Genomic DNA, 57,671 nt, shown 5'->3' on the forward strand with positions numbered 1-57,671 from the left:
GCTGCGTCAGTATCAAACCCAGTTCACCCAATACAGCCAGGTGCTGGCCTCGCTGAAAAGCTCGTATGACGCCAAGCGCGACATGCTGAAAGAGCTGAGCCAGGAGCTGGTGGATATCGGCGTGCAGGCCGACGCCAACGCTGAAGCGCGCGCGCGCGCGCGTCGCGACGAGCTGCATGCGGCGTTGAGCAACAACCGCGCTCGCCGCAATCAGTTGGAGAAACAGCTGACCTTCTGCGAAGCCGAAATGGACGGCCTGCAGAAGAAACTGCGGAAGCTGGAACGCGACTATCATCAGCTGCGCGAGCAGGTGGTGACCGCCAAGGCGGGGTGGTGCGCGGTGATGCGCCTGGTGAAAGACAACGGCGTGGAACGCCGCCTGCACCGCCGCGAGCTGGCGTATATGGATGGCGACGAGCTGCGCTCGATGTCGGATAAGGCGCTCGGCGCGCTGCGTCTGGCGGTGGCGGATAACGAACACCTGCGCGACGTGCTGCGCCTGTCGGAAGATCCGAAGCGGCCGGAGCGTAAGATTCAGTTCTATATCGCGGTGTACCAACACCTGCGCGAGCGTATCCGTCAGGACATCATCCGCACCGACGATCCGGTCGAGGCCATCGAGCAGATGGAAATCGAGCTGGGCCGTCTGACCGAAGAGCTGACAGCGCGCGAGCAGAAGCTGGCGATCAGTTCGAAAAGCGTGGCTAACATCATTCGCAAAACCATTCAGCGCGAACAGAACCGCATTCGCATGCTGAACCAGGGTCTGCAGGCCGTTGCCTTCGGCCAGGTGAAGAGCGTCCGTCTGAACGTCAATGTACGCGAAGCGCATGCCACTCTGCTGGATGTGCTCTCCGAGCAGCAGGAACAGCATCAGGATCTGTTCAACAGCAACCGCCTGACCTTCTCCGAAGCGCTGGCCAAGCTGTATCAGCGCCTGAATCCTCAGATCGACATGGGGCAGCGCACGCCGCAGACCATCGGCGAGGAGTTGCTGGACTACCGCAACTACCTGGAAATGGAAGTTGAGGTGTACCGTGGTTCCGACGGCTGGCTGCGTGCGGAAAGCGGCGCGTTGTCTACCGGTGAAGCCATCGGTACCGGGATGTCAATCCTGGTGATGGTGGTGCAGAGCTGGGAAGAAGAATCCCGCCGCCTGCGCGGTAAAGATATCTCGCCGTGTCGCCTGCTGTTCCTCGATGAAGCGGCGCGTCTGGATGCCAAGTCGATCGCCACGCTGTTCGAACTGTGCGATCGTCTGGAGATGCAGCTGATCATCGCGGCGCCGGAAAACATCAGTCCGGAGAAGGGCACCACCTATAAACTGGTGCGTAAGGTGTTCCAGAACCACGAGCATGTGCACGTGGTGGGGCTTCGCGGTTTCGCCGGCGAGCCGCCGGCGCTGGGCACTGCGCCGGTTGAAACGCCATAACGCAGAAAAACGCCCTAAAAATCCGAAAATAGCCGCCGCAGGGTGGCTATTTTTTTGTGCGCGTGGATGATAGTCCTGCTTTTTTATCCGTTGAAAAGCGGTTAGTTTAATCAGATAAACAGTTATTCGACGCCCGTAGGGCGAAACGGCCTTTCTGTTTGTATACTGAAACTATATGCAATTTTTGACGTTTTTTTTGTGAGCATACAGGGGGCAAGGGATGTTGCTTAAAAAGGGAAACTCTCTACGACGTTTGGCGCTGAGTGGCGCTATCGCCTGTAGTCTTGTGTCGTCGTTTTCCGCCTTGGCCACCGTAACGGCGTTACCGGTGGCAACAGCAGGCATGTCCGTTGCGCAGAGTCGTTCTGAACTGCTGGCCGCGTTGCCGCGCGGTATGGATCTGCACTACCTTTCCACGCTGGCGCCGCTGTATGCGGCGAATCATATGCAGCCGATGTGGCAGGATCGCGAGGCCGTTCAGCAGTTTCAACAGCAGCTGGCCGAACTGGCGATGTCCGGCGTGCAGCCGCAGTTCACCCAGTGGGTGAAGATGTTGACCGATCCGGCGCTCAGTGAAGCGGGCCGCGATGCGGTGCTGTCCGATGCGATGCTGGGTTATTTGCAGTTTGTATCCGCCATCGGCGCCAACGGCAACAACTGGCTGTACAGCAATATTCCCTACAAGCTTGGTTTGCCGCCCACGGCGGTGATCAATCAATGGCAGCTGGCGGTGCGCCAGGCGCGAACCCTGAGCTACGTAAATTCGCTCGCGCCGCAGCATCCGCAATATGCCAAGATGCATCAGGCGCTGCGTGACATGCTGGCGGACAACCGCCCCTGGCCGCAGGTGGGCAGTGGCCCGAGCCTGCGCCCTGGCCAAATGAGCAACGATATCCCGGCGTTGCGTGAGATCCTGACGCGCACCGGCATGCTGGCCGCCTCGGCGCCGGAAGCGGAGCCGGAACCGGCGGTGGTTTCGGCGAAGAGCAATGAACCCGACGACGGCGGGCTGACGGTAGATGAAGAGAAAAGCCGCGTGACGGTGAGCCCATCGGCGGCGCCGGTGACGGACTTGACCGCGGAACAGACGCCGCCGCAGATCGGCAGCGTGGTGAGCGACAACCTCTATACCAACGAGCTGGTGGAGGGCGTCAAGCGTTTCCAGAAATGGCAGGGGTTGACGGCGGACGGCGTGATCGGCGTGCGCACCCGCGAGTGGCTCAACGTGTCACCGAAAACCCGCGCCGCGCTGTTGGCGCTGAATATCCAGCGCCTGCGCATTTTGCCGGGGCATGTCGGCACCGGCATTATGGTGAACATTCCCAACTACTCGCTGACCTACTATCAGAACGGCAACGAAGTGTTGTCCTCCCGCGTTATCGTCGGGCGGCCGAGCCGTAAGACGCCGCTGATGAGCAGCGCATTGAACAACGTGGTGGTCAACCCGCCTTGGAACGTGCCGACCACTCTGGTGCGTGAGGATATTGTGCCGAAGGCGATGCGCGACGGTAACTATTTCCAGAAACACGGCTATACCGTGCTGTCAGGCTGGAGCAACGATGCGGAAGTGATCAACCCGGCGATGATCGACTGGAGCATGGTTTCCGCGCGCAATTTCCCGTATCGCGTCCGTCAGGCGCCGGGGGCCACCAACTCGTTGGGACGTTTCAAGTTCAATATGCCGAGCTCGGATGCCATCTACCTGCACGATACCCCGAACCACAGCCTGTTCCAGAAAGACATCCGCGCGCTCAGCTCCGGCTGCGTGCGGGTGAACAAGGCTTCCGATTTGGCGAATATGCTGCTGCAGGATGCCGGCTGGAACAATAGCCGCGTTTCCTCCACGCTGAAAGAAGGCAATACCACTTATGTGAATATTCGCCAGCGTATTCCCGTAAAACTGTATTATCTGACTGCTTGGGTTTCGGATGATGGCCAACCGCAATTCCGTACAGATATTTACAATTATGATAATACGGTGAGATCGGGCGCACAAATTTTGGCTCAGGCCAAAAAATTAATGCAGTAAATGCAGTAATTATAAATAAATAACGGTCAGAATGTTTGGCTATACCGCAGGCCCTCGTAGGCGGGGGCCTGTAAACCTAGGCGTATCGCGGGTTGACTCAGCATACGCAGGCGGTTATGGTTCGGACAGTGCGCTGCTTTGTGCATTTATTTTGACATTCTTGCCGGGTTTAACAGAGTCATGGACAAAATTGATCATCATCGCCGTAAATGGCTGGCGCTAGGTGGCGCCGCTATGGGCATAGCGCTGCTTCCAGGGCAGGCATTTGCCAGTCTTTCCACCGCTCGACCGCGTATTTTAGTGCTGAATAACCTGAATACCGGTGAATCTATTAAAGCCGAGTTCTTTGACGGCAAAGGCTACAATAAAGAAGAGTTGGTTCGGCTAAATCATCTGTTCCGCGATTATCGCGCCAACAAGGTTAAATCGATCGATCCCAGCTTGTTTGATCACCTCTATCGCCTGCAGGGGCTGCTGGGCACCAGCAAGCCGGTGCAGCTGATCTCCGGTTACCGCTCCGTAGATACCAACAACGAATTGCGCGCGCACAGCCGCGGCGTGGCCAAGCACAGCTACCATACCAAGGGCCAGGCGATGGATTTCCACATTGAAGGTATCCAATTGAGTAATATCCGTAAAGCGGCGTTAAAAATGCGCGCCGGTGGTGTAGGATATTACCCACGTAGCAACTTCGTGCACATCGATACCGGCCCGGTTCGGAGCTGGTAATCGCGGTGCCCTCAGTGAATAACGCTGCTCCTTGCAGAGGCGGCGTTATTGTCGTTGGAGCCTTATGAAATACCATCTTATTCCCGTTACCGCCTTTAGCCAGAACTGCAGCCTGATCTGGTGTGAAAACACGCAGCAGGCGGCGTTGGTTGATCCCGGCGGCGAAGCGGAAAAAATCAAAGCGGAAGTGGCGAAGCAGGGTGTGACAATCACGCAGATTTTGCTGACGCACGGCCATTTGGATCACGTCGGCGCGGCGGCGGAGCTGGCAGACCATTATCAGGTGCCGATTTACGGCCCGGATAAAGAGGACGCTTTTTGGCTGGATGGTTTGCCGGCGCAGAGCCGGATGTTCGGGCTGGAGGAGTGTGCGCCGCTGACCCCGACTCGTTGGCTGTCGGAAGGCGATGAGATGCAGGTGGGCGAAATGACGCTCAAGGTGCTGCACTGCCCCGGGCACACACCAGGCCACATTGTCTTTATCAATGAGCAGGCGCGTTTGGCGCTGGTCGGCGACGTGCTGTTTAACGGCGGCGTGGGGCGCAGCGACTTCCCGCGCGGTGATCATCAGGCGTTGATCGCCTCTATTCGCACCAAGCTGCTGCCATTGGGCGACGATATGCGCTTTATTCCCGGCCACGGCCCGATGTCGACCTTTGGCCACGAGCGCCAGACCAACCCGTTCCTGCGCGAAGAGCCGGCGGTGTGGTAACGATTATTTCCCGGCCGAAATAATCAAGGGCGCATAGAGCGCCCTTTTTTTATGATTTATGGCCTGCGTCGATGCTTTTAGAGCACGGCGACGATGGCTTCACACAGCGGCGCCATGTTGTCCGGGGTCATGCCGGCCACGTTCACCCGGCCCGAGTTCACGGCGTATACGCCGAACTCTTCACGCAGACGCAGCACCTGTTCTTTGGTCAGGCCGCTGAATGAGAACATGCCGTTCTGCTGGATGATGAAGCTGAAGTCCTGTTGCGCGCCTTTCTCCTGCAGGGTGTTCACGAACAGCTGACGCATGCGGTGAATGCGCTGGCGCATGTCGGTCAGCTCCTGCTCCCACATCGCGCGCAGGGCGTCGTTGCCCAGAATGGTGGCGACAACGGCCGCGCCGTGTGACGGCGGGTTGGAGTAGTTGGCACGAATGGCCGCCTTCACTTGGCTGAAGGCGCGATCGGCGGTTTCGGCATCGGCAGCTACAATGGTGCAAGCGCCGACGCGCTCATTGTACAGGCCGAAGTTTTTCGAGTAGGAGCTGGCGACGATCAGCTCTTGATGTTTGGCGGCGAAAATACGCAGACCCTGCGCATCCTCTTCCAGACCGTTGGCGAAGCCCTGGTAGGCGAAGTCGAACAGCGGCAGCCAGCCATTGGCGACGGAAAGCTCAGCCAGTTGTGCCCACTGTTCCGCCGTTGGATCGATACCGGTCGGGTTATGGCAGCAGCCGTGGAACAACACGACATCCCCGGCCTGAGCCTGTTTCAGACTGTTCAGCAGGCCGTCAAAATCCAGCGCGTGGTTGGCAGCGTCGTAGTAGGCGTACTCCAGCACTTCCAGGCCAACGGCGCTAAAGACGTTCTTGTGGTTCGGCCAGCTTGGGTTGCTGATCCAGATGCGCTTGGCGCTGGTCTGGTTGGCGATAAAGTCTGCCGCCACGCGCAGGCCGCCGGTGCCGCCTGGCGTCTGCGCGGTGCGCGCGCGACGATTGGTGACGATCGGGCTCTCTTTACCGAACAGCAGCTCTTGCGTGCAGCTGGCAAACGCCGGGATGCCTTCAATGCCGAGATAGTTTTTGGTGGTCTCGTTTTCCAGCAGATACTGTTCAGCTTTTTTTACGCTGGTCAGCACCGGGGTTTTGCCGGTTTCGTCTTTATAAACGCCAATGCCTAAATTGATTTTATTCGGGCGGGCGTCGGCGCGGAAAATGTCGGTCAGGCCCAGGATCGGGTCGGCGGGTGCGGCGGTGATTTTTTCAAACATGTCAGGTGCTTCCAAATCTCGGAGTTAAGCAGACAGAAGCATCAGGGTAGCGCCAGTTATCGGCTTTGCCAACCGTTTGCGATAAAAACACCGCGATCTTGTGAACGGGAAGGATTCGACAGAAAAAATGAGGGGGAAGGGGAAATCTGCAGGATAAAACGTTACCGGAAGACACAAATAAAAACAGGGCCGAAGCCCTGTTTTTTTAACTTAGCCGACGGTGAACCGCCGTTAAGCGAGACAACTTAGAACTGGTATACCAGACCAACAGCTACGATATCGTCGGTAGCGGTGCCGGTTGCTTTGGTGAACTCGTTGTCATCCAGCAGGTTGATTTTGTAATCAACGTAGGTGGACATGTTCTTGTTGAAGTAGTAAGTGGTACCAACAGAAACATATTTAACCAGATCCTGGTCAGAACCCACGCCAGGAACGTTCAGGTTTTTACCTTTAGATTGCAGGTAAGATACTTCTGGACGCAGACCGAAGTCGAACTGGTACTGAGCAGTCACTTCGAAGTTCTGAGTTTTGCTCGCGAAGCCGCCGCACTTGTCATCGGTAGCTGCACAGCCTGCACCGAAGTTACCGCCGCCGAACGGGGTCATGTTACGGGTTTCTGCGTACATCGCCGCCAGGTAAACGTTGTTGGCGTCGTATTTCGCACCTACGGTCCATGCGTCAGCCTTGTCGCCACGCTCGTTGGAACGCAGTTTCTGGTCGTCGGTACGGTTAGAAGACGCGTATGCAGCGCCGAAGCTTACGCCTTCGCCGATGTCATAAGTAGAGGAGATGCCCCAGCCGTCGCCGTTTTGTTTCTTGACGTTACGGCCGTCGTTCTGGTTTTTGCCCTGGTACTGAACGGCGAAGTTCAGACCGTCAACCAGACCGAAGAAGTTGTTGTTACGATAGGTCGCAACGCCGTTGGTACGGCCGGTCATGAAGTTGTCGGTGTAGGTGTAAGTATCGCCACCGAACTCTGGCAGCATATCGGTCCAGCCTTCCACGTCGTACAGTACGCCGTAGTTACGGCCGTAGTCGAAGGAGCCGTAGTCAGCGAATTTCAGACCCGCGAAGCCCAGACGGGTTTTGGTGCCTTCGGTGCCCTGAGATTCGGAGTGGTTAGCCTGGACGTTGTATTCCCACTGGCCGTAACCGGTCAGTTGGTCAGTAATCTGAGTTTCACCTTTGAAGCCGAAACGAACATAGGTCTGATCGCCGTCGTTACCTTTGTCGTCGGAGAAGTAGTGCAGACCGTCAACTTTGCCGTACAGATCCAGCTTGTTGCCGTCTTTGTTGTAGATTTCAGCTGCGTTTGCTGCACCAGCAGCCAACAGAGCCGGGATAACCACTGCAAGAATGTTGCGCTTCATCATTATTACCCTCATTGGTGTTATTCGGACACCTTTGCCACTGCCGCCAATAATTCCTTGGGAACTATTGTAGATAGATTGGTGTCGTCCTGTGTCTGAACGCAGTGTTCCATTCACAGGCGGGTTAATCTAGGACGAAAATGATACCAATGTCGCAATGAGGTTGCAAAAGGAAAGTATGTGTAACTAAATGTAATTTTTCGGGAACTTTGTGACGTGCGTCAATATTAAAAAATGCGAAAGGCCAGCGAGGCTGGCCTTTGTTTTGTAACGAAATCGTTTAAAAAACGTGTGATCGTATGAATTAGAAGCTTGCGTTACGTGGTGTGCGTGGGAACGGGATCACATCGCGCACGTTTTGCACGCCGGTGACATAGGCGATTAAACGTTCAAAGCCCAGGCCGAAACCGGAATGCGGCACGGTGCCGTAACGACGCAGATCGCGATACCACCAGTAGTCTTCCTTATTCAGGCCCATCTCTTCCAGACGCTGATCGAGCACGTCGAGGCGTTCTTCACGCTGAGAACCACCGATGATTTCACCGATGCCCGGCGCCAGCACGTCCATGGCCGCGACGGTTTTGCCGTCTTCGTTCATGCGCATGTAGAACGCCTTGATGTCTTTCGGGTAGTTTTTCACCACCACCGGCGCCTGGAAGTGTTTCTCCGCCAGATAACGCTCATGTTCGGAAGAGAGATCGATACCCCAGGAGACCGGGTTTTCGAAGGTTTGGCCCGAGGCCAGCAGGATCTCAATGGCGTCGGTGTAGTCTACCTGGGCGAAATCGGAAGAGACGAAGCGCTCCAGACGCGCGATAGCGTCTTTATCCACGCGCTCGGCGAAGAATTTCAGATCGTCTGCACGTTCATCCAGCACCGCCTGGAACACATACTTCAGCATGCTTTCGGCCAGGCCGGCGACATCGTCCAGCGTCGCGAAGGCCACTTCCGGCTCGATCATCCAGAATTCCGCCAGGTGGCGGCTGGTGTTGGAGTTTTCGGCGCGGAAGGTTGGGCCGAAGGTGTAAACCTTCGACAGCGCGCAGGCGTAGGTTTCGCCGTTCAGCTGGCCGGAAACGGTAAGGAAGGCTTCCTTACCGAAGAAGTCTTCGCTGAAGTCGACGGCGCCCTTGTCGGTGCGCGGCAGGTTTTCCAGGTCCAGCGTGGACACGCGGAACATCTCGCCGGCGCCTTCGGTGTCGGAGGCGGTGATCAGCGGGGTGGACACCCAGAAATAGCCATTTTCATGGAAGAAGCGGTGGATCGCCTGCGCCAGCGTATGACGCACGCGCGCCACGGCGCCGATCAGGTTGGTGCGCGGGCGCAGGTGGGCCACTTCGCGCAGGTATTCGATGCTGTGACGTTTGGCCGCCATCGGGTAAGTGTCCGGATCGTCGACCCAGCCGACCACTTTGATCGCGGTGGCCTGCAGCTCGAAGCTCTGGCCTTCGCCCGGTGAAGCAACGACCTTGCCGGTAACTTCGACCGAACAGCCGGTGGTCAGGTGCAGCACTTCATCTTGATAATTCGGCAGAGAATTATTAACGACGGCCTGTAACGAATCAAAGCAGGAACCGTCATAGACGGCCAGGAAGGAGATACCAGCTTTTGAATCTCTCCGGGTACGTACCCAGCCGCGTACGGTGACTTCACTGTCAACCGCAGCACGACCTTGCAGTACGTCGACTACAGGCACTACGCTCATAGATTTCTCTCTTTAATAATTTGGTTTAGAAATAGCTTACAACCCAAGAATATGGGGGTAATGGCTATGTTACTTGCCGCGGTGCAGAGCACAAGCAGAAATCATCGGATTGGCGCAACATTTATCGCGGCTGACTGAAAAGAGGGCGTTCGGGATAAAAACAAAAAGCCGGCGCGAGAACCGGGCCGGCTTTCTCTCTTTATATAAAGAAGGCTCAGCTGGCTTTCTTCACCAGCGGCAGATCGAAGGCCTTGCGCAGAGCCCTGACGAACGCCTGGTCCTGGCAGATGGTCTTGCCGGGGCTGTCGGAGAGCTTGGCCACCGGCTTGCCTTTGCACTCGACCAGCTTGATCACGATATTTAACGGCTTAACGCCGGGAATATCGCAGGTCAGGCGCGTGCCGATGCCGAAGCCGAGATTAATGCGCTGGTAGAAATGGCGATAGAGCGCCAGCGCTTTTTCCAGATCCAGGTTGTCCGAGAACACCAGCGTTTTGCTCAGTGGGTCGATGCCCAGTTTCTGATAGTGGGCAATGGCCTTTTCACCCCACTCGACGGGATCGCCCGAATCGTGGCGAAGCCCCTGATAACGCTCGGCGAACTGCGGGCCGAAGTCGCGCAGGAAGGCATCCATGGTGATGCAGTCGGTGAGCGCTATGCCAAGCTGGTCCGGATATTCATCCAGCCAGGCCTGCAATGCGGCGCGCTGGCTGTTGGCCAGCACCGGGCTTATCTGCTGATGCGCCTGGAACCACTCATGCGCCTGCGTGCCGACCGGCGCCAGACCCAGCTGGTGCGCCAGATCGTAATTGCTGGTGCCCGACAGGTACGGGAATTCGGCCTGCAATGTGCTGACGATGGCCTGTTGCACGCCCTGAGAGAAACGGCGGCGGGTGCCGAAGTCCATCAACTTGAAGCGTGAAAGATCCAGATCGCCCGCCAACGTCTTGAACTGCGCCAGCTTGGTTTGCAGATGTGCCACCGCCTGTTCCGGCGTCGCCAGCGGCGAGCGCCGGCGGTGCACCACTTCGCTGATCACCGCCAGCAACGGCACTTCCCACATGATCACTTCACGCCAGGGGCCGGCGATGCGGATGTGCAGCTTGCCGTCGCGGTTGTCGATGGTGACCTGCTGCGGATCGTAGCGGAACGTGCGCAGCCAGTTCAGGTAATCTTGACGGAAGAAGGGCAGGCCCGAAAGATAAGCGAATTCGGCGTCGGTTAGCGCCAGCCGGCTCATCAGCGCCACCTGCGCGCGGATCTCGTCGGCATATTCGCCCAGCAGTTCGTCGCCGCGGCAGCGGAATTCCGCCGCCACGCTGATCGCGGGATAGCGATGGAACACTGCTTGCTGCATATGAAGCTTATAAGCATCGGTATCAAGCAGTGATGTCAAAATCGGGGAAGCGTATTGAGTCATAGCGCGTTACAGCATCCTCGTCAGGCGCGTGTCCAAATCCGGATAATCATAAAAGTGGGGGTGGAGTATACCCGGATTATCCTGTTATTGAAGCTGCATCACACCATAAATCACCGAAGCGGGTCGAGGATTAAACGTGCCTTTATGGCAGCCGGATAGCGGCGGGGAGGAAAAAAAGCCAGATATGCCTGTAAGGTGAATGACTTAGCCTAATTAGTCATAAAAATTATAATGTTAATTATTTTAAACAACGAATCAGATAAAGCCGGCCTGGGTATGCACGCTGACCCGATCCTTGCCGTTCTTTTTGCAAAAATAGAGCGCTTCGTCCGCCTGTTTGATCGCCGCCTGCAGCGCGGCGAACGCGCTGACCGGCGCGATGCCGCAGCTGGTGGTGAAGCGCACTTGCCGTCCGTCGGCCAGATTTAGCGTCAGGCGATGAGTACGTGCGCGCAATTGCTCCATGATGTCCCGCGCGTTGTCCAACGAACAGTTGCCCAGCAGCACCGCGAACTCTTCGCCGCCATAGCGGCAGAAGATGTCGCTGGCGCGGAACGCGCGTTGCAGCAAGTGGCCGAATGCCACCTGTGCCCGGTCACCCACGTCGTGGCCGTAGCTGTCGTTGAGTTGTTTGAAATTGTCGATGTCGATCAGGCAAAAGGCCTGCGGGTAGCTGGCGTTGCCCAGCAGTTGACATTCAAGGAAGAATTTACGGCGGTTGTAGATATTGGTGAGCGGATCGAGGAAGGAAGAGGCCTCGAGCTCTTTAATCAGCAGTTGTTTCTCGCTCTCCAGCGAGACCTTGTCCAGCTGGTATTGCCTGAGCTGCTGAATGGCGTCGCTGATGGCGATCAATTCTTGGCTGTAGAAGGCATCGTTGCGATCGATATTCATCTCACCGCGCGACAGCCGCACGATATTGTTGTGGGTCTTGGTCAACCAGCGGTTGATGCTGGTGCAGAACACCAACGCCGGCAAAATGAACAGCAAAACCACCAGGCCGGCGAGTGCGATCATGCCGTAAATGGTCGTCTGGCTGTCGTAAATCTTGTGGCGCGAGGCGAGGGTTTCCAATTCGAAACTGCGTTGATACAGCGCCTGCGAAAGCCCGCTCACATCGTCGACATAGCGAGAAATAAGCGCTGTGGGGTAGGGCTTATGGGTATCGATAGCGGTATACAGCCCATTGGTAATCTGCTGGAGGCGCTCAGCGGACACCTGGGCGAGCAACGCATTGACGATGTTGGTGATTTGTCCATCGTCGTAGTTGATCTTCATGAAGATCAATCGGGTGCTCAGTGCGTTCAGCACGCCGGTAAGCTGAATGGACTTTAGATAGGCGTCTTTGCGAACGAGCTGGCTGACGTTGACGTCGATAATCTGATCGCTCAATTCCGTCAATGACATATTTAACCGGTTATTGAGACGGATGGCCTCGAGAAACATAAAGGAGTCGGTATCCACCATCCGGGTATCGTAGGTGTAACGGTAATAACTCTTGCTGGTTTGCGAGATGTAATAGGCGCTGTTGATGTTGAACAGATTGGCGTTGGTGTTATTGACCTGCGAAAGCTGCAGGTTGTCATTATCCAGCAGCTGCTCCATCAACGCGATCATCGACAGCGCGGCGATTTTTTGCCGAACCCCGAGCTGTCTGGCGACCTCATCGTCCAGATGTTCGCGGATCCGGGTGATTCTCTCGCGTGCCACCCGATCGGCGGCTAAACATTGCGCACGGGTGATTTGCGGATCGATCAGGCTCAATCGTTTGAGGCGATGAGCCAGCAGCGCAGCCTGAAAGGCTTCGGAAATTTCTTTGGCGCGATCGATTTTGTACAGGTTCAGCTGGTTGTCGCGGTAGTCGGTATGGGCTTCGAGCAGCTCATCGACGATGAACAGAGAGAAGGAAGTCATCAGGCACAGGGTAAAAAAATAGATTGCGTATTTAATTTTCATAGTGCGAGTCATCCCTGAGCCTGATGCCGCAATTATACCACCATGCCGCCTGTGTCGCCTCAACTATGCCGGCGCGCCGCGATGGCGGCTTTTTAGCATTAAATGCTGATTTTTATTTAGCCATTGGTCACCCGCACTGCCGCCTGCCGGCCGATTTATGATTTGCCTCTGATTTCTCTCTCTTGTTCGCCCTGCGGCTCTGGGCTTTTCGGCCAGCTGTGATACAGTTTATTCACAATTCAGGCTCACCGCGCGCCGCAGGGGAACATACCGGCTGCGGTACGAAGGAGAAGCGCAGCCTGGCACCTATAACTCACTGAGACGTTTAAGGGTTTTTATGACACAACAGCCACAGGCAAAATACCGCCACGATTATCGCGCGCCCGATTACACCACGACCGATATCGATTTGGACTTCAGTCTGGATGCGGAAACCACGCGCGTGACCGCCGTCAGTAAAATCAAACGTCAGGGGGCGGCCGGTGCACCGCTGGTGCTGGATGGCGAAGATTTGACGCTGGTGAGCATTCAGGTGGACGGCCAACCGTGGAGCGCCTACCGTCAGCAGGATAACCAGCTGATCATCGAAGAGTTGCCGGCACAATTCACTCTTACCATTGTCAACGATATTCACCCGGCGAAGAACACCGCGCTGGAAGGGCTGTACCTGTCCGGCGATGCGCTGTGCACGCAATGCGAAGCAGAAGGCTTCCACCACATTACCTATTACCAGGATCGCCCGGACGTGCTGGCGCGCTTTACCACCCGCATCGTGGCCGACAAGACGCGCTATCCGTTCCTGCTGTCGAACGGCAACCGCATCGGCCAGGGCGAATTGGCTGATGGCCGCCACTGGGTACAATGGCAGGATCCGTTCCCGAAACCTTGCTACCTGTTCGCGCTGGTGGCGGGGGACTTCGACGTGCTGCGCGACAGCTTCACCACCCGTTCCGGCCGTAAGGTCGCACTGGAGCTGTTCGTCGATCGCGGCAACCTGGATCGCGCCGACTGGGCGATGACTTCGCTGAAGAACTCGATGAAGTGGGACGAGACCCGCTTCGGTCTGGAATACGATCTCGACATTTATATGATTGTGGCGGTCGATTTCTTCAATATGGGCGCGATGGAGAACAAAGGGTTAAATATCTTTAACTCCAAATATGTGCTGGCGAAGGCGGAAACCGCTACCGACAAGGATTACCTGAACATCGAAGCGGTGATCGGCCACGAATACTTCCACAACTGGACCGGTAACCGCGTGACCTGCCGCGACTGGTTCCAGCTCAGTCTGAAAGAGGGGCTGACGGTGTTCCGCGATCAGGAATTCAGTTCCGATCTGGGATCGCGTTCAGTCAACCGCATCGACAATGTGCGCGTGATGCGCGGCGCGCAATTTGCCGAAGACGCCAGCCCGATGGCGCACGCCATCCGCCCGGACAAAGTCATCGAGATGAACAACTTCTACACCCTTACGGTGTATGAAAAGGGTTCCGAGGTGATCCGCATGATGCATACCCTGTTGGGGGAGGAGAACTTCCAGAAAGGGATGCAGCTCTATTTCGAACGCCACGACGGCAGCGCCGCTACCTGCGACGATTTCGTTCAGGCGATGGAGGATGCGTCTAACGTCGATCTGTCGCGCTTCCGCCGTTGGTATAGCCAGTCCGGCACGCCGCTGTTGACGGTGCGCGACGAGTACGACGCGGAAACCCAACAGTATCGCCTGCATGTCAGCCAGAAGACCGCGCCGACCGCCGATCAGCCGGAGAAGTTGCCGCTGCATATTCCGCTGGATATCGAACTGTACGACAGCGAAGGCAATGTCATTCCATTGCAAAAAGGCGGCCTGCCGGTCAACAACGTGCTGAACGTCACCGAAGCGGAGCAAACTTTCGTGTTCGACGGCGTGGCGCACAAGCCGGTGCCGTCGCTGCTGCGCGAATTCTCCGCGCCGGTGAAGCTGGACTATCCGTACAGCGATCAGCAACTGACCTTCTTGATGCAGCACGCACGCAATGAATTTGCGCGTTGGGATGCGGCACAGAGCCTGCTGGCGACCTATATCAAGCTGAACGTGGCGCGGCACCAGCAGAAGCAGCCGCTGTCGCTGCCGCTGCACGTGGCCGATGCGTTCCGCGCGGTGCTGCTGGACGAAAAACTGGATCCGGCGCTGGCGGCGCAGATCCTGACGCTGCCGTCGGAGAACGAAATCGCCGAGCTGTTCGCCACTATCGATCCGGAAGCGATCGCCGCGGTGCACGAAGCGATCGTACGCTGTCTGGCGCGGGAGTTGGCCGATGAGTGGCTGGCGGTGTATCACGCCAACAAGACCGACGGCTACCGCGTGGAGCATGCCGAGATCGCCAAGCGCGCCTTGCGTAATGTGTGCCTGGGCTATCTGGCGTTCGGCGAAGATGTGGCGCTGGCGGACCAGCTGGTGAGCGAACAGTATCGCCAGGCGGACAACATGACCGACTCGCTGGCGGCGCTGTCTGCTGCGGTCGCGGCCCAGCTGCCGTGCCGCGATGCGCTGCTGGCGGCGTTCGACGAGCGCTGGCATCAGGATGGCCTGGTGATGGACAAGTGGTTCGTGCTGCAGGGCAGCAGCCCGGCGGCAGATGTGTTGAGCAAGGTGCGCGCACTGTTGCATCACCGTTCGTTCAGCCTGAGCAACCCGAACCGCACCCGTTCGCTGATCGGCGGCTTCGCTTCCGGCAACCCGGCGGCGTTCCATGCCGCGGACGGCAGCGGCTATCAGTTCCTGGCGGAGATCCTCAGCGATCTCAACCAGCGCAACCCGCAGATCGCCGCGCGCCTGATTGAACCGCTGATTCGCCTGAAGCGTTACGACGCGGGCCGTCAGGCGCTGATGCGCAAGGCGTTGGAACAGCTGAAAGGGTTGGAAAACCTGTCCGGCGATCTGTACGAGAAGATCAGCAAGGCGCTCGACGCCTGATCTTTTCGCGCTGAATAGATAAGGGGGACGGCCTGCGCCGTCCCTTTTTTTATCCGTTCAGTTCACCGCCCGGCGGGTACTGTCCGCTGCGGCCGGCGGCGATAACACCCGTTCCAGCACTTCGGCCTCCAGTTCCGCCAGCCTGGCCGAGCCTTTGCGGCGCGGCCGCGGCAGATCGATGGCCAGATCCAGCCCGATATGCCCCTCTTCGATCAGGATCACCCGATCCGCCAGCGCGATGGCTTCGCTGACGTCATGTGTGACCAGCAGTACGGTAAAACCGTGTTGTTGCCACAGCGTTTCTATCAGCCCTTGCATCTCGATGCGCGTCAGGGCATCCAGCGCTCCGAGCGGTTCGTCCAGTAGCAGCAGGCGGGGGCGGTGGATCAGCGCGCGCGCCAGGGCGACCCGCTGTTTTTGTCCACCGGACAGCGCCGCCGGCCAATCGTGGGCGCGATCCGCCAAACCGACCGCGTCCAGCGCCTGCAGCGCCGCGTCGCGCCACTGGCCGCGCAGCCCCAGACCTACGTTGTCGATCACCGTTTTCCACGGCAACAGGCGCGCATCCTGAAACATCAACCGGGTATCCTCTTTAGCGGCGGCAAGCGGCGCGTTGCCGCTGAGCAGCGCGCCGCTGCTGGCCTGTTCCAGGCCGGCCAACAGGCGCAGCAGGGTGCTCTTGCCGCAGCCGCTGCGGCCGACCACCGCCACGAACTGCCCGGCGGAAATGCGCAGCTGAATATTGTCCAGCACCGTGCGGTTGCCGTAACGTTTGCCGATGGACTCCAGCGTCACCGGCGTGCCTTGCGCAAGGCGAGCGGGAAGGGTCATAGCGCTTCTCCCTGTTTCAGTTGATAGGCCGGATGCCAGCGCAACCAGACGCGCTCCAACAGCTGCGCGCCCACGTCCGCCAGCTTGCCGAGCAGGGCGTACAGCACGATCGCCACCACCACCACGTCGGTTTGCAGAAATTCACGCGCGTTCATCGCCAGGTAGCCGATGCCCGAATTGGCCGAGATGGTTTCGGCGACGATCAGCGTCAGCCACATGAAGCCGAGAGCGAAACGCACGCCGACCATAATCGACGGCAGCGCGCCCGGCAGCACCACCTGTGTAAACAGGCGGAAACCGCTCAGGCCGTAGCTGCGGGCCATCTCCAACAGGCCGCGATCGATGTTTTTGATGCCGTGATAGGTGTTGAGATAAATCGGGAACAGCGTACCGAGCGCCACCAGAAAGATCTTGGCGGATTCATCGATGCCGAACCACAGGATCACCAACGGGATCAGCGCCAGATGAGGCACGTTGCGGATCATTTGCACCGAGCTGTCCAGCAGGCGTTCACCCCAGCGTGACAGCCCGGTAATAAAGCCGAGTATCAGTCCGATGCTGCCGCCGATGCCAAAGCCGATCAACGCGCGCTGGCTGCTGATGCTCAGGTGCTGCCACAGTTCGCCGCTTTGGCTCAGGCGCCAGAAGGCGGCCAGCACCGCACTCGGCGCCGGCAAAATGCGGTTGGACAGCCAGCCGGTTTCGACGGCGATCTGCCAGATGATCACCAGCGCCAACGGCAGCGCCCAGGGAGCCAGCCGATACAGGATGCGTTGTACGTTATTTGCCATCGGGGCGCTCCTCAGCTCTGCGATACTTTTTGCGGAACATAGATGTTGGCCACCACTTCGCCCTGCGGGCGCACCGGTTGAAGGCGAGCGGGCGTTTCCTCCTGCGCCAGATCGAGGTGCGGGAACAGCAGTTCGCCGACGCGGTAGGCCTCTTCCAGATGCGGATAGCCGGAGAGAATAAAGGTGTCGATGCCCAAATCGGCATATTCCTGCATGCGCGCCGCGACCGTCGGGCCATCGCCCACCAGCGCGGTGCCGGCGCCGCCGCGCACCAGGCCGATGCCGGCCCACAGGTTCGGGCTGATCTCCAGGTTATCCTTTTTGCCGCCGTGCAGCGCCGCCATGCGCCGTTGGCCGACGGAGTCGAAGCGCGCAAAGGCCTGCTGCGCGTTGGCGATGGTTTCCTCATCGAGGTGCGCGATCAGCCGATCGGCGGCGCGCCAGGCCTCTTCGGTGGTTTCCCGCACGATGACGTGCAGGCGGATGCCGAAACGCACCTGTCGGCCCTTCGCCGCCGCTTTGGCGCGTACTTCCTCGATCTTCTCTTTGACCTGCGCCGGCGGCTCTCCCCAGGTGAGGTACATTTCTACCTGTTCGGCGGCCAGATCCTGCGCGGCTGCGGAGGATCCGCCGAAATAGAGCGGCGGGCGCGGCTGCTGCACCGGCGGGAACAGCAGCTTGGCGCCTTTCACCTGAATATGCTTGCCGTGGAAATCGACGGTTTCCCCTTCCAGCACCCGGCGCCAGATATGAGTGAACTCGGTCGAGGCCTCGTAACGCTCTTCATGACTGAGATGTAACCCCTCCGCCGCCAGCTCTTCCGGATCGCCGCCGGTGACCAGATTGAACAGCGCGCGCCCGTTGGACAGGCGATCCAGCGTCGCCGCCTGACGCGCCGCCAGCGTAGGGGAGATGATACCCGGCCGCAACGCGACCAAAAATTTCAGCCGCTGGGTGACCGGGATCAGCGAGGCGGCCACCAGCCAGGAGTCTTCGCAAGAGCGACCGGTGGGGATCAGCACGCCGCCGAATCCCAGCCGATCCGCCGCCTGGGCGATCTGCTGCAAGTAACCGTGATCGACGCTGCGAGCGCCCTGCGCGCTGCCAAGATAGTGGCCGTCGCCATGGGTGGGTAAAAACCAGAAAACGTTCAGGCTCATCGTCAATGTTCCCCCGTATTTATTGCGCGCTTGGGCGCCAGATGCGTTGCGAGATGTCGACCTTCACCGGCACCAACCGGTTGGCGTAAAACAGGTCGGCGGTTTGCTGCTGCGCGGCGATCGTATGCGCATCGAGCGGTGTGATGGCGGTCGGAGGGCGGTGATCCAGATAGCTGGCGATCACCGGTTCCGGCAGCCCCATGGCGTTGGCCAGCAGGGTCACGCTTTGCGCCCGGTCGCTGCGGGTGAGCGCATCGGCCTGGGTCAGCACCGTCAAGACCTGGCTGATAAAGGCACCGTTGGCTTCGACATAGGGGCGCGCCGCCAGATAGAAGGAACCGGTCTGATTCAGATCGGTGCCGTCGCCAAGCACCCGCACGCCGCCCTGCAGCAGCGCGGCGGAATAATAAGGATCCCAGATCGCCCAGGCATCGACGTTGCCCTGCTGGAATGCAGCGCGCGCATCGGCGGGCGTTAAATAGGCGGGCTGGATATCCGTAAATTTCAGTCCGGCTTTTTGCAGCGATCGCAGCAGCAGGTTATGTGAGCTGGATCCTTTCTGGAACGCGACCTTATGGCCTTTCAGATCGGCGACGGTTTTGATCGGGCTGTTTTCCGGCACCAGGATCACTTCCGCCTTCGGTTTGGGCGGCTCAACGCCGACATACAGCAGATCCGCCCCGGCGGCCTGCGCGAAGATCGGCGGAATATCGCCGGTGCTGCCCAGATCGATGCTGCCGACGTTCAAGGCTTCCAGCATCTGCGGGCCGGCGGGAAACTCGATCCAACTGATGCGGGTGGCGGGGAAACGTTCCTCCAGCAGCCGGTGGCTCTTCGCCAGCACCAGACTGACCGATCCTTTTTGGTAGCCGATGCGGAATTGCGCCGGATCCTGAGCGACGGCGGCGTTGGCCCAAACCAGCGACAGCAGGCCGGTGAAGGCGGCGGCGCTCAGCCAACGCCGCAAAGCGATGCGTTGTTTCATTCAGGCTCTCCTTTTCCAGGCGTTTCAGGCGGTTTGACGCGCCGCCAGTGGCGAGGCGACGCGCAGCGCAGGCGGTTTGCGGCGGCCAAGCGCCAGATAGAAACTGGCCAGTGCCTCTTCCAGCCGGGCGGCCACGGCGTCGGTGAGCGTGGCGCTTTCTTCGGTCAACTGGATCTGGCTGTCGTCGGCGAACACGCCGTGCAGCACCTCTTGCGCTTTCAGCGCCGCCAGCACCGGTTTCAACGCATAGTCCACCGCCAGCATGTGGCCGACAGATCCCCCGGTCGCCAGCGGCAACACCACCTTATGATCCAGAGCGCGTTCCGGCAGCAGATCCAGCAGGGTTTTCAGCGCGCCGGAGAACGACGCTTTATAAACCGGCGTGGAAATCAGCAGGCCGTCGGCCTGCGCCAGCTGCTCGGCAAACGCCTTGATCGCCGGACTGTTGAAGTTGGCGTACAGCAGATCTTCGGCGTCAAAGTCGTGCAGGGTATAGGCCGTCACTTCCACCCCTTGCTGCCGCAGCCAGTTCTGACTCAGCGAGAGCAGCGCGGCGGAACGTGATGGGATGCGTGGGCTACCGGCCAGTGATATAACGCGCATTGCCACTCCTTATAACTAAAAGTTAGGTTTAATTAGAAAATCAATGGGAAGTGTTTTAAACCTACCAGCAACCGGGCGCGTTTTTTAAATCTCATTTTTTGATTTGGATATGCGCAAAAGCGGATTGGCAGCGATTTGGCGGCGAAGAGGGAAAACGATTGCGTAAAAACGGCTTTTTTTGCCTTTAATCAATTCCAATTAGGCGGGGGATACCGGATAATACGCCCCCGGTTTGCAACCGGGAAATCAGGAGAGTCCATGTACTACCCCCTCATCAGGAAAGCGTTGTTCCAGCTCGATCCGGAGCGCGCGCACGAAGTGACCTTTCGTCAGCTCAGCCGTATTACCGGCACCCCATTAGCGTTTCTTGTCCGTCAGTCCGTGCCGACCAAACCGGTCAACTGCATGGGGCTGTCGTTTAAAAACCCGCTGGGATTGGCCGCCGGTCTGGATAAAAACGGCGAATGCATCGATGCGTTCGGCGCGATGGGCTTCGGCCATGTGGAGGTCGGCACCGTGACGCCGCGTCCGCAACCGGGCAATGACAAGCCGCGCTTGTTCCGCGTGGTTGAGGCGGAAGGCCTGATTAACCGCATGGGGTTCAATAACCATGGCGTGGACAATCTGGTTGAAAACGTTAAGAAATCCCATTTCGGCGGCATTCTTGGGATCAATATCGGCAAGAATAAAGACACGCCGGTCGAGCAGGGCAAAGACGATTATTTGATCTGCATGGATAAAGTTTATCCGTATGCCGGATATATCGCGATTAACATCTCTTCACCGAATACGCCGGGGTTACGATCCTTACAGTATGGCGAAGCGCTGGACGATCTTTTGGCTGCGATTAAAAATAAGCAGCAGGAATTACATGCGCGTCATCACAAATATGTGCCGGTGGCGGTAAAGATCGCGCCGGATCTTTCAGAAGAAGAATTGATCCAAATTGCCGATAGCCTGGTGCGGCATAATATCGATGGCGTGATCGCCACCAATACCACGTTGGATCGAAAATTGATCCAAGGGCTGAATTACTGCGAACAAGCGGGCGGGTTAAGTGGGCGTCCGTTGCAATCACGCAGTACCGAAGTGATCCGTCGCCTCTCCACCGAACTGCAAGGGCGTCTGCCGATTATCGGCGTAGGCGGCATCGATTCGCTGACGGCGGCGCGCGAAAAAATGGAGGCCGGCGCGAGCCTGCTGCAAATTTATTCCGGATTTATCTATCACGGCCCGCGTTTGATTAAAGATATCGTTACCCATATCTAATATTTTTCCTCTCATTTTATTCCGGGGGTTTATTTCTGCCCCCGGCTCGTCTATATTTTGTTCGTTAGCATAAATATCGTTCGCGGAATTATCCGATGTTTAAGCTATTTTATCGGTGATAAAATCGCCTTTTAGGGTGAGTGCGGCGTTGGCATAGGCAGCGAGAAGGATACGAAATGAAGATAAAACCTGACGATAATTGGCGTTGGTATTTTGATGCCGAACACGATCGGCTAATGCTGGATTTAGCTAATGGTATGATCTTTCGTTCACGTTTCCCGGCCAAAATGTTAACGCCGGACGCCTTCGATGAATGCGCTTTTTGCGTAGATGACGCCGCCCTTTATTTCACCTATGAAGAACAGTGCAAGCAGGTCAAGCTGAGCCATGAACAGCGCGCCGAGCTGGTGTTGAATGCGCTGGTCGCCTACCGCTTCCTGAAACCGCTGATGCCGAAGAGCTGGCATTTCTCGCAGCAGCATTACCCGCTGCAGCCGAAAAACGGCGAGCTGGCGGCGGTGAAAGTGATGGAGAGCGGCGCGGAAGCGCGCTTGCTGGTGGTGGAGGCCGGGGATAACGCCAGCCTGTGCCTGCTGGCGCAAAATCAGCTGACGGTCGCTGGCCGTACCATGGTATTGGGCGATGCCATCAAGGTGATGCACGATCGGCTGAAACCCTGCGCGCAGGATGAAAGCGCCGCCCCGGCTTACGACAGGGCGGTATAAGGCGGATTACGCCAGGGTCAAATCACTTTTCGGGATGCAGCTGCAGCACAGGATGGTGCCGTTGTCGCCCAGCGCGCTTTTCTTCAGGGGCGCGACTTCACCGCTCAGCAACGTAATGCGGCAACTGCCGCAAATCCCGGCGCGGCACGAGTAAGGCACGCGGATGCCTTGCTGCTCCAGCTGTTCGAGCAAAATCTGCTGGTTGTTGCCGGTAAACACCTTTCCTTCATATTCGATGGTGACGCTGTGCGCGCTGTCTTGCGGCGCTTGCACGCTCTCCACCACTTTGCCTGCGCCATAAGGGCGCGGCGGCTTGGTCGACAGCACTTCCACCGTATCGCCCACGCGGATGATGCCGCTGTTGCGCGCGATCATATTCTGGCCGAAATCGATGTCGCCGTTGTCGGCGGAGCGGAATTTTTGCAGCGTGCTGAGCGGTTCGCCGCTCGGGTGCTTGCGGCCACGCTCGGTGCTGACGGTGGTGAGCACGCAGCGGCTGCAGGGTTTCACCAGATCGAACATGACGTCGCCGACGCGGATCACCTGCCAGCCGTCTTCAGCCCAGGCGGTAGCGCCGCTCACCACCAGATTGGGGCGGAACTGTTCCAGCTTGATGCTGCCGGGGCAACGCTGCTGCAGATCGTTGAACGAAGCCTGGTTAATCAGCAGATAAGGGTAGCCGTCGGCAAACGTCAGCGGGATTTCAGGGTGCTTCTTGACCCGGCGGGTCAGCTCCGGCCCCAGCCAGCGCAGCTGCACGTCGCGCTGGAAATAGCCGCTCAGCCAACGGTTGATCTCATCTGGCGCAGTCAGCGCGGTGAAATGGTTGCCCCATACCTCGGTCGGCTGCGGCGCGGCGGCGAAGTCGCTGAAGCGAATGGCGGCGCTTTCGCCGTCCGGCGCGGTCAGGAACAGCCCGTCCGGCAGCAGCGCCGGCGTGAACAGCACCATCTGCGGATATTGGCGCGCGGTAATAAAGGTGCCGTCCGGCTCGGTGATCATAAAGTTGCGGTCGAAGGCCAGACCGCTGCTGCCGACCTGGGCGTAAGAAAGCTGCAGGCCGCGCAGTGATTTAACCGGATGGACGTAGAGTTTGGAAAGCGTGATCACCCTTATCTCCGTGCGATGATTAAATAGAAGGGAGCAACTTTATGACAAGCGGTGCGGATTAGCTATAATGCGCAACAATTTTCTTTTTGGTGATAAGTACGATATGAACTCTCTGTTTGCCAGCACGGCGCGTGGATTGGAAGAACTGTTAAAAAGCGAGCTGGAAGCGCTTGGCGCTCACGACTGCAAAGTGGTGCAGGGCGGGGTACATTTTCAGGGTGACGATCGTCTTCTGTACCAAAGCTTGCTGTGGAGCCGCCTGGCTTCGCGCATTCTGTTGCCGCTGAACGAATTCCGCGTGCACAGCGATCTGGATCTGTACCTCGGGGTGCAGGCGATCGACTGGCCGAGCATTTTTGGCGTGGATAAAACCTTTGCCGTGCATTTCAGCGGCGTGAACGAAGAGATCCGCAACAGCCAATATGGCGCGCTGAAGGTGAAAGACGCCATCGTCGACAGCTTCACCCGCAAACTCGACCAACGCCCGACGGTCGCCAAACAGCAGCCGGACATTCGCGTTAACGTCTTCCTGCAGCGCGATATGGCCAGCGTGGCGCTCGATCTGAGCGGCGAAGGTCTGCATCAGCGCGGCTACCGCGATCTCACCGGCCAGGCGCCGCTGAAGGAAAACCTGGCGGCCGCCATCGTGCTGCGTTCCGGCTGGCAGCCGGGCACGCCGATGCTTGATCCGATGTGCGGCTCCGGCACGCTGTTGATCGAAGCGGCGATGATCGCTGCCGATCGCGCGCCAGGCCTGCACCGTCAACACTGGGGCTTCAGCGCCTGGAATGGCCACAACGCCGAACTGTGGCGTGAAGTCACCACCGAAGCGCAGGTGCGCGCGCGCCGCGGCCTGCAGGAAACCGCCTCTCGCTTCTTCGGTTCCGATATCGATCGCCGGGTGATTGAAATGGCGCGCGGCAACGCCCGCCGCGCCGGCGTCGCCGAGCTGATCACCTTCAACGTCGGCGACGTCGCGCGCTTGACCAACCCGCTGCCGGAAGGCCCGCAAGGCACGGTGATCAGCAACCCGCCGTACGGCGAACGCCTGGAAAGCGAACCGGCGCTGATCGCGCTGCACAACATGCTGGGCCGCGTGATGAAAAGCGCCTTCGGCGGTTGGCAACTGTCGCTGTTCAGCGCCTCGCCGGAGCTGTTGAGCTGCCTGCAGCTGCGCGCCGAGCGCCAGTTCAAGGCGAAGAACGGCCCGCTGGAGTGCGTGCAGAAAAATTATCAGCTGGCGGCAAGCCCGGCCGGTAGCGCCACCGGCGGCGTGCAGGTGGCGGAAGATTTCGCCAACCGTCTGCGCAAGAATTTGAAGAAGCTCGACAAGTGGGCGAAACAGCAGGGCATTGAATGCTACCGCCTGTACGATGCCGATCTGCCAGAATACAACGTTGCGGTGGATCGCTACGGCAGCAAGGTGGTGGTGCAGGAATATGCGCCGCCGAAAACCGTCGATGCGCAGAAAGCACGTCAGCGTCTGTTCGATGTGATCAACGCGACGCTGGCGGTGCTGGAGCTGCCGTCGAATCAGCTGATCCTGAAAACCCGCGAGCGGCAGAAGGGCAAAAACCAGTACGAGAAGCTGGCGCAGAAGGGCGAGTTCCTGCTGGTGGAAGAGTATAACGCCAAACTGTGGGTCAACCTGACCGACTATCTCGATACCGGTCTGTTCCTCGATCACCGCATCGCGCGCCGTATGCTGGGTGAGATGAGCGGCGGCAAGGATTTCCTCAACCTGTTCGCCTACACCGGCACCGCCAGCGTGCACGCCGGGCTGGGCGGCGCGCGCAGCACCACCACGGTGGACATGTCGCGTACTTACCTGGAATGGGCGGAGAAGAACCTGCGCGCCAACGGCCTGACCGGCCGTCAGCATCGGCTGATCCAGGCCGATTGCCTGTCTTGGCTGAGCAACGCCAATGAACAGTTCGACGTGATCTTCATCGATCCGCCGACGTTCTCCAACTCCAAGCGGATGGAGAACACCTTTGACGTGCAGCGCGATCACCTGGCGCTGATGAAAGATTTGAAACGGTTGCTGCGCCGCAACGGGACCATCATGTTCTCGAACAACAAGCGCGGTTTCCAAATGGATATGGCAGGGCTGAGCGCGTTGGGTCTGGAGGCGAAAGAGATCACCGCCAAGACGCTGTCGCAGGATTTTGCCCGTAACCGTCAGATCCACAACTGCTGGCTGGTGACTCACGCCGGCGAAGGAAAATAATTACTATGTCGTTAATCAGCATGTCCGGCGCCTGGCTCTCTTTCAGCGATGCGCCACTGTTAGACAACACCGAAATTCATATTGAAGACAACGAGCGCGTGTGTCTGGTCGGGCGCAACGGCGCCGGCAAATCCACGCTGCTGAAGATCCTCGGCAAAGAGATCCCGCTGGACGATGGCCGGGTGATCTACGAACAAGATCTGATCGTGGCACGTCTGCAACAGGATCCGCCGCGCAATATCGGCGGCAGCGTATTCGACTTCGTAGCGGAAGGCGTTGCGGAGCAGGCGGAACACCTGAAGGCCTATCACGCGATCTCTCACCTGGTGGAAAGCGATCCAAGCGAGAAAAACCTGGCGCGCATGGCGCAAATCATGGAGATCCTCGATCACCAGGGGCTGTGGCAGCTCGACAGCCGCATCAGCGAAGTGCTGCTGCAGCTGGGGCTGAACGGCGACGCCGAGCTTTCCTCACTGTCCGGCGGTTGGCTGCGTAAAGCGGCGCTGGGCCGCGCGCTGGTGAGCTCACCGCGCGTGTTGTTGCTCGACGAACCGACCAACCACCTGGACATTGAAACCATCGATTGGCTCGAGGGCTTCCTGAAAGAGTTCGACGGCAGCATCGTCTTCATCTCGCACGACCGTTCGTTTATCCGCAACATGGCGACGCGCATCGTCGATCTGGATCGCGGCAAGCTGGTTTCCTGGCCGGGCAACTACGATCTGTATCTGCAGAGCAAAGAAGAAGCGCTGCGGGTGGAAGAGCTGCAAAACGCCGAGTTCGACCGCAAGCTGGCGCAGGAAGAGGTCTGGATCCGTCAGGGCATCAAGGCGCGCCGCACCCGCAATGAGGGCCGCGTGCGCGCGCTGAAGGCGCTGCGCGCCGAGCGCTCGCAGCGCCGCGAAGTGATGGGCACCGCCAAGATGCAAGTGGAAGAGGCGACCCGCTCCGGCAAAATCGTATTCGAGCTGGAAGACGTCAATTATCAGGTTGGCGAAAAAGTGCTGGTGCGCGGTTTCTCCGCCCAGGTGCAGCGCGGCGACAAGATTGCGCTGGTGGGGCCGAACGGCTGCGGCAAAACCACGCTGCTGAAACTGATGCTCGGTCAGCTGAAAGCCGACAGCGGCCGTGTGCACTGCGGCACCAAGCTGGAAGTGGCCTATTTCGACCAGCACCGCGCCGATCTCGATCCGGAACGCACGGTGATGGACAATCTGGCGGAAGGCAAGCAGGAAGTGATGGTCAACGGCCGTCCTCGCCACGTATTAGGCTATCTGCAGGACTTCCTGTTCCACCCGAAACGCGCGATGACGCCGGTGAAGGCGCTGTCGGGCGGTGAGCGTAACCGCCTGCTGTTGGCTAAGCTGTTTCTTAAACCGAGCAATCTGCTGATCCTCGATGAACCAACCAACGATCTCGACGTCGAAACGCTGGAGTTGCTGGAAGAGCTGATCGACGGCTATCAGGGCACCGTACTGCTGGTCAGCCACGATCGTCAGTTCGTCGACAACTCGGTGACCGAGTGCTGGATCTTCGAAGGCAACGGCGTGATCAATGCCTTCGTCGGCGGTTACTACGATGCGCATCACCAGCGCGCGACGGCGAAACCGATTCGTCAGGCGGCGCCGAGCGCGAGCAAACCGGCGGCGGAGAAAAAGGCCGAACAACCGAAGAAAACGGCGGCCAAGCTGAGTTACAACCTGCTGCGTGAGCTGGAACAGTTGCCGCAGCGGCTCGAACAGCTGGAAGCGGAAATCGAAGCGCTGCAGGCGCAGATGAGTGACGCGGATTTCTTCACGCGGCCGCACAGCGAAACGCAAGAAGTGCTGACGGCGCTGGCTGATGCCGAGCAAGCGCTGGAACAGGCTTTCGCCCGTTGGGAAGAGCTGGAAGCGATGAAAAACGGCTGACCGTTGCGATGCCGCCCGCGCGCTGCTGCGGGCGGCATCGACGTGCCGGTGAGCAACGTTATTTAGGAGGAATATGGTGTGTTCCCACAACAATCATCAGCAGCATAGTCATTCCGCACCCTCGGCGGCGCAACAGGATAACCTGATGCTGTGTCCGCAGTGCGACATGCTGGTGGCGCTGCCGCCGCTGGCCTATGGCAGCAAAGCGGTATGCCCGCGCTGCAAAACCACGCTCAGCGCCCGCTGGGACGAGCCGCGCAAGCGGCCGATCGGTTACGCGCTCAGCGCCTTGTTCATGCTGGTGCTGGCCAACATTTTCCCGTTTATCAACATGCGCGTCGCCGGCCTCGGCAACGAAATCCGGCTGATCCAAATCCCGGAAGTCATGGTGGCGGAAGACTACGCCAGCATGGCCACCTTGTTTATGGTGTTCGTGCAGCTGATCCCGGCGTTTTGCATGGTGGCGATCATCCTGCTGTGCGCCAGAGTGCGTTTGCCACTGGGCCTCAAAGAATGGATGGCCCGGGTGCTGTTCCAGTTCAAGACCTGGTGCATGGTGGAGATTTTCCTCGCCGGGGTGCTGGTCAGCTTCGTCAAGCTGATGGCCTACGGCGATATCGGCATCGGCAGCAGCTTCGTGCCTTACTGCCTGTTCTGCCTGCTGCAGGTGCGCGCCTTCCAGTGCGTGGATCGGCGCTGGTTGTGGCAGGATATCGAACCGGCACCGCGACTTAATCGCCCGCTGACGGTGGGGCGCACCGGCATGCGCCAGGGCGTGCGCTCTTGCGCGTGCTGCACGGCGATCTTGCCGGCCGATCAGGTGCGCTGTCCGCGCTGCCACACCAAGGGCTACGTGCGGCGTCGTCACAGCCTGCAGTGGACGCTGGCGCTGCTGGTGACCTCTGTCATGCTGTATATTCCGGCCAACCTGATGCCGATCATGGTGACCGAGGCGTTGGGCAACAAGATGAACTCCACCATCATGGCGGGGGTGATCCTGCTGTGGGGGGACGGCTCTTATCCGGTGGCGATGGTGATTTTCATCGCCAGTATCATGGTGCCGTCGCTGAAAATGTTGGCGATCGGCTGGCTGTGCTGGGATGCGAACGGCAGGAAGAAACCGCGCGCCGACAGCGAGCGTATGCATCTGATTTATGAAGTGGTCGAATTCGTTGGCCGTTGGTCAATGATCGACGTGTTTGTGATCGCCGTGTTGTCGGCGCTGGTGCGAATGGGGCAGTTGATGAGCATTTATCCCGCGACGGGCGCCGTGCTGTTCGCGCTGGTGGTGATCCTCACCATGTTCGCCGCCATGACATTTGATCCCCGGCTGACCTGGGATCGCGCAAGTGAAACAATCAACAAGGAGCCGCAAGGTGACGGAAAATAATCATAGCGTCGCGGACGTCGAGAAGATCAAACGCTGGTCGCCGGTGTGGATCATTCCCATCGTGACCGCGCTGATCGGCGCCTGGATCCTGTTTTACCACTTCAGCCATCAGGGGCCGGTGGTGACGCTGGTGACCTCGACGGCGGAAGGGCTGGAAGCGGGTAAAACCAAAATCAAAAGCCGCAGCGTTGACGTCGGCGTGGTGGAAACCGTCACGTTGAGCGATGACCTGAGCAAGGTGATGGTGCAGGCTCGCCTCAATTCCGGCATGGAAAAATTGCTGCGCCAGGATTCCGCTTTCTGGGTGGTGAAGCCGCAGATCGGTCGTGAAGGCGTCTCCGGGCTGGGCACGCTGCTCTCCGGCGCCTATATCGAACTGCAGCCGGGCAACAAAGGCAAAGACGGCAAAGACAACTATCAGCTGCTCGATGCGCCGCCGCTGGCCTCCCCGGATGCCAAAGGGTTGCGCATCGTGCTGGACAGCGAGAAGTCAGGCCAGCTCAACGCCGGCGATCCGGTGCTGTTCCGCGGTTATCGCGTCGGGTCGGTGGAAACCAGCTACTTTGATCCTAAAGAACGCGCTATGCGCTATCAGCTGTTCATCACCGCGCCTTACGATCAGTTGGTCACCACCAACGTGCGTTTCTGGAAAGACAGCGGCGTGGCGTTTGACATGTCGGCGCAGGGCATGCGGGTGGAGATGGGCTCGTTGACCACGCTGTTCAGCGGCGGGGTCAGTTTTGACGTGCCGGACGGCTGGGATCGCGGCGAACAGGCGAAAGAGAAGGCGGAGTACCAGCTGTTCGACAACCAGCGCAGCACGCAGGATTCACTGTATACCGTGCATAAGGATTACCTGCTGTTCTTCTCCGACTCGGTACGCGGCCTGCAGCCGGGCGCGCCGGTCGAGTTCCGCGGCATCCGTCTGGGTACGGTGGCGCAGGTGCCGTTCTATAAAGACGGCATGGCGCAGCGTCTGGATAACGATTACCGCATTCCGGTGCTGATCCGCATCGAGCCGGATCGCTTCCAGAAACAGCTGGGCGGCAACTTCGATATTGAAGGGCACCTGAAAGATGCGGAGTCTCGCGGCATGCGCGCCTCGATGAAGTCCGCCAACCTGCTGACCGGTTCGCTGTACATCGATCTTGACTTCTATCCGCAGGAAAAACCGTGGAAAGGGCCGCGCGAGCTGTTCGGTTATCCGCTGATGCCGACCACCAGCGGCGGTCTGGCGCAGATCCAGCAGAAACTGATGCAGACGTTGGATAAGATTAATTCGATGCCGATCAATCCGATGATCAACGAAGCGACCAAGACGCTGGCGGAAAGTCAGAAAACCATGAAGTCGACGCAGCAGACCATGAAGTCGCTGAACGACATCATCGCCAGCAAAGAGATGCAGGCGCTGCCGCAGGACATGCAGAAAACGCTGCTGGAGCTGAACCGCAGCATGAAAGGGCTCCAGCCTGGTTCACCGGCTTACAACAAGATGGTGGGCGACATGCAGCGCCTCGATCAGGTATTGCGTGAGCTGCAACCGGTGCTGCGCACCCTGAATGAGAAGAGCAACGCGCTGGTGTTTGAAGCCGCCGGCAGCACTGACCCTCAGCCGAAGAAGGCCACGAAATGATGAAATGGATCCCGGTAGCCCTGGCGCTGTTACTCAGCGCCTGCAGCAGTTCGCCACAGAAGACTTACTATCAGTTGCCGGCGCTGGGTGCGCCTGCTGCAGCCAGCAGCAGCGGCGCTTCCACGCGCCAGCTGTGGCTGGAACACGTGAGCGTGGCGGATTATCTGGCGCAGAACGGCGTGGTGTATCAGACCAACGACGTACAGTATGTGATAGCCCAGAACAACCTGTGGGCCAGCCCGCTCGACCAGCAGCTGCAGCAAACGCTGGTCACCAACCTGAGCAGCGCGCTGCCGGGCTGGGTGGTCTCTTCGCAGCCGATGAGCAGCGATCAGGATGTACTGAACGTGACCATCAGCGGCTTCCACGGCCGTTTTGACGGCAAGGCGATCATTCGCGGCGAGTGGGTGCTGAATCGCCAGGGGCGCCTGATCAAACGGCCTTTCAGCCTGGAATTGAAACAGGGTGAAGACGGCTATGATGCCCTGGTGCGCACCCTGGCGCAGGGATGGCAGCAGGAAGCTCAGGCTATCGCAGCACAGATGGGCGGCATTTAGTCATAATTTGGTCTAAAATCATCTAATCCCTGTCGGCGTGAAAATCCATTTTTTCTCGCTGGCAGGGATTTATATTTCATTTCAAACAGTTAAACCCTTTCCCGGCAGATCAGCCACTTAGCTTTTTCCTCGGGCGTAGCTCACAAATATGACATTGGCGTGAATTTTGCGCATTGATCTTCTCTTCTTTTAGCGCTATTGATTACTCGTGGCTGCGCAAAAAGCAGCCATTGTTTTCTTTCCACCAGACCAAAATGAGGGAAACGAGGCATGAAGAGACAGAAACGCGATCGTCTGGAAAGGGCGCATTCGAGAGGGTATCAGGCAGGTATTTTAGGGCGTTCCAGGGAACATTGTCCCTACCAATCATCAGTGGACGCCCGGTCTCAATGGCTGGGAGGTTGGCGAGAAGCCATGGAAGACAGGGCTGTGACCGCTTAAGCGGCTCCCTGTCAAATAAAAGGAATAACCTCCGCCCTTTGGCGGAGGTTTTTGTTTGTGCCGTTTATTCGTCCTGCCAGCGTTTCAGTAGAATACTCGCATTCACGCCGCCAAAGCCGAAGCCGTTCGATAAGGCGTAGGTTATGCTCATCGATTCAGCCCGTTTCGCGACCAGGTGCAAACCTGCCGCCGCCGGATCGGGATTGTCCAGATTCAGCGTCGCCGGGGCGATCTGGTCGCGCAGAGCCAAGGCGGTAAAGATGGTTTCCAGCCCGCCGGCGGCGCCGAGCAGGTGCCCGGTGGCGGATTTTGTCGAGGTTACCGCGACGCTCCCTGTCGTGCCAAACAGGTGTTTGATGGCATTGATTTCACCCAAATCCCCTACGGGTGTCGACGTCGCGTGAGCATTTAAATGCTGTACCTCCTCGGGAACGACGTTCGCCTGCTTCAACGCGATTTTCATCGCCCGATAGGCGCCGTTGCCGTCTTCAGCGCCGGATGTCATATGGTAGGCGTCGGCGCTGGTGCCATAGCCGACGATTTCCGCGAGCGGGGTGGCGCCACGCGCCAGCGCGTGTTCCAGCGTTTCAATGACCAGCATGCCGGCACCTTCCCCCATGACAAATCCGTCCCGGGCGCTGTCGAAGGGCCGAGAGGCCTGTTGCGCCAATTCGGCCGGAGCGGTGGACATGGCGCGCGCGGCGGCGAACCCACCCAGGCTGACGGTATCTATAGCGGCTTCGGTACCGCCGCACACGGCGATATCGGCTTCATCATTGCGGATCATACGCACTGCATCGCCAATGGCTTGCACGCCGGCGGCACAGGCGGTGACCGGCGCGCCAATCGGCCCCTTGAAGTGGTGTTTGATTGAAACGTGGCCGGCCGCCAGATTGACCAGGAATGAGGGGATGGTGAACGGCGACAGCCGCTTGGCGCCGCGGCTGTCGGTTGTGCGCACCGCCTGGGCAATCGCCGGAAAGCCGCCAATGCCCGAGGCGATGACGGTGGCGGTGCGCTCTTGTTTTTCCTCCGTATCGGCTATCCAGCCGGCCTGACGAACGGCTTCATCCGCCGCCGCCATGGCAAACAGGATAAAGCGATCCATTTTCTTTTGGTCTTTGGGGGCGACGGAAGCATCGGGGTTGAAGCCCGCTTCAGCATCCTGCGCCAGCGGCGGAACCTGACCTCCGACCTTGATCGGTAAATCTGCAACGATCTCGTCAGGCAAAGCCCGAATGCCTGACTCTCCTTTTAACAAACGTTGCCAGATGGTCTCCACGCCGCACCCTAACGGTGAAACGGCACCCATGCCGGTAATAACGATACGACGATTGCTCATGACGACTCCTTGGTAAGTTCGGATAAATCGGCGAGGCGCCGTTGCCGCATCAGTGCGGCGCGTTGATGTATGCCTTCATTTGCCGCAGGCCCTGGCGCCAGCGTAATAAACTGCGGCGGCACCGGTTGTTGGCTATCGATATTGACCAACTGGACCTGGATCGGCCGATCGGTGCGGCTGTCGACTAACAAGGCGCTAATGTCACCGTCGATCAAATGGCGATTGCCCCATTCTGAGAGAGCTGCCAGCACGGGGAGAAAATCGTTGCCGCGTTCGGTGAGCAGATACTGATAGCGGACCGGCCGCGTTTGATAACGTTGCTTATGCAGAATGCCGTGGGCCACCAAATCCTTCAGGCGTCGGGCCAGGAGAGTCGGTGACATCCCCAGGCTTTGTTGGAATTCGTCGAACTTGGACAACCCCTGAAAGGCATCACGCAGGATCAGGATGCTCCACCATTCTCCGACACGATCTAATGAACGTGCGACGGGGCAAGGTGCATCGCTAAAGCGGGTTTTTTGCATATCGGCTCTTTGTCGGTACATTTATTGTAGTTACGTGGATGGTTATACTAGGTGATTTTAAGGGGCAAGAAAATAACCGGACGCAAAAACCGCTATCGTGTCGATAGCTGGCTGTGGGGAGGGGGCGCTCAACCGGCCTGTGGCTTTGACCGTTTCGGTAGAGACATGCGGGATAAACCGGTTCGGTAGCGGGCGATTAAAGGAGGTGGGTAGTCTTTAAACGGTAAGAGAAAGAAATGCCATCACGCTGGGCGTGATGGCATGCATGCGAAGAGCATTAGCAAAGAAGACGATGGCCGCCCTCTTTTCTGCGTGATTAGAACGCTGTGGTATCCTTGAACAGACCCACTTTCAGATCGGTGGCGGTATAGATCACTTCACCGTCAACCAGCACTTCGCCATCGGCGACGCCCATGATCAGCTTACGGGTGATGACGCGTTTGAAGTTAATACGGTAGGTCACTTTTTTCGCGGTTGGCAGCACCTGGCCGGTAAACTTGACTTCACCAACGCCCAGCGCGCGGCCTTTGCCTTCGCCACCCAGCCAACCGAGGTAGAAACCGACCAACTGCCACATCGCATCCAGGCCCAGACAGCCTGGCATGACCGGATCGCCGATAAAGTGGCAACCGAAGAACCATAGGTCCGGATTAATATCCAGCTCCGCTTCCACATAACCTTTGTTGTGAGTCCCGCCGTCTTCGGTCATCTTGACCACGCGGTCCATCATCAACATGTTACCTGCCGGCAACGGTGGGCCACCGGCGCCGAACAGCTCGCCACGGCCGGATGCTTCGAGGTCTTCTTTCGTATAGGAATCGCGTTTATCTACCATGTTCTCAGTAAGCCTTATTTTAATGAAGGACGCAGGTTAGCTAACACGTGTACGCTGAACAAGTCCGATCAGCCGTGGTTGAACCAGTTGAGCCAGCGCAGCGGCCACGGACGACGGCGTTCCTGCAGGCTCACCTGCGCAATCCGTTCCTGAATGGCCGCCAACAAATTCGGCTGTTGTTCGTCAGAGTAGAGGCAACCTGTGAGCAAAGGCAAGGCTTCCGCCGCGCTCTCTACCGCCCACAGATGGAATTGCCCTTCGCGTACCGCGTCGACGATATCCTGGCGCAGGCACAGGTGGCGCACGTTGGTCGCGGGCAATATGACGCCCTGTTTGCCCGTCAGACCGCGGCGTACACAAACCTCGAAGAAACCTTCGATCTTTTCGTTAACGCCACCTATCGGCTGTACGTTGCCGAATTGGTCGACGGAGCCGGTGACGGCGATCTGCTGGGTGATCGGTTGCTGTGACAGGGCGCTGACCAATGCGCACAGCTCAGCCAGCGAGGCGCTGTCACCGTCCACTTCACCGTAAGATTGCTCAAAGACGATGGAAGCGGAGAAGGGCAGTTGCTGATCAAGATCCAGTTCGGCGATCAAGAACGCCTGCATGATCATCATGCCTTTAGCATGCAGGTTGCCGCCCAGTTCGGCTTTGCGCTCGACGTCGGTGAACTCGCCGTCGCCGAGATGCACAACGCAACTGATGCGCGACGGTTCGCCAAAGCTGCGTGGATGACCGGGATAATCCAGGACTGACAGACCGTTGATCTGTCCGACCACTTCACCCTCGGTCTCAATCAGGATCTGACCCAACTCAATCTCATCCTGCATACGCTCGGCCAGATAGCTTTCACGCCATTCTCGGGCATTTAACGCCGCCTCGAACGCTTTGGCCGTAATGCGATCTTCTTCGGCATACAGTGCGGCTTCGGATAGCTGCTGGCCAATCCAAACCGGCGAGAGTGGCAGTATGCCCTGATCGCCACTGTAACGCACAGCCTGGACGATCAGCGGCGGCCAGGCGTCGGTCGCCAGCATCGGCAACTGCTGGTCGGCAATCACGCCGTTGACGTAACCGCACCACTGCGCCATATCATCAACTTCAGTCAGCTGCAGATCGTCTTCGAATTCACCGTAGATCGCTTGTTCGCTCAGTTCCGGCTCGATATCGTGAAAATCGGCCAGGCCGTGACGGTCGCCGACTACAATCAGCCGCAGATCCAGCGGCATCGGTGGAATGGCTACCGGCAGCGGGCGGGTTTCGTCTGGCGATACCCAGTGGAACTGACGCTGGCCGATCATCTGTTTCAGCCGCAGCCACAGCAACGGCTGAGCAAGCAGCGCCCGCGCCGACAGAATCAGAATGCCGCCGTTGGCCTGGTGCACCAGACCCGGTTGCAGGGTAATGTCGCCATTGTGGATCCGTACGCAGCCAAACAGCTGTTCCGGCTCAATCCACTCCTGGAACAGACAAGCGCCGCCGGCGGCAAAAGGTTCATCGCCACGGCTGGCAGGCTCGACGCTGACCTTGCCATCCTGAATGACATAGTGGCTGCCGCGGCATGCCGTATTTTTCGGCAGCAGTGGTTTGACGGCGTGAGCGATCAGTTCCAGATACTCACGCGTTTCTTGCGCTTTCAACAGCATGAAACGCGGTGGCGATTGGGGGTGGCAAAATAGCGTCAGGGCATTTTCCAGCCGAGGCTGAATGGCGGAAAAGGGCACGGGTGCCAACTGAGCGGCGGTATCAAATATCGCCTGATAAGGCGTTACGTCCGGCAATAAAGATTGCCATTCAAGTCGGTTATTGGTCAAAGTGTTAGATGCAATCGTTAAAAAGGGAAAGGGCGATTATACAAGAATAACGGCGGCTTGATACATGCGGAGTGCCAGTTGGCATCAGGGAGTTTGACATCGCGCGGTGACTGTGCAAAAAACAGTCTAAAAGACGGTTTAATTGCCGGGGAAATTCGGCGCAAAGCTGTTATGCTTATTTGAAGTTACGCGGTCACTGAAGAGCTCAAGATGAAATATCAGCAACTGGAAAATCTGGAGAGCGGTTGGAAATGGAAGTACCTGGTGAAGAAGCACCGGGAAGGGGAACTCATTACCCGCTACATTGAAAACAGCGCTGCTCAAGAGGCGGTTAACGAGCTGCTGAAGCTGGAAAATGAGCCGGTCAAGGTACTTGCATGGATTGCCGCTCATATGAATCCGGAACTGGATAACCGGATGAAACAAACGATCCGCGCCCGCCGCAAACGTCATTTTAACGCAGAACATCAGCATACGCGTAAAAAATCTATCGATCTGGAGTTTTTGGTTTGGCAACGATTGGCTGCCCTGGCGCGCCGCCGTGGCGTTACGCTGTCGGAAACCGTCGTGCAGCTTATCGAAGACGCTGAACGCAAAGAAAAGTATGCGAACCAGATGTCGTCGTTGAAAGAAGACTTGAAGGCGATTCTGGGCAAAGATCCCAAGTAAGCGCGTGAGAACGCCTCTATGGCGCCAGGCATTGAATGTTCTGGCAACAAGAGGACGAAAAAAAACCCCGCATTGGCGGGGTTTTTTATTAGGCGAGTAAACTTAGCCCTGAGGCTGAGTTACAACGTCTTTGATACCTTTAACTTCGATCTCTACGCGACGATCTGGTGCCAGGCAAGCGATCTGAGCTTTGGTAGCGCGTCCAGATTTGTAGCCACAGGTGTTGCCTGTAACTGCATCTGCTTCACCCATACCACGTGCAGAGATTTTGTCTGACGGGATGCCTTTGGAGACCAGGTAGTCAACAACGCTCTGTGCGCGTTGTTCAGACAGTTTCTGGTTGTACTGGTCAGAACCAACGGCGTCGGTGTAACCCAGAACAACTACGGAGCCGTCTTTAGGATCCATGGAGCTCAGCTGGGTGTACAGCTGATCCAGAGCCTGCTGGCCTTCTGCTTTCAGAGTAGATTTGTTGAAGTTGAACAGCACGTCAGACTTCAGAGTGAAACGCTTGGTTTCAACAACTGGAGCTGGAGCCGGAGCTGGTGCTGGAGCAACTACGTCATCCTGACCGAAGCGGTAAGAAACGCCCAGGCTCAGCATGGTGTTGTCTGGACGTGCGCCAACGGTACCTGCGTCACCGATGTTGCTTACGAACTGGTAATCCAGACGGGTAGCCCAGTTTTTGGTCAGTGCGTATTCAACACCAACAGCAGCCAGCGGAGAAACGCCGGTGTCGTGGTCGCTCAGACGCTGACCAGTACGGCCGTAGTTAGCTTTGGAGTCTGCACGCCATACCATACCACCCAGACGAGTGTAGATGTCCAGATCGTCAGCAATTGGGTAGCTCAGTTTAGCAGCCAGTTGAACGCCCTGCGCTTTGAAAGCACCGTTGTTCACGCTGCCTTTGTAAGGCATGCGGCCGAGCCAGTCATAGCCCAGCTCGAAGCCCAGGTATTGGTTTGCCTGGTAGCCCAGGAACGCGCCGGCACCCAGCTGATCTTTATGGGTTGGGCCGTTGCCGATACCGTTCTGGTAACCGTTGCCGTAGAAGCCAACGTCATGGTACTGGGACCAGCCCAGTTTAGCACCGGTGTACCAGGTGTTATCTTTTGGAGCGGCTTGCGCTACGGTAGCGAAACCTGCCAGTGCCACTGCTAATGCGATAGCTGTCTTTTTCATTTTGCGCCTCGTTATCATCCAAATAGGCAATGAGCTTTAAAGCTGTTTAAGCCCTTGGTTAAATTCCTTCGCCAAGGTTTAAGCCCTCGTTTGTTACTCGCCAGTTTTTCTGACGTTATAGAGCAACCTTGGCGATGTAAAGTCTACAACGTGGCGCGAAAGTTACAAGTGTGATGTGATAAGGCTCTAAAAAAAAACGCGGAATCGTACATATTTGCTAACATTCTTAGCCTAAAAAAACGGCGATTCATCGCGCGTTTTTGCCTGCCAAACCGCAGCCGGACTAGCTTTTTGCCTTCCCCCGCAAAGGTTCCGCTTAGGGGGTGCGAAAATGATGGGAAAAATCCTAAATTTACTTAATGATACAAAGAAGAGTGAATTTTTAGGGTGGAACAGTGTCCGTGAGTCGGGCTAATGTCACGTTGAGGGCGCATGATAAACCCATAGGCATTACCCAATTCTGCCGCACGTCTTAATTTTAGACGATCCTCCTCCGTTAGCTCGGGCAACCAGCCGAGAACCACGCTGTAATTTCCCGTTTGCAGCGCTTTTTCCATCGCCTCAACCGTATTCACCGGGCTGATCTGGCTCAATTGCACCATTTTATCTACAGGCAGGCCGGATTGCTGCAGCCATTGCTTGCTTAATTTTTGTTGCGGCGTCAGCCACAGAAGCCAGCGAGACTGCTTGCCCAATTGCAGCAGCAGGGGCAACAGTAATTGAGCCACTGCGGGCTGGCGCTCGTTGTAAACAAGTTCACTGATCAAGCCATTCTCTTTGCCGATATCCGTGTTCTTCGCAACATTGCGCGTTGTATAAGAGCCATGGCCGAAATGAGGTTGGTAGAGTGATTGAGTACGCATAAAGTTCCCGCCCGTCGTGTTACTGTATGTTTATACAGTATCCCTGATTTAGGATAAGATCAACCCAAATTTTCGTAGCGGCTCGCATAATTGCGATCATTTTTTGTACCGACGATTTTTGTGATTGGCAGGCGGGCGGATAGTGCGTATTTTCCTAATTAGTTGTTCACGTTACTTTTTTCATTGATGAGAGAAATAATACGGCCAGAACCTAAAAAGGAGGAACGCTATGAAAAGGATGTCGACGAGAAGAATCGCGCAGGCTAAAAATTGCTTTGCGGCGCTGGGCGCCATCACCACACGATCACAGTTTGGCGGCTATGGGCTGCTGGCTGAAGGGGTAATGTTTGCGGTGGTAGCAGAAGGTGAATTGTACTTGCGGGCTACGGCGAGCATGGAACCGGCCTTTCGCGCCCGGGGCATGGTCAATATGGTCTATTCCAAGCGCGGTGTGCCCATCACCTTGCGCTATTACTGGGTTGACGAGTCGCTGTGGCGGGAACGCAATGAGCTGGTAGGGCTGGCCTGGCAGGCTATCAGGGAAGCGCGCCGAGAACAGCGGCTCAAGGCCGGCGATCACGGCAGATTGAAGGCGTTGCCAAATATAGATGTCAACATGGAGCGCTTGCTATGGCGAGCGGGTATTCGCAATGCCTATGACCTGCGGCTGCATGGCGCTAAACGTAGCTATCTTCGCCTGCTGCAACAGCAGACCAATCTGGGTCTGCGCGTGCTGCTGTCGCTGGGCGGCGCGATAGCCGGTTATCATCAGGCGGCGTTGCCGACCGAATTGCGCAACGAACTGGTGCGCTGGTTCGATCATACGATGGCTATGCGTCGTCATGGCCATGAGCCAGTAGTTCAGGGCCCATCAAGCGGGCCCTGAATAATTAGGTTGCCTTATTGATTTGGGTATGGAGTGCGGTGAGTTCCGGCAGCAGCTCGAGCATTAGCCCCACCTGCTGCAAGACCAACTGTTCTTTGCTTTCAGGTTCTGGAACGGCTTTGCGAATACGCTCCGCCAGCTGTTCCAGCGCTTGCGCAATGCGCTGGCTGTTCCGTTCTTCCTGATGCAAGGCGCCGTCCACGTAACACACGGCATCATTGAGCAGATCGAGTGTGGCAGGGGTATTCAACCGCTCGCGGTGCGCCCCCAACGCCGAGATATAACTCAGGAGAGTATGGTTCAGGCAGAGCAGACGGAAGGCGGCTTCCTGCAACGCCTTGTCGGCCTTGGGATCGGCGGACATGTTGGAGATGACCGAAGCCAGTTCGGCATCGCTGTTGTGGGCATCTCGCCGCGCGATGCGGTAAGCGAGCCCGTTATCCTTACCCTGATGATATTGCACCAGAATGGCGTCCAGATAGCGACAGTTGGCATTCAGCGTTTTATCCACCACCGCCGGCAGTTGGCGGAACTTCCAGTCCGGCCAGATAAAGCTGACCGCCGCCCAGGCGATGGCGCAACCCAATAAGGTATCGTAAACGCGCGGGGCTGCTACTTCGAAACCTTCACCCAACAGGTTAAAGCACAGCAACACAAGCAGCGTGATGAACATCGTTGCATGGGCATACTGTACGGTGCGAAAAGCGAAGAACAAGACACCGGTGATGACGATCAACACCAGTTGTCCTTCCACTGAAGGCACGAAATAGAGGATTGGCAGGCCGATCAGGATACCGGCCAGGGTGCCGATGATGCGCAGCGCCAGGCGCCGGCGGGTCGCGTTGTAGTTCGGTTGGCAGACAAACAGGCTGGTCAACAGGATCCAGTAACCGTGCTGCATGCCGGTGAGCTGGATGAAGGCGTAACCCACGCACAGCACTGCCGACATGCGGATCGCATGGCGGAACAGGGCCGACTGCGGTGTCAAATGGCGGCTGATGCGCAGTCGGATGTCGCTCCAGCCGGTTAAGCGATCGTCGGCCAGGCTGTTCTCTTCCGCCTGCCCGCTGGCCAGCGTCTGCTCTGACTCGATATTGGCCAGCTGCGCATCGATCGCATGCAGGTTTTTCAGCAGGTGCGCCAGCGCTTTGGTTTGCTCTGAATTGCCCTGGGTTTCGGCTATGCGCGCCAAGGCCTCCTGAATGCGGCTGAAGGCTGGCTCAAAACGCGGGTTGTGCTGGTATTTTTGCCGCAGCAGGATCGATTGTGCCAACTGGCGGCAGGCGCGCGCCTGCATGCTCAGCAAACGCTGGAAGCGGAATAAAATATCGCTGTGACGGAATTGCCGGCTGAGCGCGTGGTACTGAACGTGGGAAGAGCTGGCGCGCTCGTGGATATCCTGCGCGACAAAATAGTAGTGCAAGGTGCGGCGGGTGCCGCGCTGGCCGCGGTCGCCTTTCAGGCGCGTCAGCAGCGAGGCTTTGGTCTGGTTCAGCAACGCGACCAACGCGCTGTTGGCCATCGCGACATCCATCCATGGCAGGTCGGCGGCGCGTTCGGCGTCGGGATCGAACAGATTGGCCTTGGCATCCAGATAGTTGGCCAGTTGATCGTAACAGCGCGCCAGGTTCTCTTGCAGCGGCCGGATAGGGAACAGCAGGTGGCCCGCCAGCGTCAGCAAGTTGTACCACAGCGCGCCGATCACCAGCAGCAGCGGTTGCTGATACCAGGCATCGTACATCGAGGTGCCGAGCATGGTGTAAACCGCGATCAGCAGTGCGCCGAAGGCGATGGTGGCGTAACGCTGCCCCAAGGCGCCCAGCAAGATAAAACCGCAGGTCGACGTGGTTAAGCCGAGGGCGAACAACCAGGGATAAGGGAACAGCAGCTCGATCGACGCGGAGGCAACAAAGAAGCACACCAGCGTGATCAGCAGGTTGCGTAACCTGCCGGCCAGGCGGTCGTCCAAATCGGTCAGTGCCGCTGCCACCACGCCCAGCGTCAGCGGGATAGTCAGCTTGGGAATGCCCAGCCACCAGGGAACGGCGGTGGTGCCGATCAGCGCAATAAGAATGCGCAGGTGATACAGCAGATTGCTGTTGTAGGTATAACGACGTACTGCGGGTGCAAAAGAGCGCACGAAAAACTCCTCAAACGGAGAAAAAATTAACGCTGATGATAGTGGCGGCGAGCATTCTCAATACGCGCTTGCTGAGCCATTTCGACCGAGACGACGCGGCGCCCCACCGGCCACAGCGCGATGGCGGCTATTTTGAAATTGGCGATACCGACCGGAATGCCGATGATTGAAACGCATTGCACGATACCGGCGGCGATGTGCGACAGGCACAGCCACCAGCCGAACAGCACCAGCCAAATAATGTTGAGCAGCGAGCCGCCGGCGGAGAGCAGCGCATTGCTTTTTTCCGGATACAGTTCATCGACGTGTATCGCTTCGTTGCCGAACGGCACCAGCGACAGCTTGGTGATTTCCCAACAGGAGCGGGTAAGCGGCAGTGTGATGACCAGCAGCACGCTGAACACCGTAGCAATAAGCCAGCCTAGCGTGGTGAAGAAACCGCCCAACACAAAATTAAGAATATTCAGTACAGTACGCATAGACGTCATTCTGCTCTAATGATAGCCAAACCGCGATGCGGGCGTATTCACGATAAAAACGCAAAATCTATTCTACCCTTTTTTTAGCGCTAGAGTGCCACTGCTTATCGCAGGTAAACTGGCAGATATCCGTTATTTACTCTCAACATAGTCATGGCGCGACGATATGGAACTTAAAGCGACATCGCTGGGGAAACACCTGGCTCAGCACCCTTATAACCGCGTGCGGTTGCTGCACGCCGGCGTTGAGGTGAGCGGGGAAAAACATGAATACCTGATCCCCTTCAATCAACTGATTCAGGTCAGGTGCAAGCGCGGCATCGTCTGGGGCGAGCTGGAATTTGAATTGCCGGACGAAAAAGTGGTGCGGCTGCACGGCACCGAATGGCAGGAAACGCAGCGTTTTTATCACTATCTGCAGCAGGCGTGGCAGCAGTGGAGCGCCGAAATGAGTGAGGTCAGCGCCGGCGTGTTGCAACAGCAGGTGGCACAGATTCAGCGCATAGAACAGCAAGATAAATGGTTCAAAAAGTCTGAGCTGGGCAAGCTGCAACAGCAAATCCGTGAGGCTTTCTCCGCGCTGCCGATGCCGGTAGCGCGCCTGGATGAATTCGATAACTGCCGGGCCGATTACCATCTGTGTCTGCAATGGCTGCAGCAGGGGCAACGCAGCGTTGAACAACGCAACCGGCAGTGGACCGATCGCATGCTGGAGCAACATCACGACTTCTTCCAGACCGTCGAAAGCTCACCGCTCAACGACGCCCAGAGCCGCGCGGTGGTCAACGGCGAGGATTCCGTGCTGGTGTTGGCCGGCGCCGGCAGCGGCAAAACGTCGGTACTGGTGGCGCGCGCCGGCTGGCTGCTGCGCCGTCAGGAGGCGGAACCGGGGCAAATCTTGCTGTTGGCGTTCGGCCGTCAGGCTGCCGGCGAGATGAACGACCGCATCAAAGAACGTTTGGGCGATGTCGGCATTCAGGCCAAGACCTTCCATGCCTTGGCGCTGCAAATCATTCAACAAGGCAGCCGCAAAGCGCCGGCCATCAGCCGGTTGGAAACCGATGCCAAAGCGCGCAAAGAGCTGCTGATTACCCATTGGCGCCAACAGTGCGCAGAGAAGAAAGCGCAGGCCAAGGGGTGGCGTCAATGGTTGACCGAAGAGCTGGAGTGGGAAGTGCCGGAAGGCGACTTCTGGCAGGATAAGCGCCTGGCGGATCGCCTGGCAAGCCGGTTGGAACGCTGGTTGGGGCTGATGCGCATGCACGGCGGCAGCCAGGCGGAAATGATTGAGCAGGCGGATGAAGAAATCCGCGATCTGTTTTCAAAACGCATCCGGCTGATGGCGCCGCTGCTGAAAGCCTGGAAAAGCGCCTTGAAAGAGGAAGGGGCGGTGGACTTCTCCGGCCTGATCCATCAGGCAGTCAACATTCTCGACAAGGGGCGCTTCGTCAGCCCGTGGAAACATATTCTGGTCGACGAGTTTCAGGATATCTCACCGCAGCGTGCACTGTTGCTGGCGGCATTGCGCCGACAGAACAAGCAGACCTGCCTGTTTGCGGTGGGGGATGACTGGCAGGCGATTTATCGCTTCAGCGGCGCAGAATTGACGTTAACCACGGCCTTCGCCACGAACTTTGGCGAAGGCGCGCAGTGCGCGCTGGATACCACCTATCGCTTCAATGAACGTATCGGCGAGGTGGCCAACCGGTTCGTGCAGCAAAACCCGCACCAGCTGAAAAAACCGCTCAACAGCCTGAGCAAGGGCAATAAAAAGTCGGTGGCGATCCTGCCGCACGAACAACTGGAGCCCTTGCTGGATAAACTGAGCGGCTATGCCAAGCCGGATGAGCGCATCCTGGTGCTGGCGCGTTACCACCATCTGAAACCGGAAGCGCTGGCGAAAGCGGCCACCCGTTGGCCTAAACTGAATCTGGAGTTTATGACCATCCATGCCAGCAAGGGGCAGCAGGCGGAATACGTCATCATTGCCGGTTTGCATGAGGGGCGTGACGGCTTCCCCGCCGTGGCGCGCGAGTCGGTGTTGGAAGAGGTGCTATTGCCGCGGCCGGAGGATTTCCCGGATGCCGAAGAACGCCGTCTGCTGTATGTCGCGTTAACTCGAGCTAAACATCAGGTATGGCTGTTGCAGGATCGTGAACGCCCTTCGGTATTCGTTGAACACCTGCAGGATCTTGGCGTACCGGTGCAGAAAAAACCGTAAGCTCGGGCCTGGCGGCAGCCAGGCCGTGAGGACTATTTCAGGCGGTCTTGCAGGTAGCGTTGATAGTCGGGAATAGCGATCTCCACCTCGTTTTTGAACAGCGGAGAGTCGATCAGAAAGTCTGCGGTCGAGCGGTTGGTGGCCACCGGAATATTCCATACGGTCGCCAGCCGTAGCAGCGCCTTCACGTCCGGATCGTGCGGCACCGCGTTCAGCGGATCCCAGAAGAAGATCAGCATGTCTATTTTGCCTTCCGCAATCAGTGCGCCAACCTGCTGATCGCCGCCCATCGGGCCACTCAGCATGCTGGTGACGGGAATGCCGCTGGCGCGCTGGATCAGATTACCGGTCGTGCCGGTGGCGTAAAGCTGATGCTGCGCAAGAATGGTCTTGTGGCTTTCTACCCACTCCAACAGGGCCTGTTTGCGGTGATCGTGCGCCACCAGCGCAATATGTTTGCGCGCGGCGATAGTGCGGGTAGTCAATTCCATCTCGGTGTCCTTCGCTAATCAGGGGATGTGCGACAGATTACTGAAACTGTTTTTCACTGCCTAGCGTTTGCGCCTGAAAATGCGAAGAAAAGGCGCCTTTGCGGGGAAAGACGCCGGGAGGGATCAGCGAATCGGTTGTTTATTGGCCCAGCGCAGAAAGCGCTTCTGTGTTTCCTTGTCGGCCTGTTGGAACCAGTATTGCAACATCTGTTCCGACACGTTCTCACCTTTCAACGTCACCGTCGGGGCATTCAGCGGCGCGCCGGCCAACGCGAGGGTTGAGGGATTGCCTGCGTTCGCCTGCACAAAGGCCGGAACGGAGGCCGGGCGGTTCTGGCGGTTGTAATCGGTCATCACCTTTTCCAAATCGGTATTGAAGGTGACGCTGTCGGGATGCAGCGCATCATGCCGGAATGGCAAGGCGTTGCCGTCTTTATCGACCACCAGATAATTTAACGTTCTGTCAAAGCGTTGCGCATCACGATCGTTCTCGATGCGCGGCAGTTCGATCGCCACTTGGCTGATCTTTTGCGTATTGAAGGTGGCAACCAGCGGCAGGGACGTATAGGCCTGTGTATGCTGGCCGAAGCGAACGGTTTTGGTCACTTTAAACAGCAACTGGTGCTGCCCGCCGTCCAGTTCAAGGCTGTCGGCACCTTTTAACAACGAACCTGTCATTTTCTTGCCGTCGACCACCAGCAGGTCGATGTCCGGGGAGAGTTTCAGGGTCGTAGCCGCGGCAGGCATACTGATGCTGAGCAACGCCGCAACCACCAGACCAAATTTCATCATTATCTCCTTATAAAGTGACGTAGCTCTAAGTGTTGAACACGGCATAGGTTGTGTCAAAATTTTTCAATTGGGCATTTTGTTTACATTTTTACATATTTTATCGCGATTAGACACGACCGTGCGCAGCTGAACCGCGACAGCCTCTGACCATAAGATTGCGGTGAAGTTTCCCTCGCGTTGCGTTTAACCGAGCGAATGCCGATCGGTTACACTCGAAATGGAAAGTGACGCAATGATAAACGGGAGTTGAAGATGCAAGATCAAGAGATTGTTGAGCTGTTGCAGCAAGTGAAAACTATCGCGCTGGTCGGCGCCAGCGATAACCCGTCGCGGCCCAGCTATGGGGTGATGGCGTATCTGTTGGCACAAGGGTATCAGGTGATACCGGTCAGCCCAAAACTGGAGGGGCAGACGCTGCTGGGGCAGCCGGTTTACCCTACGCTGGCCGCTATCCCACAGCCGGTGGATATGGTTGACGTGTTTCGCAATTCAGAGGCGGCTTACGGCGTGGCGCAAGAGGCGATAGCGATCGGCGCCAGGGCGCTGTGGCTGCAGATAGGGGTGATTAACGATCAGGCGGCGGCGCTGGCGCAACAGGCTGGGCTGCGCGTGGTGATGGATCGCTGCCCGAAAATAGAAATACCGCGTTTAGGGCTGGAGCGCTAAATAAAAAAGGGCCTGGCGCGATGCCGGGCCCTCTCGGGGTTTCTCAGGTCTTGGCGCGGTCAATTGCGCAAACGTGGCGCCTGTAACTGGTGACGGATGGATTCCGCCAGTTCATCCAGCGATGGTTGCTCGGGGTGCGCTTCCTGGGGCTCGCCATCCAGCTGCGCTTCCGCCAGATAGGTGTGCACCGGTTGGCCTTCCTCGTCTTCCATCACCACGTGGTACCAAGGGGCGGAACGCAGTTCGTCGTTCGCCGCTATCTCGTCAGCTTTGGGTTGTTCTAAAGAGTATTCCGGGTCGATATCGATCACGACGCCCAAATACCCCAGCAGTTTATGCCTAACCTGTTGTCCGATACCGAATTTGCTGGCAATCATGATGACCTCCTGAGAAACAATGCCTTGCTCATATATGGGGGCAAGGCAGCGCATTTCAAGTTACATCACCCGACAAGCGAAGCCTTTCAGATACAGCCCCTCAGGATACGTGGCGATCACCGGGTGATCGGCAGCCTGGCGGAACTGCTCTATAAATTGTACATCACGTCCGGCATCTACAGCGGCATCGGCCAAAATTTTCTGGAACAGGTCGGTCGGCATCAGGCCGGAGCAGGAGAAGCTGAGCAGAATGCCGCCTGGATTCAGCAACTGCAGCGCCAGCATGTTGATGTCTTTGTAGCCGCGGCAGGCGCTGGCCAACTGATTCTTGTTCTCGACGAACTTAGGCGGATCCATGATGATCAGATCGAATTTTTCGCCTTGAGCGCGGTAGTTGCGCAGCAGTTGGAACACGTCATCGCGAACGAACTCCGCCTTGCTCAGGTCCAGCTTGTTGAGCTCGACATTCTGTTTTGCGATGTCCAGCGCCGCCTGTACGGTATCCACGCTGATCACTTGCTCGCAGCCGCCCATCAGAGCGGAAACGGCGAAGGCGCCGGTGTAGGAGAAGCAGTTCAGCACCCGGCGGCCGGCAGAGTAGTTCCGCGCCGCCAGGCGACTGTCGCGCTGGTCGAGGTAGAAACCGGTCTTGTGCCCTTGCTGAATGTCCACCAGCAGCTTCATGCCGTGCTCGGTAATAGGCAGCAGTTCCGGCGGCAGATCGCCCAGCACCGGGCCCTGCGCCAGCGGCAGGCCTTCTTTTTTACGCACCGCAACGTCGGAGCGATCGTAAATCGAACATTCCGGGTAGCAATGCTGCAGGGCGGAAAGCAGGGCCGGGCGCTGGTATTCGGCACCGGCGGACAGCAGCTGCAGCACCAGGTAATTCTGGAAGCGATCGATAGTGATGCCCGGCAGGCCGTCGGACTCGCCGGCGATCAGGCGGTATCCGTCCAGACCGTCACGCTGCGCGACCCAATCACGCCAGCTTTGCGCTTGCTGCAGGCGGCGAATGAAGAAATCGATGTTAATCTCTTCATCCTGTTGGAAAGTCCAGACGCGTGCGCGGATCTGCGACTCGGGCGAATAGGCGCCGCGCGCCAGCCACTTGCCCTGGCTGTCGAGGATATCGATGGTTTCACCGGAGAGGGCTTTACCCTCAACGCGTTGAACGGCGCCGGAGAACACCCAAGGGTGGCGACGGAGTAAGGACTTTTCACGTCCTTTGGCGAGATGTAAGCGCATGGTTAAACTACTTTTTATTCAATGGGTTAATTGGCGGTTTTGAAGAATTGCCAAAATAAGTTCGTCATCATAGCTGAATCTTACGGTGTTCACTACCGCGTTGGCTCGCATTGTATCGCGTTATCTCTGCTGACGTCACACCGTAGAGTGAGAAAGTGCAGCCTTCAAACTGAAGAAATGACAGCTTAAATAGGTGTATTATAGCGAGGTAGAGATGAACGCACGTCGAACAGCGTGTGAAGGCGCCTCGTTACCTGTAGGCGCCGATATTCGTCTGAGGCATTATGCTTTATAGGAAATAAGGCTGAATAGTAATGTTTTATTTTAATTAAGAGTGTTGCTGATTGTTTTTAAGATATGAATTGAAGGGAGTGCACCAGTGAGGATGTTTTTGTTTTTAATTTTTTTTATGACGACTAACACAGTATTAGCTAACGAGTGGGTTTTTCATGGTGATGAAAACACTATAAGTGATGGAGTATTAAAGATTTCGGTTCAGGCCGGGCATTATAAAATTTTATTTCCACCCACTGCGAACCCAAACTCAGGTGCTGTGTTGATTAACGGCGAGCGATTTTACGGCAACCGTTATTTTGGATTCGACGGCGAGCAAGCGGACAGAATGATTGATAGGTTATTAAAGGTAAAAAATGCTCAGGTTGAATATGATGATCGTTTTAAAACGAAAGTCGTTCGCAAGTTGGTTGATTTTTCTGATATTACATCATCCCTCGATAACTTGAAAAAAAATCATTGACGCCTCTCACATAATCGTCAATGGAGCAGATGGCTTTACTCGAAATAGGAATAGCGCTGCCGCTTGGTTGTCCGACGGTAAGTGTAACAACGACGGCATGTCGACGGTGCGCTTTCTTGTGAGCAAGCAGAGCCTATCATTCAATGGGGGTTGGGGATTGGTTTTTTTAATTAATTGATTGTTATCGTTTTATTGTCGTAGTAATTGACTTCAGACTGTCGTTTGCCTCACGGAGGAAAGCCTATCCTCCGCGCGACGGTTTGTAAGTTCTTTGTAAGTTTTTTGTGATTTTTAGGTTTTTTCGCATTGACAAAAATCTTAACTTAATCTGTTATTGAGCACCTGATATTTATTATTTAGATGTTAGGATTTTTCTTAAATGGCTAAAGAAAGAAGCTTATCGTTTGATTTTTTGAAAGGGTTGCTTATCTTGCTCGTCATTGTGGGACATGTATTGCCTGGCAGTGCTGATGTTGGTTTGCGTGGGGCAATATATTATTTCCATATGCCGCTTTTTCTAGGGGTGACGGGCTACTTTGTTCGGCGCTATTTTCTTGATGGCGGCGTGATTAGTGTGCTGAAAAAGTATCAGTGGCGAATGATAATTCCTTATGTGTTGGCATTCGTTGTTTACAGTGTTTATTCTCTTTACTTCTCAGAAGAAGTAGGCTTAAAGCAACTCATCGGTCTATTTCTCTACCCCTACTATCATCTTTGGTATATCCCAGCAGTGATCATATTTGTGCTATATACTATGGTCATTTACAAGAGTAATTTCTTACTCGGTTTCTTTCTGTTCACTTCCGCCATATTGTCTATTGTCTGGTACTGTTACGCTGACACGCTGGAAAACCAATATGCCTGGCTGAAATTCATTGGTGATAAGCGTTTCTATTATTACTACTCCTTCTTTTTATTAGGCTTCCTGGTGGGGGATAAGAATTTTTACGGTAATCCGCTGGCATTGTTCGCTATCGCGTTGGCCGTAGGTATATTAGGGTATTATGAACCGAGCGGGGCACTGCTGGATGCCGCCTCATGGTTTGCATTTAATGCTGCGCTGTTGTTGTTGATGCTGAGTTTGTGTAAGCGCCTGAAGCTAAGAATTGAGGGCTTAGTGGTCAAAATGGGGCAGGTATCTCTGCCTATTTATCTTTGGCATGTGTTACCCATTTTGCTTGTCGGAGCAATGGTCGATAAGGATTCGTCAGGTTTTTATCTCAGCGTAACGGCCATTATTTTCGCCCTGGTCATCATATTTATCCGCTTGCGTGGCAAAAGCAGATTTATCGACTCTTTCTTTTACGGGGAAAGGGCCAACTGGCTACCCGCCGAAAAATAGAACGTCTGTCCCGGCCGAGGGGACTCGGCCGTCTACTTTTTACGTAAGCCTCCATTAGACAAATTGTTGTCCTATGGCTCCCTGTCTCTTTATCTTTTGATTGAGTTTCTATACTCAATACATCCTTATTCTTTAGACAAGACAACAGGGGGCGATTATGTCACAAGTTTGCATTGCTGCGTATGTGTATGGCGTGGTGCAGGGGGTAGGGTTCCGCTATTCCACTCAGCGGCAGGCCGAGGCGTTGGGGGTGACCGGCTATGCGCGCAATCTCGATGACGGCAGCGTTCAGGTGGTGGCCTGCGGCACACAGGCGCAGGTGGATAAGCTGGTGGAGTGGTTGAAACAGGGCGGCCCGCGCAGCGCGCGCGTCGAACGCGTGCTGGTGGAGCCGCAGGGGGTGGCCGATTACGCCGGGTTTGGCATTCGCTACTGAATGCTCGCCTGCAGCGGCGCTGCGTGCTGAGCGGTCAGATGCATTTCACCGGTTTCGGCAAGCCGGCGATTTTGGTGGCTTGTTTGGCCGGCCCTTTCGGAAACAGGCGATACAGATAGCGGCTGTTGCCTTTTTCTTCGCCGTATTTCTGCGCCATGGCTTTGACCAGCATGCGAATAGCCGGCGAAGTATTGAATTCCTGATAGAAGTCGCGCACGAAGCGCACCACTTCCCAGTGTGCTTCGGTGAGCACGATCTCTTCCTGCGCGGCCAGCAGCGGCGCCAGGCCCTCATGCCAGTCGGCGCTGTTTTTCAGATAGCCCTGCGCGTCAGTGTCGATAACCTGACCTTCAAACTCCAACATACTGCCTCGATAACGGATAATTCGGAACGGCCGCCAGTTTAGCAAATTTTTTCGGCCGCAAAAAACAAAGCCCCGCCGTAGCGGGGCCTGGAAGGCATGCGTAACGCGCGATCAGTTGCTGCGGGCGAAGCCCAGAATGCTCAACAGGCTGATGAACATGTTGTAGAGCGACACGTACAGGCTAACGGTGGCGCGAATGTAGTTGGTCTCGCCGCCGTGAATGATGTTGCTGGTTTCCCACAGGATCGCGCCGGCGGAGAACAGGATGAACAGCGCGCTGATAGCCAGGTGCAGAGCAGGGATCTGCAGGAACAGGTTGGCGATCACCGCCACCAGCAGCACCACAAAACCGGCCATCATCATGCCGGACAGGAACGACATGTCTTTACGGGTGGTCAGCACATACGCCGAGCAGCAGAAGAACACCGCGGCGGTGCCGCCCAGCGCCAGCATGATCAGATCGCCCGCACCGGCGTTCAGGAACGAACTGAGGATCGGGCCGAGGGCGTATCCCATGAAACCGGTCAGCGCGAAAGCCGCCAGAATGCCCGCCGGGCTGTTGGCCAGTTTATGGGTCAGGAACATCAGGCCGTAGAAACCGACCAGCATCAGCAGCAAGCCTGGCGCAGGCAGACCCAACATCGTACTGGCGGTCGCGGTCAGGGCTGAGAAAGCCAGGGTCAGGGATAACAGGAAATAGGTGTTGCGCAGGACTTTATGCGTGCTGAGCAGCGAGTCGCGCGAAGAAGATGAGACGACAATGCGATCCATAATGATGCTCTCTCTTATCAGGCCATCACAAAATAATCCCGATGATAGGCAGCGCAAGCGCTTGATTAAAGTTTGTTTACCAATCTTTACCCTTAGTTATCATTATGGCAACAACGGGGAAGGTGTTCGTTTGATCGCCGCTTGCTTTGCCTGCGGCGATTTTTCGCGCGGTTGAACGCGTTTGGGCTTTACAAGCGAATAAGGTCTGTTTATAGTGCGCGTCGTTGCGGAGGGGTGGCCGAGTGGCTGAAGGCAACGGTCTTGAAAACCGTCGACGGGAAACCGTTCCAGAGTTCGAATCTCTGCTCCTCCGCCATACATTCTGACCCCGTGCTCTCTGAGCACGGGGTTTTTTGCTTTTGCGTGCGGATAAACCGGGGCGCTTCTGCAGGAAACGCGATCGGCTATTGATAAGGGCCATGCGTCGGTGAGATTATGCACCCATCAAGGTCGGCCGCTCGGATGCCTGCTGTTGCCAGGCGTTACCGGTGCGACAAGCAACGCCGCCTTATCAATTTCGCTTAATGCTCTTATGGAGACAGAGATGAACTGGTATCAAGTCGCCTTATGGACGATGATCTTTTTGAAGTCCGGCGCTTTTCTGGTGTTCGTATGGTGGTGGATGTTCAAACGCGCGACCAAACCTTATGTCCGCCCGCAAGACGTCGTGGTGGATGATACGCCGTACGATGAGAACCTCACCATGGAAGAGGTGATGAAAAACCATGGCATCGTCCGCACGGATATGTCGGTAAAATAATCCTCCCGCCTCCCCAACCGCTATCTGGGGCGTGTTTGCCAAGAGCACGCCCCCTTGTGTTTCTTCGCTGTCGCTTTATGGCATTCTGCTTTCACGTTAACGGCATAACGTGACCGGGAAAAGCACGCCATGAACGATGTACGCATCCTGTCGAACTTTACGCATCGAAAAAACGCCGTTCTTAATGCCGAGAGAGATCATGGGGATTTCTTTGGTCAACTCATCCGGCGCGTTATCGTCGGGGGCTTTGCTGATTTCTCGGTGGGTGGTCATGTAAAATCCGTGATCCAACCTCTTTATATCAAAGTTTATTTTCCTATCCAGGCTGTAGGTTTTTCCTCCCACGCTAATGTCCCCACGTTGAACGATCATGGCGCGATGCTCGTCATAGATGAATAAACTGCCCGTCACTTTTAGTTCCAGGTCATCGCCTGAAGCTAATCGTTTTTTTGTGATCGTATCGGCTTGGCAATTCATATGTACAGGTGCGGCGGGTGTTAAAACGCGAAGCAGGACAATGAAGAGAATCACTGCCAAAAATCCGATAATCAGTGTTTTTGGGTTGCGCAATGCGGCCATTTATTTTCCATTGAGAATTTTGTAGGTAACACACTGGGTGTATCGATCTTGCGAGCCGAGATAACACACTCCGAGGAAGGTGTTATAAATCAACGTATGTTTTTCGGAGGAAAAATAGATATCCGCCTTATTGGCTAGACAATCCACACCGCTGCCTTCTAATGCCTGGTTGACCATGCGTTTTTCCAGTTCGTCATCAATATGTTTATCTGCATCCAGAGAATATAGGGTGCAATTTTCTTTTTTTCCTAACGCAACTAAATTCTCCCGAGGTTGATCAGCCGGTTCGATAGGATAAAGCGTCGCTGCGATCAATAGAGGAATAAATACGCAGCAGACAGTGGCAACAGCGCTAACCTTTACCTTTTTCTGCGGCGGCACGTTGTGTGGTTCGGCAACAGGAGCCAGAGGCGAAAGCGGCTCTGAAGCATAAGAAGGCGGCGTTTCGCTGACGGTTACCTGCGGTGGCGGATAAATTTCAATCATAGCGGTGAAACAAAAACCGATTTTTGCCAGGGTCTTTATTGGGGAGGTTTCTCTGCCCAGAAGTTTGAATGCTTTCCTTATTTCACTAACGGCCACATTTAGACTGATCGATGAGCCTGAAAAACCATACTCTTCCCATACCTTTTTTATCAACATCTCGCGTTTCAATGGGATATTGGGATGAGTCAGCATTTCAATTAGCAGGCGCGAAGCCGGGTTGGATATCCGTATCGATGACTCATCATTATCAATGAGTTGGAGACGACACGCGTTTGCGTCATAGATGACGCAGAGGTCGATAATATATTTCATGTGTTCAGGTTTTTATAATGATATAGGCTTCCAGTTCACGGCTAGTATTTAGTGAAACTTCGGGTAGGTCAAGGTTCTGGGCGGGAAACATAAATAATTAAGGGCGTTTTTTTATTTTGTCGGCGAACGGAAAACGCAGTTCGTTGCCGTTTTTTATGTCATTTTTGGTGTTAAATTCTAAAAAAGTTAGTTTTCATAGATTATAATAATTAAAGTTTAGGTTAATAAAAATAATGTTCCTGCCGTTAATGATTTGATGCAGAATTATCTTAGTGTTTACGGCGCTTGTTTATGTGCCAATCGCTTATTGTTTGCTCCCGAACGGCAATGTGAGTTTTCCAAGAAAAAGACAGGTATTTAGTGCAAGGTATCGACGTTGTCTTTGACCATGGATGGAGGAAGTATGCTCAGTATCGGTATCGTATCTGAAAACATTTTCTTCAGAGAGGCGATAAAAAGAATATTGATGCCAAGGATTTTTCATAAAGATCACGTTATTGCCTACTATGACGATCTGCCTTTGGCTATGGGGCGAAATTGCCACGATATTCTGATCGTCGATGATGCGGTAAAAAGCATGTTGCGTTTCAGTATGGCTGTGGCGTTATTGGCTGCTATTCATGGTGTAAAGATTTTTCTGACGACGGAAGAGAAGCGCCGTCTGTTATTTCGCTCTGTCTCGCATGATATCGTCGTGCTCGATAAAAAAGGCAGTGTCCCCGGCATCAGTAAAGAGTTGTCTTTTCTGATGGATAATATCTCGCAGCATCCTGCATTGAATGGAAGCGTTGAGAGAGGAGTGGGCCGCCATACGAAAAGTTGTCTGACGGAAAGTGAAGTGGAAACACTCCATTTGCTTTCCTTCGGCTATACGGTGACTCAGGTTTCCAAGATTCTTGATAAAAGCGTAAAAACGGTCAGTACGCAGAAATGCAGTGCATTACGCAAAATGGGATTGAAGAATCGGGTGCACAACTTACTGGAAATATCATCCGGTTTCTCGGAGGCTTCCTAGATATTCGTTATTTTCATCGTTTCTATTGTCGGGTGATTAATAACGTCATTGCTTGATTTTATAAAAACAGGAATGTGTTCATCCTTTTGCCTCTGTATTACGGGGAGGGATTGTTTTATCCCGCCGGCAGCGGCTGATTTTTATTTATTCTCTTAAACCAAACTGTTATGGAGTTTTATCTCATGATGAAGAAGATGTTTTCTGTTGCAATCATGGCGGCTGCGGTCGCTGCCCCTACGGCTTTTGCTGAAGACAATTCCGCCGGTGGCATCATTAACTTTACCGGCGCCATTACCGACACCACCTGTACGATTAACGGCGGAAAAAGCGCGGATTTCACCGTTGCGCTGAGCCCGATCTCGGTGACCGACGCGGGTAACACCGTTGGACCAATCACCAAGAACAAGAAGTCCTTCTCGCTGACCTTCTCCGGCTGTTCTCCGGCGGCCGGCACTGCAGGCACCCCGCTGAAAATCTACTTCTCCTCCGCGGATAACATCTCCACCGACGGCAAATATTTGCTGAACAATTCGGTCAACGAGAACGACGCTTCCGTCGCGAAGAACGTGGGCTTCTCTCTGGCTGAAACCGGTTCTTCCACCCCGATCCAGCTGAACGTGCCTTATGTCACCGACATCATGGGCGATAAAGCGGCACCGGATTCAGAAACCCTGACGCTGGACGCGTACTACTACAAAACCAACGCCGAAGCGGCAAAAGTGGGCGCTCTGAGCTCCAACGTGACTTACACCATTTCTTACCTGTAATCGCGCTGAAAGCCAGGCCCTTGATGGGCCTGGCCACCCGGGGGAACGATGAAAAAATATATGATGATAGCGGCGCTGTTGCTCGGTTCCGTTGGCGCGCAGGCCAATGTGGTGGTTAACGGTACGCGGGTGATCTACCCGGCAAACAACAAGGATGTGATTGTCCAGCTGCTAAATAACGGTGCCGATCCCTCACTGGTTCAGGCCTGGATCGACGACGGCGACATCAATTCCACCCCGGAAACCGCCAACGTACCGTTTTTGCTATCGCCACCGGTGGTGAAAGTGAACGGCAACAGCGGGCAGCAGCTGCGCATTCAGAAAATCGGCGCCGCGTTGGCGGCGGATCGCGAATCGGTGTTCTATCTCAACGTGCTGGATATCCCGCCGACGCCGGAAAACCTGCAGGGTACCAATACGCTGCAGTTGGCGATCAAATCGCGCATCAAGCTGTTCTACCGCCCGCAGGCCTTAACCCGCGGCGTAGAAAACTCGTTGGAAACACTGACGCTGCAAGCCAATGGCAAGGGATTCAACGTCATCAACAACAGCCCGTATTTCATCACGGTAGCGAATATCGGCCAGGGTGAGGACAAGCATCTGCTGGTTGATTCGCTGATGGTTGCGCCGTTTTCCACCCAGTTTGCTGCCAGCAAACGATCGGTCAGTAAGAACGCGCGTTATGACCTGATGTATATCGACGATCTGGGGGCTTACAAGTCTAAAGCCATCACCGCACACTAACCTGAAAGAACAACAATGAAGCTGAATAAAAAAGTCCTCTCGCTGCTGACCGCCTCTTCATTCTTGTTGCCGGATACGGCCTGGGCGGTGACGTTCGATACTTCGCTGTTGGCCGGCGAATCGCGCGATTCCGATCTTTCGCGTTTTTACCTCAACAATGACATGCCTGCCGGCCGGCAGGAGATCGATGTGTATGTCAATCATGACTGGAAAGGGCGCTACGCGCTGCTGTTTGGCACGCAACGCGACGATATTCAAATTGGCTACCAGGATGCGCAGCGGTTGGGCATCGATCTGAGTCAATTGCCGACACCTCAGGCGCCCCAGACGACGCTGTCGATCGCCTCGCTGGTACAGGGCGGGCGGTTCGATATGGACGTCGGCGCGCTGAGCCTGCGGTTGACGGTACCGCAGGCGCGGATCAACCGATCGGAAGCAGGATACGTGGATCCGGCTTTCTGGAATCGTGGCATCTCCGCGTTGACGCTGGCCTACAACGCGACCTACTACCACGCCGAGGCGCGCGGCGAAGGCAATCGCAGCAACAATGACGATTTTTATACCGGGCTGGAATCCGGGATCAATCTGGCCGGCTGGCAATTTCGCGACAGCAGCAGCTTTCGCCACGGCAGCGGGCGGGGGAGCCATTGGCAAAACAACACGCGTTATCTGCAGCGCGGCTTCGCCGACATCAAATCCAACCTGACCGCCGGTGATTTTTATTCGCCGGGGGAGCTGTTCGACTCGGTACGCATTCGCGGGGTGGCGCTGGCGTCGGATATCAGCATGCGGCCCAACTCGCAGCAGGGTTTTTCACCGATCGTGCGTGGCGTGGCGCAATCCAACGCCCTGGTGAAAGTGGTGCAGAACGGCAACGTGATCTACCAGGAAAACGTGCCGCCGGGCGCCTTTACCCTCGACAGCATTCAGCCGACCGGTTCGGCGGGCGATCTGTGGGTGACGGTCAAAGAGGCTGACGGGCGCGAGCAGTCGTTCAGCGTGCCGTTTTCAGCCGTACCCAACATGTTGAAACAGGGTGTCAGCCAATACAGCGTACTGGCCGGCAAGGTAAACGAAAACAATACCGATTACGACCCCGGCTTTGTACAGGGCACCCTGCAGTACGGTTTCAACAATCTGGTAACGGGTTATGCCGGCAGCATTTTGAGCGACGATTATCAGGCCTGGCTGCTCGGCAGCGGCTGGAACCTGCCGATAGGGGCAGTGTCCATTGACCTGACGCATGCCGATACTCGCCTGAAAAACCGCCGTGAAAGCGGGCAGAGCTTCCGTATCGCCTACAGTAAATTTCTCGATGTCACCGCGACCAACTTCACGCTGGCTGCCTATCGCTACTCCACCCGCGGTTACTACAGCTTTACCGACGCCATTTACTCCAATGACGGCTATCGCCAGCTGGAGCGTCAGGTTGATCGCTGGCGCGACGAGGAGGGCGTGTCCGAACTGGATATGAACACCTGGGATGCGCTGCGTTCGGCTCGGCCGAAAAATACCTTTACGCTCAACCTGAACCAGCGTCTTAACGAAGGGTGGGGCACGCTGTTCTTCTCCGGCTCCCAGCGTGATTACTGGACGG

The 57,671-nt window shown here is 56.5% G+C and carries 52 protein-coding genes and 1 tRNA gene (2 of these 53 running past the window's edge); 26 read left to right on the forward strand and 27 right to left on the reverse strand.

Annotated elements, in window-relative coordinates; all coding sequences use genetic code 11:
* From mukB to IT763_RS08070, 4 genes are all read left to right on the forward strand, one after another.
* Positions 1-1,432 carry the end of a chromosome partition protein MukB gene (gene mukB / locus IT763_RS08055; RefSeq protein WP_016928310.1) on the forward strand. The gene continues 3,017 nt to the left of window position 1, outside the view, so the window shows 1,432 of its 4,449 coding nt (coding positions 3,018-4,449); its start codon lies beyond the left edge, outside the window; the stop codon is at positions 1,430-1,432.
* A 220-nt stretch (positions 1,433-1,652) separates the two neighbouring features.
* Entirely contained in the window at positions 1,653-3,461 is a 1,809-nt protein-coding gene (gene ldtD, locus IT763_RS08060; RefSeq protein WP_072009677.1) for a L,D-transpeptidase, read from the forward strand.
* A 180-nt stretch (positions 3,462-3,641) separates the two neighbouring features.
* Positions 3,642-4,190, forward strand: coding sequence for a YcbK family protein (locus IT763_RS08065; protein WP_004928217.1), 549 nt, complete (start codon positions 3,642-3,644; stop codon positions 4,188-4,190).
* A 64-nt stretch (positions 4,191-4,254) separates the two neighbouring features.
* Entirely contained in the window at positions 4,255-4,902 is a 648-nt protein-coding gene (locus tag IT763_RS08070) for an MBL fold metallo-hydrolase (protein ID WP_048796528.1), read from the forward strand.
* Between the two features lie 77 nt (positions 4,903-4,979).
* Here IT763_RS08070 and IT763_RS08075 read toward each other — a convergent pair whose 3' ends face one another.
* The 5 genes from IT763_RS08075 to IT763_RS08095 form a co-directional block, all read right to left on the reverse strand.
* A complete protein-coding gene (locus IT763_RS08075) occupies positions 4,980-6,170 on the reverse strand; it encodes an amino acid aminotransferase (protein ID WP_033640808.1) in 1,191 nt (396 codons plus the stop codon).
* A 245-nt stretch (positions 6,171-6,415) separates the two neighbouring features.
* The gene (gene ompC, locus IT763_RS08080) at positions 6,416-7,543 is read right to left on the reverse strand and encodes a porin OmpC (protein WP_015377340.1); all 1,128 of its coding nucleotides are present in this window, start codon (positions 7,541-7,543) and stop codon (positions 6,416-6,418) included.
* A 301-nt stretch (positions 7,544-7,844) separates the two neighbouring features.
* Entirely contained in the window at positions 7,845-9,245 is a 1,401-nt protein-coding gene (gene asnS / locus IT763_RS08085) for an asparagine--tRNA ligase (RefSeq protein WP_206195327.1), read from the reverse strand.
* Positions 9,246-9,459: 214 nt separating this feature from the next.
* On the reverse strand, positions 9,460-10,665 hold the full coding sequence (pncB, locus tag IT763_RS08090) for a nicotinate phosphoribosyltransferase (RefSeq protein ID WP_028127363.1): 1,206 nt from the start codon (positions 10,663-10,665) through the stop codon (positions 9,460-9,462).
* A gap of 255 nt (positions 10,666-10,920) precedes the next feature.
* Entirely contained in the window at positions 10,921-12,621 is a 1,701-nt protein-coding gene (locus IT763_RS08095; protein WP_206195328.1) for a GGDEF domain-containing protein, read from the reverse strand.
* A 337-nt stretch (positions 12,622-12,958) separates the two neighbouring features.
* Here IT763_RS08095 and pepN point away from each other — a divergent pair, with 337 nt between their 5' ends.
* Entirely contained in the window at positions 12,959-15,577 is a 2,619-nt protein-coding gene (gene pepN / locus IT763_RS08100) for an aminopeptidase N (RefSeq protein ID WP_079449435.1), read from the forward strand.
* Positions 15,578-15,634: 57 nt separating this feature from the next.
* On the opposite strand, the gene ssuB is transcribed toward pepN, so the two are convergent.
* From ssuB to ssuE, 5 genes are read right to left on the reverse strand one after another with little or no spacing between them, the layout of a single operon-like run.
* Entirely contained in the window at positions 15,635-16,408 is a 774-nt protein-coding gene (gene ssuB / locus IT763_RS08105; protein WP_016928303.1) for an aliphatic sulfonates ABC transporter ATP-binding protein, read from the reverse strand.
* On the reverse strand, positions 16,405-17,199 hold the full coding sequence (gene ssuC / locus IT763_RS08110; RefSeq protein ID WP_033640803.1) for an aliphatic sulfonate ABC transporter permease SsuC: 795 nt from the start codon (positions 17,197-17,199) through the stop codon (positions 16,405-16,407). The genes ssuB and ssuC overlap by 4 nt, the downstream gene beginning before the upstream one ends.
* 11 nt (positions 17,200-17,210) lie before the next feature.
* Positions 17,211-18,359, reverse strand: a complete 1,149-nt coding sequence (gene ssuD, locus IT763_RS08115) for an FMNH2-dependent alkanesulfonate monooxygenase (RefSeq protein WP_016928301.1) — start codon at positions 18,357-18,359, stop codon at positions 17,211-17,213.
* Between the two features lie 19 nt (positions 18,360-18,378).
* Positions 18,379-19,344: a sulfonate ABC transporter substrate-binding protein gene (locus IT763_RS08120; protein ID WP_015377347.1), complete on the reverse strand. Its 966-nt coding sequence runs from the start codon at positions 19,342-19,344 to the stop codon at positions 18,379-18,381.
* Positions 19,345-19,368: 24 nt separating this feature from the next.
* Positions 19,369-19,947, reverse strand: coding sequence for an NADPH-dependent FMN reductase (gene ssuE / locus IT763_RS08125; RefSeq protein ID WP_016928300.1), 579 nt, complete (start codon positions 19,945-19,947; stop codon positions 19,369-19,371).
* A gap of 258 nt (positions 19,948-20,205) precedes the next feature.
* Between ssuE and pyrD the strand changes: the two genes are divergently transcribed.
* Together pyrD and IT763_RS08135 are read left to right on the forward strand one after the other, a co-directional pair.
* Entirely contained in the window at positions 20,206-21,216 is a 1,011-nt protein-coding gene (gene pyrD / locus IT763_RS08130) for a quinone-dependent dihydroorotate dehydrogenase (RefSeq protein ID WP_015377348.1), read from the forward strand.
* A gap of 176 nt (positions 21,217-21,392) precedes the next feature.
* A complete protein-coding gene (locus IT763_RS08135) occupies positions 21,393-21,941 on the forward strand; it encodes a cell division protein ZapC (RefSeq protein ID WP_004928171.1) in 549 nt (182 codons plus the stop codon).
* A 6-nt stretch (positions 21,942-21,947) separates the two neighbouring features.
* Here the strand turns inward: IT763_RS08135 and IT763_RS08140 are convergent, their stop codons facing one another.
* On the reverse strand, positions 21,948-23,051 hold the full coding sequence (locus tag IT763_RS08140; RefSeq protein ID WP_016928298.1) for a YcbX family protein: 1,104 nt from the start codon (positions 23,049-23,051) through the stop codon (positions 21,948-21,950).
* Positions 23,052-23,154: 103 nt separating this feature from the next.
* Between IT763_RS08140 and rlmKL the strand changes: the two genes are divergently transcribed.
* The 6 genes from rlmKL to rmf all read left to right on the forward strand — a co-directional run bounded on the left by rlmKL (position 23,155) and on the right by rmf (position 31,212).
* On the forward strand, positions 23,155-25,281 hold the full coding sequence (rlmKL, locus tag IT763_RS08145; RefSeq protein WP_028127997.1) for a bifunctional 23S rRNA (guanine(2069)-N(7))-methyltransferase RlmK/23S rRNA (guanine(2445)-N(2))-methyltransferase RlmL: 2,127 nt from the start codon (positions 23,155-23,157) through the stop codon (positions 25,279-25,281).
* Between the two features lie 5 nt (positions 25,282-25,286).
* Positions 25,287-27,191, forward strand: coding sequence for an ABC transporter ATP-binding protein (locus IT763_RS08150; RefSeq protein ID WP_143778799.1), 1,905 nt, complete (start codon positions 25,287-25,289; stop codon positions 27,189-27,191).
* Between the two features lie 76 nt (positions 27,192-27,267).
* A complete protein-coding gene (pqiA, locus tag IT763_RS08155) occupies positions 27,268-28,581 on the forward strand; it encodes a membrane integrity-associated transporter subunit PqiA (RefSeq protein WP_369825817.1) in 1,314 nt (437 codons plus the stop codon).
* Positions 28,568-30,214 carry an intermembrane transport protein PqiB gene (gene pqiB, locus IT763_RS08160; protein WP_016928295.1) on the forward strand — a complete coding sequence of 549 codons (1,647 nt, stop codon included), beginning with the start codon at positions 28,568-28,570 and terminating at the stop codon, positions 30,212-30,214. Before pqiA ends, pqiB begins: the two co-directional genes overlap by 14 nt.
* Positions 30,211-30,771 (forward strand): membrane integrity-associated transporter subunit PqiC, encoded by a 561-nt coding sequence (pqiC, locus tag IT763_RS08165; protein ID WP_016928294.1) that lies wholly within the window; start codon positions 30,211-30,213, stop codon positions 30,769-30,771. Before pqiB ends, pqiC begins: the two co-directional genes overlap by 4 nt.
* Before the next feature lie 270 nt (positions 30,772-31,041).
* Positions 31,042-31,212 carry a ribosome modulation factor gene (rmf, locus tag IT763_RS08170; protein ID WP_004928150.1) on the forward strand — a complete coding sequence of 57 codons (171 nt, stop codon included), beginning with the start codon at positions 31,042-31,044 and terminating at the stop codon, positions 31,210-31,212.
* A 64-nt stretch (positions 31,213-31,276) separates the two neighbouring features.
* Here rmf and fabF read toward each other — a convergent pair whose 3' ends face one another.
* From fabF to IT763_RS08190, 4 genes are all read right to left on the reverse strand, one after another.
* Positions 31,277-32,554, reverse strand: coding sequence for a beta-ketoacyl-ACP synthase II (gene fabF / locus IT763_RS08175; RefSeq protein WP_049300503.1), 1,278 nt, complete (start codon positions 32,552-32,554; stop codon positions 31,277-31,279).
* Positions 32,551-33,078 (reverse strand): helix-turn-helix domain-containing protein, encoded by a 528-nt coding sequence (locus tag IT763_RS08180; protein WP_028127999.1) that lies wholly within the window; start codon positions 33,076-33,078, stop codon positions 32,551-32,553. Before IT763_RS08180 ends, fabF begins: the two co-directional genes overlap by 4 nt.
* 316 nt (positions 33,079-33,394) lie before the next feature.
* Positions 33,395-33,913 carry a bifunctional 3-hydroxydecanoyl-ACP dehydratase/trans-2-decenoyl-ACP isomerase gene (gene fabA / locus IT763_RS08185; RefSeq protein ID WP_004928144.1) on the reverse strand — a complete coding sequence of 173 codons (519 nt, stop codon included), beginning with the start codon at positions 33,911-33,913 and terminating at the stop codon, positions 33,395-33,397.
* 68 nt (positions 33,914-33,981) lie between these two features.
* Positions 33,982-35,730, reverse strand: a complete 1,749-nt coding sequence (locus IT763_RS08190; RefSeq protein WP_049300502.1) for a Lon protease family protein — start codon at positions 35,728-35,730, stop codon at positions 33,982-33,984.
* Positions 35,731-35,940: 210 nt separating this feature from the next.
* On the opposite strand from IT763_RS08190, the gene matP reads away from it, so the two are divergent.
* Entirely contained in the window at positions 35,941-36,399 is a 459-nt protein-coding gene (matP, locus tag IT763_RS08195) for a macrodomain Ter protein MatP (protein WP_004928138.1), read from the forward strand.
* Positions 36,400-36,501: 102 nt separating this feature from the next.
* On the opposite strand, the gene ompA is transcribed toward matP, so the two are convergent.
* Both ompA and sulA read right to left on the reverse strand, forming a co-directional pair.
* The gene (gene ompA, locus IT763_RS08200; RefSeq protein ID WP_004928134.1) at positions 36,502-37,581 is read right to left on the reverse strand and encodes a porin OmpA; all 1,080 of its coding nucleotides are present in this window, start codon (positions 37,579-37,581) and stop codon (positions 36,502-36,504) included.
* A gap of 356 nt (positions 37,582-37,937) precedes the next feature.
* Positions 37,938-38,444 (reverse strand): SOS-induced cell division inhibitor SulA, encoded by a 507-nt coding sequence (sulA, locus tag IT763_RS08205; protein ID WP_015377359.1) that lies wholly within the window; start codon positions 38,442-38,444, stop codon positions 37,938-37,940.
* Positions 38,445-38,673: 229 nt separating this feature from the next.
* Between sulA and IT763_RS08210 the strand changes: the two genes are divergently transcribed.
* On the forward strand, positions 38,674-39,330 hold the full coding sequence (locus IT763_RS08210) for a TfoX/Sxy family DNA transformation protein (RefSeq protein ID WP_028128001.1): 657 nt from the start codon (positions 38,674-38,676) through the stop codon (positions 39,328-39,330).
* Positions 39,331-39,334: 4 nt separating this feature from the next.
* Here IT763_RS08210 and yccS read toward each other — a convergent pair whose 3' ends face one another.
* Positions 39,335-41,470, reverse strand: coding sequence for a YccS family putative transporter (gene yccS, locus IT763_RS08215; protein WP_033640795.1), 2,136 nt, complete (start codon positions 41,468-41,470; stop codon positions 39,335-39,337).
* 26 nt (positions 41,471-41,496) lie between these two features.
* Positions 41,497-41,949 (reverse strand): YccF domain-containing protein, encoded by a 453-nt coding sequence (locus IT763_RS08220; protein ID WP_004928120.1) that lies wholly within the window; start codon positions 41,947-41,949, stop codon positions 41,497-41,499.
* A 166-nt stretch (positions 41,950-42,115) separates the two neighbouring features.
* Between IT763_RS08220 and helD the strand changes: the two genes are divergently transcribed.
* The gene (helD, locus tag IT763_RS08225; protein ID WP_115115948.1) at positions 42,116-44,170 is read left to right on the forward strand and encodes a DNA helicase IV; all 2,055 of its coding nucleotides are present in this window, start codon (positions 42,116-42,118) and stop codon (positions 44,168-44,170) included.
* Between the two features lie 32 nt (positions 44,171-44,202).
* On the opposite strand, the gene IT763_RS08230 is transcribed toward helD, so the two are convergent.
* Both IT763_RS08230 and IT763_RS08235 read right to left on the reverse strand, forming a co-directional pair.
* On the reverse strand, positions 44,203-44,661 hold the full coding sequence (locus IT763_RS08230) for a methylglyoxal synthase (protein WP_016928284.1): 459 nt from the start codon (positions 44,659-44,661) through the stop codon (positions 44,203-44,205).
* Positions 44,662-44,784: 123 nt separating this feature from the next.
* The gene (locus tag IT763_RS08235) at positions 44,785-45,450 is read right to left on the reverse strand and encodes a DUF2057 family protein (protein ID WP_143778801.1); all 666 of its coding nucleotides are present in this window, start codon (positions 45,448-45,450) and stop codon (positions 44,785-44,787) included.
* A gap of 255 nt (positions 45,451-45,705) precedes the next feature.
* On the opposite strand from IT763_RS08235, the gene IT763_RS08240 reads away from it, so the two are divergent.
* Positions 45,706-46,119, forward strand: coding sequence for a CoA-binding protein (locus IT763_RS08240; RefSeq protein WP_151254376.1), 414 nt, complete (start codon positions 45,706-45,708; stop codon positions 46,117-46,119).
* A gap of 59 nt (positions 46,120-46,178) precedes the next feature.
* On the opposite strand, the gene hspQ is transcribed toward IT763_RS08240, so the two are convergent.
* Together hspQ and rlmI are read right to left on the reverse strand one after the other, a co-directional pair.
* Positions 46,179-46,496 carry a heat shock protein HspQ gene (gene hspQ / locus IT763_RS08245; protein WP_004928104.1) on the reverse strand — a complete coding sequence of 106 codons (318 nt, stop codon included), beginning with the start codon at positions 46,494-46,496 and terminating at the stop codon, positions 46,179-46,181.
* A 60-nt stretch (positions 46,497-46,556) separates the two neighbouring features.
* Positions 46,557-47,741 carry a 23S rRNA (cytosine(1962)-C(5))-methyltransferase RlmI gene (gene rlmI / locus IT763_RS08250; protein ID WP_206195330.1) on the reverse strand — a complete coding sequence of 395 codons (1,185 nt, stop codon included), beginning with the start codon at positions 47,739-47,741 and terminating at the stop codon, positions 46,557-46,559.
* Positions 47,742-48,120: 379 nt separating this feature from the next.
* On the opposite strand from rlmI, the gene IT763_RS08255 reads away from it, so the two are divergent.
* From IT763_RS08255 to yccX, 3 genes are all read left to right on the forward strand, one after another.
* Entirely contained in the window at positions 48,121-48,498 is a 378-nt protein-coding gene (locus IT763_RS08255) for a hypothetical protein (RefSeq protein ID WP_151254377.1), read from the forward strand.
* A gap of 379 nt (positions 48,499-48,877) precedes the next feature.
* The gene (locus IT763_RS08260; protein WP_016928279.1) at positions 48,878-49,840 is read left to right on the forward strand and encodes an acyltransferase family protein; all 963 of its coding nucleotides are present in this window, start codon (positions 48,878-48,880) and stop codon (positions 49,838-49,840) included.
* 157 nt (positions 49,841-49,997) lie between these two features.
* The gene (gene yccX / locus IT763_RS08265) at positions 49,998-50,276 is read left to right on the forward strand and encodes an acylphosphatase (protein ID WP_049300496.1); all 279 of its coding nucleotides are present in this window, start codon (positions 49,998-50,000) and stop codon (positions 50,274-50,276) included.
* Positions 50,277-50,310: 34 nt separating this feature from the next.
* Here yccX and tusE read toward each other — a convergent pair whose 3' ends face one another.
* Positions 50,311-50,640 (reverse strand): sulfurtransferase TusE, encoded by a 330-nt coding sequence (gene tusE / locus IT763_RS08270; RefSeq protein ID WP_004928095.1) that lies wholly within the window; start codon positions 50,638-50,640, stop codon positions 50,311-50,313.
* Between the two features lie 111 nt (positions 50,641-50,751).
* Complete coding sequence (yccA, locus tag IT763_RS08275) at positions 50,752-51,411, reverse strand: FtsH protease modulator YccA (protein WP_004928091.1); 660 nt, start codon at positions 51,409-51,411, stop codon at positions 50,752-50,754.
* A gap of 228 nt (positions 51,412-51,639) precedes the next feature.
* Here yccA and IT763_RS08280 point away from each other — a divergent pair.
* Together IT763_RS08280 and IT763_RS08285 are read left to right on the forward strand one after the other, a co-directional pair.
* Positions 51,640-51,727: transfer RNA gene (locus IT763_RS08280), tRNA-Ser, on the forward strand.
* A 228-nt stretch (positions 51,728-51,955) separates the two neighbouring features.
* Positions 51,956-52,171: a hypothetical protein gene (locus tag IT763_RS08285; protein ID WP_016928277.1), complete on the forward strand. Its 216-nt coding sequence runs from the start codon at positions 51,956-51,958 to the stop codon at positions 52,169-52,171.
* A gap of 96 nt (positions 52,172-52,267) precedes the next feature.
* Here the strand turns inward: IT763_RS08285 and IT763_RS08290 are convergent, their stop codons facing one another.
* Entirely contained in the window at positions 52,268-52,750 is a 483-nt protein-coding gene (locus IT763_RS08290; protein WP_033640789.1) for a hypothetical protein, read from the reverse strand.
* Positions 52,751-53,548, reverse strand: a complete 798-nt coding sequence (locus IT763_RS08295) for a winged helix-turn-helix domain-containing protein (RefSeq protein ID WP_206195331.1) — start codon at positions 53,546-53,548, stop codon at positions 52,751-52,753.
* Between the two features lie 403 nt (positions 53,549-53,951).
* Between IT763_RS08295 and IT763_RS08300 the strand changes: the two genes are divergently transcribed.
* The 4 genes from IT763_RS08300 to IT763_RS08315 form a co-directional block, all read left to right on the forward strand.
* Positions 53,952-54,563, forward strand: coding sequence for a LuxR family transcriptional regulator (locus IT763_RS08300; protein WP_164053773.1), 612 nt, complete (start codon positions 53,952-53,954; stop codon positions 54,561-54,563).
* 182 nt (positions 54,564-54,745) lie between these two features.
* Positions 54,746-55,330, forward strand: coding sequence for a fimbrial protein (locus tag IT763_RS08305; protein ID WP_080286924.1), 585 nt, complete (start codon positions 54,746-54,748; stop codon positions 55,328-55,330).
* Positions 55,331-55,378: 48 nt separating this feature from the next.
* The gene (locus IT763_RS08310; RefSeq protein WP_206195333.1) at positions 55,379-56,074 is read left to right on the forward strand and encodes a molecular chaperone; all 696 of its coding nucleotides are present in this window, start codon (positions 55,379-55,381) and stop codon (positions 56,072-56,074) included.
* Positions 56,075-56,089: 15 nt separating this feature from the next.
* Positions 56,090-57,671 carry the 5' portion of a fimbria/pilus outer membrane usher protein gene (locus IT763_RS08315; RefSeq protein ID WP_117286944.1) on the forward strand. It continues 911 nt past the right edge of the window, so only the first 1,582 of its 2,493 coding nucleotides appear in the window; it begins with the start codon at positions 56,090-56,092; its stop codon lies beyond the right edge, outside the window.

It is taken from the genome of Serratia sp. CMO1, from assembly GCF_015689115.1.
Classification (GTDB): Bacteria; Pseudomonadota; Gammaproteobacteria; order Enterobacterales; family Enterobacteriaceae; genus Serratia; species Serratia marcescens.

Excerpts from the sequence above, each read along its gene's own strand:
- helD (WP_115115948.1), top strand. The coding sequence starts at position 42,116 with ATGGAACTTAAAGCGACATCGCTGGGGAAACACCTGGCTCAGCACCCT.
- ompC (WP_015377340.1), bottom strand. The coding sequence starts at position 7,543 with ATGATGAAGCGCAACATTCTTGCAGTGGTTATCCCGGCTCTGTTGGCT.
- rlmI (WP_206195330.1), bottom strand. The coding sequence starts at position 47,741 with ATGCGCTTACATCTCGCCAAAGGACGTGAAAAGTCCTTACTCCGTCGC.
- hspQ (WP_004928104.1), bottom strand. The coding sequence starts at position 46,496 with ATGATTGCCAGCAAATTCGGTATCGGACAACAGGTTAGGCATAAACTG.
- ompA (WP_004928134.1), bottom strand. The coding sequence starts at position 37,581 with ATGAAAAAGACAGCTATCGCATTAGCAGTGGCACTGGCAGGTTTCGCT.
- sulA (WP_015377359.1), bottom strand. The coding sequence starts at position 38,444 with ATGCGTACTCAATCACTCTACCAACCTCATTTCGGCCATGGCTCTTAT.
- ssuB (WP_016928303.1), bottom strand. The coding sequence starts at position 16,408 with ATGACCCTTCCCGCTCGCCTTGCGCAAGGCACGCCGGTGACGCTGGAG.
- rmf (WP_004928150.1), top strand. The coding sequence starts at position 31,042 with ATGAAGAGACAGAAACGCGATCGTCTGGAAAGGGCGCATTCGAGAGGG.
- IT763_RS08235 (WP_143778801.1), bottom strand. The coding sequence starts at position 45,450 with ATGAAATTTGGTCTGGTGGTTGCGGCGTTGCTCAGCATCAGTATGCCT.
- ssuD (WP_016928301.1), bottom strand. The coding sequence starts at position 18,359 with ATGAGCCTGAACGTTTTCTGGTTTTTACCCACCCATGGCGACGGCCAC.
- ldtD (WP_072009677.1), top strand. The coding sequence starts at position 1,653 with ATGTTGCTTAAAAAGGGAAACTCTCTACGACGTTTGGCGCTGAGTGGC.
- IT763_RS08095 (WP_206195328.1), bottom strand. The coding sequence starts at position 12,621 with ATGAAAATTAAATACGCAATCTATTTTTTTACCCTGTGCCTGATGACT.
- IT763_RS08290 (WP_033640789.1), bottom strand. The coding sequence starts at position 52,750 with ATGGCCGCATTGCGCAACCCAAAAACACTGATTATCGGATTTTTGGCA.
- asnS (WP_206195327.1), bottom strand. The coding sequence starts at position 9,245 with ATGAGCGTAGTGCCTGTAGTCGACGTACTGCAAGGTCGTGCTGCGGTT.
- IT763_RS08240 (WP_151254376.1), top strand. The coding sequence starts at position 45,706 with ATGCAAGATCAAGAGATTGTTGAGCTGTTGCAGCAAGTGAAAACTATC.
- pyrD (WP_015377348.1), top strand. The coding sequence starts at position 20,206 with ATGTACTACCCCCTCATCAGGAAAGCGTTGTTCCAGCTCGATCCGGAG.
- yccA (WP_004928091.1), bottom strand. The coding sequence starts at position 51,411 with ATGGATCGCATTGTCGTCTCATCTTCTTCGCGCGACTCGCTGCTCAGC.
- IT763_RS08295 (WP_206195331.1), bottom strand. The coding sequence starts at position 53,548 with ATGAAATATATTATCGACCTCTGCGTCATCTATGACGCAAACGCGTGT.
- fabA (WP_004928144.1), bottom strand. The coding sequence starts at position 33,913 with ATGGTAGATAAACGCGATTCCTATACGAAAGAAGACCTCGAAGCATCC.
- IT763_RS08180 (WP_028127999.1), bottom strand. The coding sequence starts at position 33,078 with ATGCAAAAAACCCGCTTTAGCGATGCACCTTGCCCCGTCGCACGTTCA.
- IT763_RS08150 (WP_143778799.1), top strand. The coding sequence starts at position 25,287 with ATGTCGTTAATCAGCATGTCCGGCGCCTGGCTCTCTTTCAGCGATGCG.
- IT763_RS08260 (WP_016928279.1), top strand. The coding sequence starts at position 48,878 with ATGGCTAAAGAAAGAAGCTTATCGTTTGATTTTTTGAAAGGGTTGCTT.
- fabF (WP_049300503.1), bottom strand. The coding sequence starts at position 32,554 with ATGAGCAATCGTCGTATCGTTATTACCGGCATGGGTGCCGTTTCACCG.
- IT763_RS08065 (WP_004928217.1), top strand. The coding sequence starts at position 3,642 with ATGGACAAAATTGATCATCATCGCCGTAAATGGCTGGCGCTAGGTGGC.
- IT763_RS08220 (WP_004928120.1), bottom strand. The coding sequence starts at position 41,949 with ATGCGTACTGTACTGAATATTCTTAATTTTGTGTTGGGCGGTTTCTTC.
- ssuE (WP_016928300.1), bottom strand. The coding sequence starts at position 19,947 with ATGCGCGTTATATCACTGGCCGGTAGCCCACGCATCCCATCACGTTCC.
- IT763_RS08120 (WP_015377347.1), bottom strand. The coding sequence starts at position 19,344 with ATGAAACAACGCATCGCTTTGCGGCGTTGGCTGAGCGCCGCCGCCTTC.
- IT763_RS08070 (WP_048796528.1), top strand. The coding sequence starts at position 4,255 with ATGAAATACCATCTTATTCCCGTTACCGCCTTTAGCCAGAACTGCAGC.
- IT763_RS08075 (WP_033640808.1), bottom strand. The coding sequence starts at position 6,170 with ATGTTTGAAAAAATCACCGCCGCACCCGCCGACCCGATCCTGGGCCTG.
- tusE (WP_004928095.1), bottom strand. The coding sequence starts at position 50,640 with ATGTTGGAGTTTGAAGGTCAGGTTATCGACACTGACGCGCAGGGCTAT.
- pepN (WP_079449435.1), top strand. The coding sequence starts at position 12,959 with ATGACACAACAGCCACAGGCAAAATACCGCCACGATTATCGCGCGCCC.
- IT763_RS08300 (WP_164053773.1), top strand. The coding sequence starts at position 53,952 with ATGCTCAGTATCGGTATCGTATCTGAAAACATTTTCTTCAGAGAGGCG.
- pqiC (WP_016928294.1), top strand. The coding sequence starts at position 30,211 with ATGATGAAATGGATCCCGGTAGCCCTGGCGCTGTTACTCAGCGCCTGC.
- IT763_RS08305 (WP_080286924.1), top strand. The coding sequence starts at position 54,746 with ATGATGAAGAAGATGTTTTCTGTTGCAATCATGGCGGCTGCGGTCGCT.
- IT763_RS08310 (WP_206195333.1), top strand. The coding sequence starts at position 55,379 with ATGAAAAAATATATGATGATAGCGGCGCTGTTGCTCGGTTCCGTTGGC.
- IT763_RS08285 (WP_016928277.1), top strand. The coding sequence starts at position 51,956 with ATGAACTGGTATCAAGTCGCCTTATGGACGATGATCTTTTTGAAGTCC.
- matP (WP_004928138.1), top strand. The coding sequence starts at position 35,941 with ATGAAATATCAGCAACTGGAAAATCTGGAGAGCGGTTGGAAATGGAAG.
- IT763_RS08210 (WP_028128001.1), top strand. The coding sequence starts at position 38,674 with ATGAAAAGGATGTCGACGAGAAGAATCGCGCAGGCTAAAAATTGCTTT.
- IT763_RS08135 (WP_004928171.1), top strand. The coding sequence starts at position 21,393 with ATGAAGATAAAACCTGACGATAATTGGCGTTGGTATTTTGATGCCGAA.
- yccX (WP_049300496.1), top strand. The coding sequence starts at position 49,998 with ATGTCACAAGTTTGCATTGCTGCGTATGTGTATGGCGTGGTGCAGGGG.
- pncB (WP_028127363.1), bottom strand. The coding sequence starts at position 10,665 with ATGACTCAATACGCTTCCCCGATTTTGACATCACTGCTTGATACCGAT.
- ssuC (WP_033640803.1), bottom strand. The coding sequence starts at position 17,199 with ATGGCAAATAACGTACAACGCATCCTGTATCGGCTGGCTCCCTGGGCG.
- IT763_RS08230 (WP_016928284.1), bottom strand. The coding sequence starts at position 44,661 with ATGGAATTGACTACCCGCACTATCGCCGCGCGCAAACATATTGCGCTG.
- rlmKL (WP_028127997.1), top strand. The coding sequence starts at position 23,155 with ATGAACTCTCTGTTTGCCAGCACGGCGCGTGGATTGGAAGAACTGTTA.